This window comes from Psychrobacillus sp. FSL K6-1415, assembly GCF_038003185.1.
Lineage (GTDB): Bacteria > Bacillota > Bacilli > Bacillales_A > Planococcaceae > Psychrobacillus > Psychrobacillus psychrodurans.
Genome location: NZ_JBBOOQ010000001.1, coordinates 461,372 through 519,042, shown reverse-complemented (window position 1 = coordinate 519,042; position 57,671 = coordinate 461,372). Strand labels below are relative to the sequence as shown.

Below are 57,671 nucleotides of genomic sequence, written 5' to 3'. Positions count from 1 at the left end.
CTTTTTTTATCTGAAGTCATTATTTCTCGACCTTTCTTTCGAATTCTGTATAAATATAGTCCATGAGACCAAAACATATTGTAATTCTGCCGGCAAATGTTATTATGGTTCATAGTCACCCAAAAGAAAAGTACGCACTTTAAAGTAATATAGGCACCATAAAGTTATATAGATACTTTTTAGTACCTATAAAAGGAGAAATAGTATGAAACAAAAGAAGTATAATATATCTGTAGAAGCAACATTGGAAGTTATTGGTGGTAAGTGGAAATGTGTCATATTATGTCATTTAACACACGGAAAAAAGCGAACGAGTGAATTGAAAAGACTTATGCCAGACATCACTCAGAAGATGTTGACACAACAACTAAGAGAATTAGAGGAAGATGGTGTTATAAACAGAATTGTCTATAACCAAGTACCACCCAAAGTAGAATATGAACTGAGCGAATATGGTTCAAGCCTTGAAAGTATATTAAGTGCGCTCTGTACATGGGGAGAAGTGCATATTACAAAAGTGTATGGAGATAAATTTTCTGTATTAGAGAATAGCATCTTGAACGAAAACTTGAAATAAAAATGCAAAGCACCCTTCTCTAACGTGAATATTGCGTCCAAGTGGAGAATCGCAGACCCTTTGCAGAAAGCAGCCTTCTGATTTTAAAATTTTTCTTATAAAAACGAGATTCTCTATATAGAGAATCTCGTTTTTATCTTACATATTCATTTTAGATACTTTTTTTCCATCAAATGTATATAAAACCTGTTTTCCATCTACTACAGTTTCCATATGAATTGTTCGCCCCCATAATTGATGAATATATGGGAGAACATTTTCCAAATAGTGAGGGTCTAGTTCTGTACCTTCATAGCCATGATGTAAATACAACTCTCCAAGCCTCATATAGTCCCCATTTTCTACTACAATATAAGGAAAGCTTCCATTCACTCGCATCGACACGAGCTGATCACGGACATTTTCATAATCCTTATCTGTTATTTCATAGTTGCCATTCTTTTTCTCAAATAAATATAAGTCTTCCTTTTTTACTAAGTCCTTAGTTAAGTAATTTCGAATAAAAGAAATGTCTGATTCTATTTCTCTTACTTCAAACATTTTTTCTCTGCCGGAATTAGGTTCAATTCCTAACTCCTTCATTTCTTTTGTTGGATTATTATATCTCAATTCTATATCCTCGAAAATTTTCACACCTAAATAATATGGATTAATGCCAGTTTTGGAAGGTTGAACGACATTCGCATTCAATTTGGCAAATTCGATTGTTTCATCACTCGTTAAATCCATTTCTCTTAGTATTCGTTGGTGCCAATAGGAAGCCCAGCCCTCGTTCATAATTTTTGTTTCCAATTGTGGCCAAAAATAGAGCATTTCCTCTCGCATCATTGTTAAAATATCTCGTTGCCACTCCTCTAACTCACTGCTGTATTCCTCTATAAAAAGGAGTAGGTCTTTTTCGGGTTTTGGAGGAAATTTTTTTCTATTAGGAAGAACCAATCTTGTTTTATTTTCTCGACTATCCAAATTCCATAAATCATCATAATCTGTTTTTTTTACGACCTCTTCTTCTCCCTCATCCTCATAAACTGGTAATTTAGGTCTCATAATGGATGGGTCGATGTGCTCTTGGATAGCTAATACGGCGTCTAAAAAGCTTTCAACCTCTTCTTTTCCATAAAGCATTTCATATGCTGCAATTCGTTCGGCGGTCGCTGTCATACTTTCCACCATATCTCTTCGTGTATTCGAGAAACGAACATTATGTTTGAAGAAGTCACAATGAGCGAGTACATGTGCAATAATAAGCTTATTTTGTATAAGACTATTTGTGTCCAATAAAAATGCATAGCAAGGATCTGAATTAATTACTAATTCATAAATTTGGCTTAGTCCAAAATCATATTGCATTTTCATCTTATGAAATTGTTTTCCAAAACTCCAATGGGCAAAACGTGTAGGCATGCCGTACGCACCGAATGTATAAATGATATCCGCGGGGCATATTTCGTACCTCATCGGATACGTATCGAGGCCGAATGCTGTGGCAATTTCGGTAATTTCCCCAATGGCATGTTGTAGTTTTCTCTCCATTACTTGACTCCCTTTTGAAAAATACTCTTCAGTGCTTCATAAACGTCTTGATTTTCTTTCAATACATAGTACCTAAACTTTGGATTTTCAATTTTTTTATAGGTGTTCATTAATGTGGAATATCTACTATGGGCGTTTACCTCACCGTAGCCAAAAATACTGGATACTTCCATTAGTTCGTTCACTAGTTGAATACACTTGGCATTATCACTCGTCATATTTTCACCATCCGAAAAATGAACAGGATATATATTATAACGAGAGGGACTATACTTCTCTTGAATAAGCTCTAGTGCTTTCATGTATGCCGAGGAGCAAATCGTACCACCACTTTCTCCTTTTGAAAAAAACGCTTCTTCCGTTACAACCTTTGCTTCTGTATGGTGGGCAATAAATTCAATTTCCACCGTTTCATACTGGGAGCGTAAAAACCTTGTCATCCAGAAGAAAAAGCTTCTTGCACAATACTTTTCAAAATTCCCCATCGATCCACTTGTATCCATCATCGCTAAAACTACCGCTTTTGACTCTGGTTTTACTACTTCATCCCATGTTTTAAAGCGCAAGTCATCTTGGTGAATAGGCATTATCTCTGCCTTCCCTTTCATTGCATTTCGCTTAATAGCGGTCATGATAGTTCGCTTTTTATCAATATTGCCCATTAGACCTTTTTTTCGTATATCATTGAACGTAATATGTTCGGTTGTAATTTCTGCCTGTTCCTTTTCTTCTAAATTAGGGAGCTCCATTTGGTTGAAAAGCTCTGTCTCTATTTCTCCAATAGATATCTCTGCTTCATAGTAATCTTGACCTGCTTGATCACCAGCTTGTTTCCCTTGCCCTGCTTTTCCTTGTTCATCACCTGAACCTTTTGCAATAACATCTCCTACTTGACTATCCCCATCACCTTGCCCAACATGCTTTGATGAATCATAGTTATACCTAATTTTATATTCATCTAGTGAGCGAATCGGGATTTTAATGACTTCTCGTCCATTAGACATAATGATATTTTCTTCACTGATTAAATCGGGCAAGTTGTTTTGAATCGCTTCCTTTACTTTCTCCATATGCCGCTGTTGGTCTTGGTGTCCCTTTCGATGCAAAGACCAGTTTTCCTGAGAAACGACAAATTGTTTTGCTTCTTTATTCTCCATTTTTCTCAACACCTACCTATTTTTTATCATATGCCCGTTTGTCATTCTTATTGCAGATGTAAACGAAAAATAAACTGATAAGAAAAAAGGCATCCAAATACCGAATAATCGGTTTTGGAATTGCCTTTTTTAAAAGAAGAAGAATAGTTGGGTAAAAGACATGCCTGGTCCTTTAAGAACAGAAACGTAGATATGCCGTTGATTGTAGCGAAGGGCGGACGCTTTCCGTGGTCACGGCTTCAGTCGCTTCGCTTGCTCCTGCGCAAAAAAGATTTTCGCTACCGCTCAGTACAGGGTCTTCCGCTCGCGCTGTTCCCACTAGTGTCGCCACTCTGCTTTCCAATCAACTAGGTCCACTTTATATAAAATGAATAGTTGGATATAAAACCACCTAAAAGAATCAATTTCATAAAGAATATTATATAGTTAAATCCGAACAACGCTGATTTCCGCTCTAGGCGGACGCTTTCCGCGGGCACGGCTTCAATCTCCTCGTCACTACGAAAACATATGCTCCTGCGGTTACTCGTCGCAAAGACATTGGTCAAGCAGAGTTTGACCAATGTCTTCCCTACGGGGCTTTCAGCTCGCGCTGTTCCCGCTGGAGTCGCCGCCTGCCACTCCAATCAACAGGATTGCTTTTAAAAAAACGAATAATATATTCGATATTAAGTAAACATTCGTATTTTTAAATGAAACAAGTAATTATGAAATCGACTCAAATATACATGTTCTATCTTCAAATAAGTAAAAATGAAATGGGCTCAGATACAAGAAAATCCACTTTCTTCTTTCATTGTAAAATAGTATTTGGGCAGACGGTTCTATCCCTAAATAACTTTGACTAATATTATCGTCTTAGCGATAGTCTTTGCTAACTCTTAATATTTAGTACTACACATTATATTGACATTCGTTACAGTTAGCGACTCCGGCGGGATGAGGGAGACAGATGAGCTATCACAGCGACGCGCAATCGACGGTGATCGCTCATCGCTCACCCCTCGGAAAGTGTCTACCTGAAACGTAAATCAGTAGTATCACTAAAAAGATCCTATTCTCCAAAAAACTATTATTCCTTATTAGTTTCCTCTTTGTTATTTATCCTTCGTCTGCGTCTAGCGATTAAGTAAACTACCAACATATTTCAATAGTTCATTGGCTGACGTGGAGTTGTATCCATGTTCGTCTATTAATCTTGCCACAACTTCATTTACTTTTTTCAGATGGGCTTCATCTGGTGTCTTCGCTGAAGTTGTTATTTTCACGACATCCTTTAAATCTGCAAATAATTTCTTCTGGATGGCTTCACGTAGGCGCTCATGCGAATTATATTCAAAACGTTTTCCTTTTCTTGCGTATGCCGATAATCGGATGAGTATTTCTTCACGGAATGCTTTTTTCGCATTTTCAGAAATGCCAATTTGTTCCTCAATGGAGCGCATCAGTTTCTCATCTGGGTTCATCTCTTCACCAGTCAATGGATCTCTCATTTTGTTTTTATTGCAAAATGCCTCGACGTTATCCAAATAGTTATTCATCAATGTAATTGCGGACTCTTCATATGAGTAAACAAACGCTTTTTGTACTTCTTTCTTTGCAATTTCATCGTATTCTTTGCGAGCAATCGCTATATAATTCATGTATTTTTCTTTGTCTTCATCTGAGATGGATGCATGCTGATCAAGCCCCTCTTTTAAAGAACGTAACACGTCTAGCGCATTAATCGACGGAACTTCCTTTCGAATTATCGCAGAGGAAATACGGTTGATCACATAACGTGGATCAATTCCATTCATTCCTTCATTTTGGGACTCTTTCTTCAATTCCTCCACATCGATGTCATTAAAGCCTTCCACATTTTCGCCATCATATAGTCGCATTTTTTTGACGAGATCTATTCCTGATTTTTTGGGTATCTCAAGTCGCGTTAGTACGGAGAAAAATGCGGCCGCCCTTAATGCATGTGGAGCAATATGCACATGTGTCATATCACTTTCCCTAATCATCTTTTCATAAATGCGTTCTTCCTGACTTACCTTTAGATTATAAGGAATTGGCATAACAATAATACGAGAATGTAATGCTTCATTCTTTTTATTGGCTATAAATGACCGGTACTCTGTTTCATTAGTATGGGCTACGATCAATTCATCTGCACTGATTAATGCAAAGCGGCCTGCCTTAAAATTTCCTTCCTGTGTTAATGATAATAAATGCCAAAGAAATTTCTCATCCAGTTTCAACATTTCTTGGAACTCCATCATTCCACGATTTGCCTTATTCAACTCTCCATCAAAACGGTAAGCACGAGGATCTGATTCTGAGCCATATTCCGCTATTGTAGAGAAGTCTATAGAACCCGTTAAGTCAGCGATATCTTGAGATTTAGGATCGGAAGGTGTGAACGTCCCAATACCTACTCGTTTGTCTTCTGAAAAGAAAATACGCTCCACTATTACATCCTCGACTCGACCACCGTACTCTTTCTCAAGCCTCATCGAGTTTAAAGGTGACAAACTACCTTCAATACGAATTCCATATTCAGCAAAGAAATCTTCTCGTAAATGCTGTGGGATTAAATGCAGTGGATCTTCATGCATTGGACAACCTTTTATAGCGTATACCGCACCTTCGTCTGTGCGAGAATATTGTTCAAATCCTCGTTTAAGTAGTGTTACAATAGTCGACTTCCCTCCACTTACCGGCCCCATCAATAACAAAATTCGTTTTCGTACATCTAACCTTCTGGCTGCAGGATGGAAATATTCTTCTACTAATCGCTCTAATGATTCTTCTAATCCGAAAATCTCATTTTCAAAAAAAGTATATTGTTTTTTGTTATCTTGTTCAGTAAGTCCAGCATTTTTTATCATGCTATAAACCCGTGCATGTGCCGTTTGGGCAACCTCTGGACGTTCCTTCACAATCGCTAAAAATTCTTCAAACGTACCTTCCCACTTGAGCTGGTTCTCTTCTTCTCGATAATTTCTTACTTTGTTTAAAATGTCCATGTTTCCCTCCATTCATGGGAGTTATTTATACATAGTATGAAGTTTTAGAAATTATGATACCTTTTTCTTTACACGAATAAAGCATCCCTTGAGAAATCCAGAGATGCTTTCATTATTATTTGTTCGCTATTTTATTGTATGTGTGGACTGTTAGAATATAATATCCGATATATATCACTATAAAGGCAGCCATTGCAGTCACGATTGGAACTATTACATTTGCTCCAATAAGATCGGATATAAAGTTACTTATAAAATTTAATATTACACTACTATGAACGATGCCAACCGTTAGTGGCAATCCAAATACAAATAGAGTTTGCATATGAATGGTGTTACGAACCGCTCTTTTATTTACACCTATTTTCCGTAGGATTTCATAGCTTGTTTTTGTTTCATTGGCTTCTGTTAACTGTTTAAAATATATAATACTTCCTGTTGCAGCTAAAAATACAAGGCCAAGAAAACCAAAAATGAATAGAGTTAGCGCATTACCTTCTTTTCCTTCCTTATATTCAGTATAAAATGATGGATACACCTGAAAATCTTCCTTACCAACCAATTGATTGATTTTCTCAGAGGTTACTGCAGTCGATTTTTCCCCTTCTACTTCATATACCTTATATAATTTAGGCTTGATATCGTTTGCGATTTCCGTAAAAAATTCGTCACTCACAATGATATAAAAATCTGGATAATCAAAGGGCAACACACTACCTTCTAGCATGTCTACAAATGTAAGCTCATGCATTTCGTCTGAAAGGAGCAATTGTTCACCTTTAAAAAGAGAGGAATTATACTCTGTTAGCCTTGGCTTAATGGCTATAGCTTCATCTTCTGATAAGGACAAGACCTTACCTGTCTGTAACGCTTTTACCACTTCATTATATGCTTTCACAGGGACCAACTTCATGGCGGTAACTTCATAGCTAAATGTAAAAGTCAGTTGTCCTTCTACCTCCACAATAGGAAGTTCCACTTGAGCAGTTATCGGATGTTCTTTATCAGCCTGTATAAGACTTTCTATTTGATCGTCGAACTCATCTCCTTTTGACTGGTGGGAATAGCTAAAAGGTACCATTTCAAAGGAATTCTTTTCATTCCCATAGTATCCACTATAAGCTGCTCCAAAGAGACTGATTGTCACTGCACTTAATAATGCAATCATTGTAAATGTACGTGCATTGCCTTGAATTCGATGTAATAACTGAGATGTACCTATTAAGTTCGTCCCTTTGTAGTAACGTGCCTTATTTCGTTTGTACAATTTTAAGAGAGAGATAACAACGGAACTGAAAAACAAATGTGTTCCAATCACCATAGAGACTAACGCAATTCCATAATTGGCCAATATGTATCCTTCCGTTAATTCTTCCGGGAAGGATCTTAAAATAAGCCAGTAACTAACTATCAACAATAATAGCCCAAGAACTGTAGAGCCAATGGATACTTTCGGTGTCAGCTCTCCTTTTTTCGCTGCATGAAACAGCTCGATCAATTTAAAACGATAGATCAACCGATATCCTTGAATAGAAGTGATGATGATAATTATCAAAAACACTAAAATTGTTTGACCAATCGCTTCTATGGATATCCCAAACTCAATCTCTGCACTAGATCCCATTAGTTTGACTAAAATCATAGTAAATAGCTTAGAGAGCAGTGTTCCGAATATGATTCCAACAACTAGAGCCAACATACCCATTAGAAAATTTTCATAAAAAAGCATTTTTCCGATTGTTTTCTTTTTTAACCCTAGCAAGGAGTATAACCCAACTTCTCTTTTGCGATTTCGTGTAAAAAAGGAATTCGAATAGAGAATAAATACAGCGACAAACAATAATAGCAATAGAGAGGATGCCATAAATAAAAAGTTCATCGTATTTGATAATAAAATACTTTGTTGTATTTTTTCATTGTATTGGAGGGATACAAATGTAAAATAAATGATTATACTAAAAACCATTGATACGAAGTAAACCAAGTAATTACTGAAGTTCCCTTGAATATTTTTCTTCGCCAAATCAAATAATGTCATTTGTCCCGCCTCCAAGTGCGGATAGCACATCTAACACTTTTTGAAAAAATTCTTTTCGTGATGACTTCCCTTTTACAAGCTCTGTAAATAACTTACCGTCTTTAATAAATATTACACGCCCACAATAACTTGCCGCATAGGCATCATGAGTAACCATTAGAATTGTTGCTTGTTCCTGCTCGCTTAATTCCTTCAAGCTTTCCAGTAAATCAGTTGCTGACTTGGAATCCAATGCGCCTGTTGGTTCATCTGCTAACAATAAGCTTGGTTTCGTAACAATGGCACGAGAAGCAGCGGTTCTCTGTTTTTGTCCCCCTGAAATTTGATATGGATACTTATCTAAAATTGCGGTAATTCCAAACTTTTCCGCTACCGCTTCAACCCGTTCCTCCAGTTTGATAACATCTATTTTTGCTAATGCTAACGGAAGTAAAATATTCTCTTTAACCGTTAACGTGTCTAGCAAATTGTAATCCTGAAAGATGAATCCTAACTTATCTCTTCTAAAGTTGGATAATTGCTCCTCATTCATATTTAAAATAGTAAATCCATCAATTGTAATTTCTCCAGAGGTTGGTTCATCAATTGTAGCTAGCACATTTAATAGCGTGGATTTACCTGCTCCTGAGGGACCCATGATTCCAACAAATTCACCTTCCTGTACAGTTAGATCTATTTCATCCAAAGCAGTAAATAGATTTCCTCTTGCTCCGTATGTTTTTTTTATTTTCCTTGCTTCAACTATCTGTTTCAATATTCCGCTCTCCCCTCCGCACTTTCAACATTTGTTTCTGATTTCATTTTATAATAAGCTACTATAATGCAAACTTACAGTATCCATAGGCTATCTTACAATTTCGTCATGACGATACTATTTACTTCTACTTTTCGTTACTATTAAATCAATATTAAATTACGGAGGTACTACAATGAAATTAATGATAGTGGAAGACGAAGTAACAATACGAAATCTATTAGGAGAAACGATTGAAAAATGGGGACACACTATAGTAAAGGTAGAAACATTTGATAATATTTTACAGCTATTTATATCTGAAAGTCCTCACTTGGTTTTATTAGACATTAATTTGCCTACGTTTGACGGCTACTTTTGGTGCAATAAAATAAGAGAAGTTTCAAAGGTGCCAATTATCTTCATTTCGTCTCGAACTAGTCCAATGGATATGATCATGGCGATGAACATGGGGGGAGATGATTTCATCCAGAAGCCGTTTGATACGGATGTACTTTCTGCTAAAATTAACGCGCTCCTTCGCCGAACATACTCCTATTTGGATTCGCAACAGAGTGTATTGGAACATGGTGGGGTAATATTAAACCTTGACGATTGGGATGTATCATACGATACGGCTAAAACTTCTCTGACAAAAACAGAATTTACTATATTAAAAATGCTTATTCAGCACAAAGGGACAATTGTCAGTCGCCATAAACTGATGCGAAGTCTATGGAAAGACGAAAATTTTGTAGACGATAATACGTTAACCGTGAATATTAATCGACTTCGAAAAAAGCTAATGGAGCTTGGAAAAGATGATTTTATAACAACTAAAAAAGGGGAAGGATATATCATCCAATGAGCGTTTCAGAATATGTGAGGGACAAACGATACTTTTTACTTTTTTATACATGCCTAATGCTGTTTATATCAATGGTTATGTTGTTTAGTGAAAATGATCAAAATATTTTAAGCAATGTTCTTTATATTAATATTAGCTGTCTCATTTTTGTTTGCCTGTATATAACGATTGGTTATTTCTATCGTAAAGCGTTTTTCAAGGGGCTAGTAGAAACGATTGAAAATGTAGAAGAACAGTTTGCCATCCTATTCCCTGAAGTGCAAACCAATCAGCAAAAACGTTTCCTAGAATTATTGAAAAAAATTCATCAAGACAATAGAAACCAATTACAACATCTAAACGACGAAAAAAAGGATCAACAAGAGTTTATCCTATCGTGGATACATGAAGTAAAGCTACCGATAGCGGCAAGCCGTTTGTTAATGGAAAATAGCGAGAACAAGACAACGGACTATCTTATCGATAAATTCGAGGATGAGTTAGACAAAATTGATAATTACGTTGAACAAGCACTTTACTATTCCCGTATCGATTCGTTCTCTACGGATTATTTCATTACAGAAGTAACGGCAAACCAAATTATAAAGAGTAGCGTAAAAAAATACTCCAAGCTGTTTATCAATAAAGAAATTCAGTTCCAAATGGATGATTCTACCCAATTTGTTCAAAGCGATAGTAAATGGCTTGGTTTTGTTATCGACCAAATTATTGCAAACTCCATAAAATATACAGAACGTGGCGGTAAAGTTGCTGTTCAATTTGAAGAAGACGATAGGGAAAAAAGAATAAGTATACTAGATTCAGGTATAGGCATTGCGACTGAAGATTTAAGTCGTGTGTTTCAAAAAGGTTTTACAGGTTTAACTGGAAGGAATCAGCCTAAATCTACAGGAATCGGACTCTACTTAGCAAAACAATTAACACGAAAGTTAGGTCATACACTGTCCATTCAATCAGAAGAAGGAAAATATACAAAAGTAACAATTCATTTCCCTAAAATTAGGAACTATAGGGATTTATAAATTTCTTCGTATTGTTCAGCTTTGGTAGATTCGCTTTCCATCGTACAACCTTAGACAGTCAGGAAACAGCACCAGTTGATAAATGTAAAAATACTCCTTCCGAAAGTAAATTAACATCAAGAGCTAATAGAGAAAATTTACTACCCGACTGTGTAAGTTACATAGATGTTAATAAACATAAAAAAATCGGTAAAAGACATGCCCGGTCCTTTAAGAATAGAAACATAGATATGCCGTTGAGTGTAACGAAAAGTGGACGCGTGGGCACTGCCTCACCCGAGGAAAGCGTCCACATGAAACGGAAATCACAGGATTATTCGTTCTTTAAAACCCTACGATCTTTAAGAAAACGGGTAAAAGACATGCCCTATTCTTTAAGTAACCGCTGCTTTTTCTCGGAATCTAGGAATCCTCAATAGCAGAACTCCATGATTACTATCCTCTTACTTTTCTTCTCTTTATAATCCAAACTACCACAACTATAATAACTCCTAAAAGTACTAGAACTGGTAAATTACCGATAACAAACACTATAATTCCCGAGCCTACCGATAACAGTGAATTTGTACTTGTAATAAATTGCTTTTTCGTTTTTTCCCATGTATTCAAGTCTTTGTTTTCTATTTCTGGAATAATGACACGCTTTTCATGCATAGTTAGTTCAATAGTGGAAAAGGATGTTTGGTTTTCTAAATAGTTTATTTTCCCCACTAGTACTTCTATTTCCTCTTGAATCTTTGCCAAATCAGTGGAAATTTTAAGTAGGTCCTCTGTTTTCTGAGCATCTTTCATAAATGCCAGTAAGCGCTCCTCCACTGCGCGTTTAGATTTCACTCGAGAGCTTAGATCTACATATTGCTCTGTTACATCCTGTCCAGTTACATTTTTTTCTAGAACTTTGGAAGCTTCTGCCTCTGCTTCAGACAAAAATGTTTCAAAATGCTTTTCAGGAATTCGCACAACCATTTTCCCACTACTTGTTTCATCAGATTCCAAATACACATTGGACTCTACAACATAGCCATCATACTTCTTCACTTTTTGTTCCATATTATGCTGGGCTTTTTCTAAATCTTTTACATTTGTGCTTATTCTAGCCTGATGAATAATCATTCGAGTGTTAGGTGCCTCTATATCCCCTGTTGCACTCTCTTGTTCCACTTCCGCTTCTACACTTTCTTCTTCCGACTTAAATTCTGCCGAGTCAGAAGCTCTATCTTCCGAACTCATCTTAGCTGACTCTTCGTCTCCACTACAGGCTGCTAATAACACGAAAAAGCTTATGGTGATTAAGAATAACCACGCTTTTCTCAAAATAATTGCCCCCTTATATATATATATATCTGAATAATCAGACGTTTAATAATGGAAAGAGTTTCATTTCACTTAAACAGTACTCTAGCATGCTAATAAAGCACCCCGTTAGCAGATGAGAAATTTTTACTTTTTTCACAAAAAACCTTAAATATTTTTAAAATTTAGATAGAATAGAGGTAGAAATCGAGGAGGTATTTAAATGGGAAAAGCTAACGATAAGGTTATCCGATATAGAGGAACCAAATTAAATACGAAAGGTTGGCTGCAGGAAGCAGCACTTCGCATGCTTATGAACAATTTAGATGCGGAGGTAGCAGAGTATCCTGACAACTTAGTTGTATACGGTGGTATTGGAAAGGCAGCTCGTAACTGGGAAGCATTTGATGCAATAGTTCGCTCCTTAAAAGAACTTGAAAATGATGAAACATTGCTTGTCCAATCGGGAAAACCTGTGGCGGTATTTAAATCTCACATCGATGCACCACGTGTATTGATAGCAAACTCAAATTTAGTGCCTGCCTATGCTACATGGGAACATTTTCATGAACTCGATAAAAAGGGATTGATGATGTATGGGCAAATGACTGCTGGCAGTTGGATTTACATTGGCTCTCAAGGAATTGTTCAAGGCACCTATGAAACATTTGCTGAACTTGCTAAACAGCATTTTAATGGAACGTTAAAGAATACGATTACACTTACCGCGGGGTTAGGTGGTATGGGGGCAGCGCAACCATTAGCAGTTACGATGAATGGTGGAGTATGTATTGCTATAGAAGTAGATGAAACGAGAATAGATAGACGCATCGAAACACGCTACACAGATTTGAAAGCGCATACATTAGATGAGGCAATTCAACTAGCAGAAGAAGCAAAGCTAGCTGGGAAACCTCTATCCATAGGACTTGTTGGAAATGCTGCGGATATTTTACCTGAAATGATTACTCGTGGTTTTACACCAGATGTATTGACCGATCAAACTTCAGCGCATGATCCATTAAACGGCTATATTCCTTCTCAAACGTCCCTAGAGGAAGCAATACTCTTACGCCAAGAAAATCCTAGCGATTATATAAAGCGCTCTAAGACCTCTATGACCGTGCATGTGCGTGCTATGGTCGAGTTAATGGATAAAGGTTCCATAACATTCGATTATGGCAATAATATACGCCAGGTGGCCAAGGATGAAGGGTTTGATCGTGCGTTTGACTTCCCTGGATTTGTCCCTGCTTATATCCGTCCACAGTTTTGTGAAGGCAAAGGTCCCTTCAGATGGGTCGCATTGTCTGGTGATCCTGAAGACATATATAAAACGGATGAAGTAATTTTACGCGAATTTAGCTATAACACACATCTATGCAATTGGATTAAAATGGCTCGTGAAAAAATCCAATTCCAAGGACTTCCTTCCAGAATATGCTGGTTAGGTTATGGTGAACGAGCACGCTTTGGGAAAATTATCAATGATATGGTTGCCTCTGGTGAATTAAGTGCTCCCATCGTCATTGGACGAGATCATCTAGATTCAGGATCAGTGGCCTCTCCTAATCGCGAAACAGAGGCGATGAAAGATGGCTCAGATGCAGTGGCAGATTGGCCTATTTTAAATGCCATGATAAATGCTGTTGGTGGTGCAACATGGGTTTCCGTACACCACGGAGGCGGGGTCGGAATGGGATATTCCATTCATGCTGGTATGGTCATAGTGGCTGATGGAACAAAAGAAGCCGAAGCAAGATTAGAACGAGTCCTCACTTCAGATCCGGGTATGGGAATTGTTCGTCATTTTGACGCTGGATATGAGCTGGCAGAAAAGACAGCTCGTGCTAAAGGCGTCCATATTCCAATGATGGAAAAGGAGGACTAAAGCATATGAGTAATCCTGTATGGATTAAACATGCATCACAATTAGTTACCTTGGCTACCGAGCATAAAGGTCCACGAACGAAAGAAGCCATGAGTAAGCTGTCTATCATTGAAGATGGAAGTATATGGATAGAAAATGAATTGATTCAAGCTATAGGTACAACAGAGGAGTTGCAAAGAAAGTATGCAACTCGTATAGATGAAGCGGAAATTATTGATGCGTTTGGAAAACTTGTCACACCAGGACTTGTTGATCCTCATACGCATGTCGCATACGGTGGAAGTCGTGAGCGTGAATTTGAAATGCGTCTAGAAGGCGCCACTTATATGGATATTATGAACGCAGGCGGAGGTATCCATGCGACTAGTAGGATGACACGAGAAGCAACTGAGGAAGATCTCTTCGCCCAAACAAAGAAAAGACTAGACTCTTTTTTAGCTCATGGCGTTACTACTGTAGAAGGGAAAAGTGGATATGGTTTAAATGTTGAAACGGAGATAAAACAACTTCGTGTTATGCAGCGGTTGCAGACAGAACATTCAATAGATATTGTTCCAACTTTTATGGGGGCACATGCTGTTCCCGCTGAATTTAAAGGTAAAGAAGATGAATACGTTGATTTGATAGTGAATGATATGCTGCCTAGAGTAGCCGGTGAAAAGCTCGCTAAGTTTAATGATGTCTTCTGTGAAGTAGGCGTCTTTACCCCTGAGCAATCAAAGCGAATTTTAGAGGCTGGGAAGGCTCTTGGATTGGTACCTAAAATTCATGCAGATGAAATTGAACCTTATGGAGGAGCCGAGCTTGCGGCGGAAGTGGGAGCTATTTCTGCAGAGCATTTATTGAAGGCATCAGATAGCGGTATTGCTGCAATGGCCAAGCAAGGAGTTATCGCATGCCTATTGCCTGCAACAGCTTTGTATTTACGAGAGAATCCTGCGAGGGGTCGCGAAATGATCGATGCTGGTGTGCCAGTTGCGATTTCAACCGATTGCAATCCTGGTTCCTCACCCACGACTTCCATGCCGCTTGTGATGAATCTAGCCTGTATTTCGATGAGACTTACTCCCGCTGAGAGCTTATGTGCGGCAACATACAATGCAGCCTGTGCTATTCAAATGGAGGATAAAGTCGGCTCTTTAGAAATAGGTAAACAAGCAGATATTGTGCTCTGGAACGTTCCAAATTACCAGCAATTACAGTATTTGTTTGGAGTAAATCATGTGAATAGTGTGTGGAAAAAAGGAGTAAAGGTGGTAGGTTAATTTTTTTGCTTACCTGCATTCAAATAATACAACTTAGAAAGAATGTGAAAAATCTTGATTAACCTAAAAGGAAACGGACTTACCCTAGAGCATATGCGAGCAATTTTATATCAGAATGAACAAATCACAATAGATGATTGTGCTAAGGAAAATGTTGTAAAAAGTCGCAAGGTCGTTGAACAGATTGTTGAAGCTGGTCACACCGTCTATGGCATCAACACTGGTTTTGGAAAATTTAGTGATGTGAGTATAAACGAATCTGATGTTCACGCCTTGCAATTACACCTTATTCGTTCCCATGCATGTGGCATCGGGGAACCTTTTGAGGAAGTTGTATCACGCGCAATGGTAGTACTTCGTTTAAACGCATTACTTAAAGGCTTCTCTGGTATTCGTTTAGAGGTATTAGAGAGATTAGCATACATGGTAAACAACCGTATTCATCCTGTAATTCCTCAGCAGGGTTCTCTTGGAGCTTCCGGTGACTTAGCTCCCCTTTCTCACCTTGCTTTAGTTTTGATAGGAGAAGGATTTGTTTGGGACGGTGACAATCAAATTCCATCTCATAAAGTTTGGGAGAAGCATAATATAAGCCCCATTGTGTTAGAAGCTAAAGAAGGTCTTGCGCTGATAAATGGAACGCAAGCGATGACCGCTCAAGGAGTAATCAACTGGCTTGAATCTGAAACACTTGCCTATCAATGTGAATGGATTGCTGCCATGACAATGGAAGCTCTATATGGTATTACCGATGCTTTCCATCCAGCTATTCATGAAGCAAGAGGCTATCCTGAACAGGTGAAAGTTGCGAAAAGAATGCTCCAATGGCTTGAGGGCAGTCAACTAGTAACTAAACAAGGTGAAAAACGCGTTCAAGATGCTTACTCTATTAGATGTATACCGCAAATTCATGGAGCTAGCTGGCAGGTCTTGAGTTATGTAAAGGAAAAACTAGAAATTGAAATGAATGCAGCTACTGATAATCCGTTAATTTTAGAAGATGGAAAAGAGATTATTTCAGGGGGGAACTTTCATGGTCAACCAATTGCATTTGCCATGGATTTCTTAAAGGTTGCAATTGCTGAACTTGCAAATGTATCTGAACGACGAATCGAACGATTAGTTAATCCACATTTAAACGAAGGATTACCCCCCTTTTTAAGCCCAGAACCTGGATTACAATCGGGGGCAATGATTTTACAATATGCAGCAGCAAGCCTTGTTTCTGAAAATAAGACCTTGGCCCACCCTGCATCAGTTGACTCTATCCCTTCTTCTGCAAACCAGGAAGACCATGTAAGCATGGGAACAATTGGAGCAAGACATGCCAATCAAATCATTCAAAATAGCCGTAAAGTCATCGCAATCGAAGCAATTTGTGCTGTGCAAGGAGTTGAATATAGAGGAAATATCCACATGTCTCCTCTTTTAAAGAACAAGTGGGAAGAAATAAGAGGGATTGTCCCTTCAATTACAGAAGATCGTGTTTTTAGTATTGATATAGAAAAAACGCACACATTTTTAAAAAAGGAGACTGCTTTTAAGTTTCAAGCATTCGAAAACAATAGAAATAAGTTTTGACCTTAAAAGGACCGGGCTTTTGCCTGGTTTCAGCTTGACGACAAAAGTATTTTTATAAACTGCTATGAGTAATAATAAATATCTTTAAGGATTTGTTTATAAGGCAAGGACCACCACGAAGACTCCTGTGGGAACAGCTTGAGCAGAAGACCCCGCAGGAGCATATGTTTTCGCAGTGACGAGGAGGCTGAAGCCAAGCCCACGGAAAGCGAAGTGGTGGTCCTTGCCGATTTTAGTATACAACTCTATGCACCAAAAATTGAGTTTGTCTACAGTCTGGGACCGGGCTTTTGCCTGGTTTTTCTTATGGCTATTTTATCAAGTTTAAGTTTTTTGGAGTCATGTTGGTAGTATCTTTTTGAACGACCCTTTTGTTACAAATATGTTAATAACATAACGAGCATGTGTCATCTCATAGAAGATGTTTACAACAGAATGCATCTGGGGTAAGTACTTACTAATACACAAGAAATAATTAGAAAATGGAGGAAATTAACATGATTAAAAATTCTATTGCAGGACAAAAATGGTGGAAGATAGGTGCAGCTGCATTCCTATCAGTAGGTTTATTAGCGGGGTGCGGTGATGGAGAAAACGAGTCTGATGTAGATGATAATATGGAAGAGGATGTAGAACAAGAGCTTGAAGAGGAAGATAAAGACGGAGAGTAAACTTTAACCTTAGGAGGTAATAAGTATGGCTATCAATTCAATTACAGGACAAAAATGGTGGAAAATCGGTACCGCAGCATTTCTAACAGTAGGATTATTAGCAGCTTGCGGGGACGATAACAATGATGATGACAATCTGGATGATAATCCCGTAGAAGAAGATGTGGATGTAAATATTGAAGACGATGAAAATGTTGAAGATAATGACGTCGAAAAAGATGATGTTGAAGATAAAGAATAACATGGATTAAGATCTTGAATATTATAATCATAAAAAGTCATGCCCCCACTATTATTGTGGAGGCTATGGCTTTTTATTTACATGGACAAGTACCTTTCCCATTTAATTTGTTGCATTTTTTACACTTTTTATTAGATATACTATTCACTTCCTTTTAATGATTTACTCCAAAATATGTTGTCATTGGATTGTCCTATTACACTCAATTTTCGACAAATACAGTTAATTTACTACTGTGGATAACTTTATGCACAGTTTAGATTACGTTATATCTATATAAAAGTGAATAAATTAACCGTAATCCACATCTTATCCACAGAATGTTGTGGATAAACATTTAGATATTAACAATCTTTTCATGGCTACATCCAAAACATATTTTAAATTAGGGTTAATTTAGATAAAACTCAAAATAATTCTATTTTTTTCATAGAAAATGTGTTTTAGAACCTTTTTTATATTGAATTTTAAGGAAATGTTTCGACAAAATTCGATTTTTCAATAAATGTGGATAACTTTATACACATAATTCACACTGATATATAAGAGCTTTTAACATCTATGAACAACTTATTAACATATTATCCACTTATACCTGTGGATATCAGAACAGTTGTTCTTGAATTCAATATTTGTTAAATTAGTCTTATGAAAGATATCTGAAATTCTTATCTAATTGACGACTTATTAAACGCCAGTTTTGAACCTTTTAGTAGTTATACCAACTTACTCAGAAGCAGATACATATTGTTCCATTTTAGTTAATAAAAACGGAGGTGCTAGGTTTTATGAGTAAAATGTCTGACGATCTTTTAATCGAGTCTTATTTAGAAGCAAAAAAATTAAAATTAAGTCCAGAATTTTTAGAGCTATTAGAAACCGAAATTGCTCGCCGGTGCTTATCCATTAACGTAAGTTATTAGAAATTACCACTGACTCTTATGTATTGCAAAATTCATTAGCAACTACAAGCTTTGGGAATCTCCTCGGCTTTTTTAAAGAACAGAAAAAGCCGGTGGAATTTTCCACCGACCAAATATAATTTTAGCTAAATTGATTTCCGTTCATTTGTGATTGGGCTTGAGCTACTAAACGCTTTGTAATTTCTCCGCCAACGGAACCGTTAGCACGCGCTGAAGCTTCTCCTCCAAGTTGAACACCGAATTCTTGTGCGATTTCATATTTCATTTGGTCAAGGGCTTGTTTTACGCCTGGTACTAGAAGTTGATTTGAATTACTGTTTGGCATGTTGTTCACCTCCTTGTAAGCTTATATTGTGTTTTTTTTTATCATTTATACTAGTTAATAAAACAAGAAATTTTGGTAATATCTTTCAAGTGTTGCTGATTACTTTTCAAGTATTTGATGAATCACTTCATTCGCTTTACTATTGTTTAAATTTTTGTAAATACAGCTTGCTGGTGAATCCCTTAGTGTCTCGGTAAATGCATTCGCCATTTCGGCCTCTCCTGCTACATGAAATTCCCTCCACCCTCGTTTTTTCTTTAATTGTTCAATTGTTGTTCTCATCCCTTTATAAAAAGTACTTGCATTGGATCTATATTTTGTGTCTAATACAGCTGTTTTGCTATCTGCTGTTGCACGTCTTCCTCGACTATCCAATTTAACTTTTTCATTCCAGGTCTCGGATACTGGATCAAATTTAAATGTTACATCGTCCCTCACAAATCCTAATGCCGTGTCTAAAATTCGAACTTCTCCAAAGCTAGGCATGATTATACCGGCTTCTGGATATGCTTTATACATATACTCCAGTTGTTCTGTAACAGGGTGGTTTTCCCAATAGAAGTTGGTTTTTACAGGTACTTGCACATAATGAACAGACCATAAATCATCATTTGCACTGGCAAAAATAACTGCCCCTTTACGTAATTCCAATGAATTTTTTTCCATTTCATTTTTTATTTTATCCTTTACATGATTAAATGCTTTTAATTCCTTTTCATCACCTGAAGCTTCTATATACTCTCCGATACGCTTCAAACCACTTTTTAGATGAATCCCCCAAGCACCATTTAGTTGCTCTGGATCAGCCGGATTTGTATTCAAATAAATACTCAAAACACTTCGATCTACACTTACGTATGATTTTAATGCTTCAATGTCTTTATTTATCGTCATAATACCTTCCTCCTTCGTCTAACTCTTCGTAGTATCACCTTCCATCAAAGGATTACACAGAAAAAATAATGATTAAATTTTGTTAATTTGAAGAAGTATAAGGAGAAAACAAAAATTGAATGCTTGTATTAAAAATGGATAAAATAAAAAGATTGAGCATAAGATATGCCCAATCCCTTCCCTATCATAAATTATGTGACTTAATAAAACCAAACGACTCCCATGGTTCTATGCGTTCTAATAGAAAATGTTCATCTGGCACCACTTTCCCTACAACATTTGAACATCCAGAATTCGGCATAGCTTTTAGAGCTACCTGCAACTCACCTTTGTAACGGACATCCAAGTCGTTGTCAATCGTTACATCTCCTGTCATAATATCAGTTGTATTATGGGCTGGAAAGAAATCATTTTTATACTTTACTCTAGATTGCGTACTACGAATCACATATTCAGAAACGTCACCACGATTAAAATGTAATTCATTAAAAATCACTTTTTCTTCCAAACTTGTTGTTTGTGGAGACGTTACTACTGTCAGCTCTAGTTTACTGCGATTCAAACTACCTAATATTTTTAGTTCTTCCTCGGAAGCATACATATTACCAATGATTAAGTCATCAATTAAACCTGTATGCCATAAATCTTTTGCCTGAACAGCGATTGGCAGATGACGATGTTCTTCTAATGTTGGTAAACCATGGAGTGTTACTTCCCAAGGACCAAACTTTGCATATTCAGAAGAAATCATTGCCGCTGTCCGAATATGATTATCTTTATATAGCTTTGAAGATTCCAAGAAATGCTTTCTCGAAAGCCCAGTATACTTTCTTGGATAAAAATTATGACAACCGATGATATTTTCCCTGTTCGGCTTGTACGACAATATATTTTCTACATATTTCGTACCATTACTAATATTAAGCTCTACTTTCAAATTGGAAGCGTCCAGTGACATGAACGCCTCCTCTTGACCTGAGAAACCCATATCTAAGCGTAAAGAATCTAAATAATAATGTTCCTTTAAATAGCCAATATCTCTATAAGTTAGACCTAATTCTTCAAACACTTGCGGTGCAATATCCGCTGAAATATCAAAGCCAAGTTGTTGTGCAAATTGATTGATTTGTTGAAGTTTTTCTCTTTCCTCATTATTTTTCATAGACATTAAGCAAGTAAAGATTCGATCAAAGCCATTCTTGTGCGCTAACACAATGTAACTTTGCATTTCTTCTATTGTACTATGTTGAGGATATATCGAAATTCCTAATCTTCTCATTTTGAATACCTCCGCTTACCACCTATATTCCTTATTTGGATGCAGCTGCTTTATTTTCCTGAGCTTTTGTTGTACGATTTGCCATAGCTACGAATGGTAAATAGATACAAACTGAAATAATGATTAGAAGTAAACTTAGTACTGCTCCTGCCCACGACTGTGTAACTAAGAATCCATTAATTATCGGTGGTGTTGTCCAAGGTGCTGCAATTGTTGCTGCTGGAACCATACCCCACTTTGTCGCGAAATAAGCAATCGATACATTAACCATCGGTGTCAATATAAATGGGATAAACAGTACAGGATTTAATACAATTGGTAAACCGAACAATAATGGTTCATTAATATTGAAAAGTCCCGGTCCTGTGGATATTTTCCCTACAGTATTATACTGTTTGTTCTTCCTTGCAATTATGAAGATTGCGATAATTAAAGCGATTGTAGTTCCTGATCCGCCCATATTAACAAAAGCATCAAAGAACGGTTTATTGATAATATATGGTGCTACTTCTCCTGCAGTAATTGCTGCAACATTTGCATCAATTGCTGGTAAGTTAATAGACTGCATAAATGGTTCGATAATGTTAGCACCATGTACGCCAAGTGTCCATAAGAATACCGGGATGAATGCTAAGATTAAGGCCGCAACCCATGTATTTGTTAAGCCCATAAATGGTTCTTGGATTGCTGTATAAAAGGAGCCAATAATATCTGGAATATCAAATCCTGCTGAAATGATAGTGCGGACTAACGCAAATAACGATACTGTAATAATAGCTGGCAATAAAGCTGCAAATGACCTTGAAACTGCTGGTGGTACAGTTTCTGGCATCTTAATTATTAGTTTACTATTCCCTGATAAACGGGAAAACAACTCAGAAGATAGTAATGCTATAATTATGGCTACAAACAAACCACCCGTTCCGGTTGATAAACCGGATAAACCACCCTCACCGAAAGTACCAAATGTCATATAACTTGATAAACCAATAACCCCTGCTGAGAGACCATCTTTGTTATAGCTTTTTGCTAATTGATAAGCAACACAGAAGGCTAATAAAATGGAAATAATACCAAATGTTGCTCCCCACATATTACCTCCCCATTGTGTCCAGGTGCCATGATCCCAAATGGAATCAAGTGCATTTTGATACATTTTAACAGGTAAGTTGTTAATCAATACAGCAAATGAACCAATAATAGTAAGTGGCATGATGGCAATAAAACCATCACGAATTGCTACTAAATGACGCTGACTACCAATTCGCGATGCAACCGGCACAAAATATTTCTCTAAAAAACTGAACATTCAACACACTCCCCTTTGTTCTTTTATATATTTAACATCATTGCTGACGTTATTCCCCCAATACTCTCTCATATAACTCTATTATTTCTACGGCTAAATCACGAAAGGTAATAGAATTCATCAAGTGATCTTGCGCATGTATAAGCATCATAGTTACTTCCACCTTCTCACCTCTAGCTTCTTGTGTTAATAAAGCTGTTTGAGAATGATGTGCTTTCACCAGTGATTCATTTGCTGTTTCAACCTTATCTTTAGCAGCTAAAAATTCCCCTTTTTTAGCAAGTTGAATAGCTTCCATACAATCACTCTTTGTATTTCCACTATGCAATATTAACCCCATAATTGATTGCATTAAAACCGATTCTTCCATTTGATACACCCCTTATCCCATTAACTCTAGTGCTTGTTTCAATACATTTGCACCGTTCATCATTCCATAGTCCATCATATTAATAACTTCAATAGGAATATTTTTCTCTTTGTATTTTGATTGATATGTTCCTTTTAAATAACGTACCTGTGGACCAAGTAACATAACATCCACATTTTTGTTTGCTAGAGTTTTATCCACTTCACTCTCTGCTATAGCAAAAATTTCTGCTTCTAAGTTTTGTTCATTTGCAGATTTTTGCATTTTTGACACTAATAAACTAGTGCTCATCCCTGCCACGCAAACTAACATAATGTTTTTCATCATTAGCACTCCCCTATCAATGTAATCGCTTTCTTTAAATGACAATATCATTTATCGGTATATACCACAACTACTTTTTACATAACTATTTTCCATATAATTCATAAAACATAATTGGACTACCTTACAAATACTTGAAATTTCTGATTATTTTACAGGGTGGTATAGTCCACAAAAAAAATCAAAAAAAATTAATTTAAGCCTGTTTTTTGTTAAAAATACTCATAAAATGTCGGAGGATCATAATTAATTGCATTCTTCCATTTTTCTTCCGTTTCTTCATCTATTGAATGTTTTGCAAACAATAAAGTTTCTCTTATAGATAAATAACCTACAATCATTGCTGAAAATATAGTGATTGGTAAAGATAAGATATGTTTCTTATCTATTAAACTTTCCTCAATTATGCCGATTTCTCCATATTTATTTATATGAAATAATTTCTCGTTCCAAGGAGCGAAAGTATCTTGGATGTACAGATATAAAGAATCATTTAGCTTACTCCACGAATATTTCTTAAGGAACGCGAATACATCGACAATTCTTACCATGACATCCTGTGAAACTTCTTTTTTGAATTGTGGCTGTTCAAAATAAAATCCAAAATGACTAGTAGTTGAAGTATCACCCTCAATTGTATGAACACTACTTTTATGAGATGTTATAAAGCGCCACATTGCCTGTTCAGCTTGCATATCCTTTGTCACAAAGTCTTGAATAGTAAATGTTAAGTTTTTTATCCTATAGCGGATATAGCCCAATATTGTTTCTCCATCAAAATAAGCTGCAAAATGGCAGTCAGGCTCTCTTCTGGCAATACGTTTCCACCAAGAAGCATCTCTTTGCATACCTCCATTGTTTTTTAGTGCCTGTTCGTTATGAAATTGTTGAACCTCGAGAAAAGTAGCTTCATCTATCCATTCAAAACTGAAACGTTTCATTTTATCTATTCTATTACCATACTGTGGGAATGATTCTGCCGGAATCGAATAATGCAACTTATCAAAAAACAACTCCCAACCAAAATGGCGATAGAACGAGACGGAAAATGGAGCTAACACAGATATATATTGATGGTTTTTGCGCATTTCTTCTAGGGATCTTATCATTAGATTCTTCGTGATTCCTTGATTTCTGTATTCTGGGTAAGTAGATACAAAACCTATCCCACCCATTTCATAGCTTACACCTTGTACCGTCATATTCAATGGGAGTACTAGTAATTGGCCCACTAGCTTTTGGTGGTCATAGGCACCAATCGTCGTACTATTTTCCATCCAGTACTGAAAATCATCACGACGTGTTCCCTCATATTTGCTTGGAAAACTATAATCCCTTAATTGATGTACTTGTTCATAATCTGTTGCAGGTACTAATTGAATTTTCATATGGCCTTTCACTCCTTACAAACTAAATGTAGTAGGAAGCTAGAATCAATCCCATTAATCTCTAGATTTCTACCCCAATTCCATTTGAAATCATTGTTTCAGTTAACTTTATAATTGTTTCTTCTTCATCCATCCCTTCAGCCGAGATTGTCACAACTGAACCGGGTGCGATACCTTGCGCCATTACCCCCATAATTGATTTCAAGTTCACCGATTTATCATTATAGGAAAGTAGTACATTTGAGGAAAAGGCTGTTGCTGCAGAAACTAACAGTGTCGATGGTCTAGCATGTAATCCCTCGGGTGTAGTAATTTTAAATGTTTTTTCCATTCTTAAAACCTCCAGTATTATTATTCAAAATTAATGTGACTTCCTAAATTTAGCGAAAACTGTAAAAACTGTGAATGATCTTTTGATACGTTAGCACTTTCAAGACTGGTAATACACCATGAGCCTACCACTGTAGATGAGGGTCCATATTGCATACTGTCACCTCTGGATTTCACTTATGAACTTGTATCGATCCGCACGATATGTGCTACGTACCAATTCAAATGGAACACCATCTGCCAAAAAACTAGTCCTTTTAATAATGAGCACGGCAGAGGAATTATTTATTTGAAGATATTTACTATCCTCTTTTGTAACAATTGCTGCCTCCATTTGTTGAATTGCATTTCCAATTTTCTGACGGTAATTCCCTTCTATTAAGGCATAGAGCGATCCCATAATTTTCTTTTCATCAAGTTCAGGGAATACTTTTACTGGTATATAGGTTCTTTCAATAGCCATGGGTTTACGATCAGCATATCGGATACGAACAACATAGAAGACCAATTCTTCCTGCTCTAATTGCAAGTCCCTCGCAATATCAACTGATGGTATAACCTTTTCGAAATGTATTAATTTACTACTTGGTTGCATACCTCTAGCTTTCATATCCTCTGTAAAACTAGTTAACCCATTTAAAGGCTGTTCTAACTTTGGATTAGCAACATATGTGCCTCTCCCTTTTTCTCTGTAGAGCAAGCCGCTATTCACTAAGTTTGTAACAGATTGCCTAACAGTCATGCGACTCACACCTAATTGTTCTGATAATTCTCGCTCCGAAGGTATACTCTCGCCTATTTTAAACTCTTCCATATAAATACGTTTTTTTAATAATTCCTCTATTTGAACATAGATTGGCACATGGGAACTTTTATCTATCAATCTTCTCACCTCCTTCTATTACAGTTAATCCACGCGAAAAGATACATATTCAAAGTATGGTTTCTTACGCTCGGTATAGTTGTCTATACCAATTATAAATCTCTTTAACATAAAATAAAAGGGTTTATTTTTAATATTCTCACTATTTTGATAGACAAAAATATAAAGAGATAAAATATTTAGCTCTCTATTTTACCTCTTTATATTATGCGCCATTAGATTTCTAAAGAATAAATCCAATAATATCTTCTTTTCAATGCGCTTTTGACAGTCTTATTTTAGTTCAAGAAAACTGAATGATGGAAAAGTAGCGATTCCTTTGTTAAAAGCTAATTCAGTAACTTCAGCTAAAACTTCTATATGACAATATTCACCTCTTTTCTTTATTGACTAAATAATCCATCATTCCCATAGCACTTACTTCTAAATCTAATTCAATTATTCTAAATACATCATGATTTTCTGAAATACCTTGATTCTTCAGGTGTTCTTTTACTAATATTTCGAGCCTATTTGCTAGCTCACGATATCCCTTTGCCTCTGCATACACAGCCTCTGCTTCTGTCATAAAAATATTTAACCACATCGAAACTTGAGAAAGTGCTTCTGAGGGAGAGTTAGTTACTCCAAAATGTCCATAATAAATATATTGAAGATTCATTTCTGCAAAATGATCTATTGCTCTTTGCATTGCAGCTGGATTAAATTGGTTTGGTGAAGTAGATGGTAAAAAGAAAGCAACACCATCTGGTATGAGTTGTTCATAGCGAACACCAACCGTATCACCCGTAAACATTCCATTACTAATCGGATCATAAATACTAAAATGATGATTAGCATGACCAGGAGTATCAAAAAATTTTAATATACAAGTTGCTCCTATCTTCAATAAATCCCCATCATTTTTTATAATCATTCGCTCATGAGGTATCGGAATGATGGGATCAAATAATTCCTTAAACTTATTTCCGTAAACAGCCTTCGCTCCAGCTATCAATCTTTCTGGTTCCGCCAGATGCCTTATCCCTTTTGGGTGAACAACAATCCTGGCATTTGGGCAATCCTTTAATAGAAGTCCCGCTCCTCCCGCATGATCCAAATGTATATGAGTAACTATTATGTATTTAACTTGGTCTAATGAAAAACCTAATGATTCCATACCACTTTTTACATGTTTTACCGACGGGCTTGGTCCAGTTTCTATTATTGTAAGTTCTTGTTCATCGATGACATACGTTCCGGTGCGTTCTGACTCTCCCATATCAAATCCATCGATTAAATAAATTCTTTCATTTAACTTTTTCGGATACTTATTTGCCATTTCAATATTCCCTCCATATATATTTAGAAAATTTCGTAAATAAACCCCCTTATTATTTTACCATTTATCTGATAAATTACTAAGCAACTACAATAATTAATAGATATATGTATCGGACACGCGAAAGAGCCTCATGCATAAAAACCTACTGCCTTAAATAGCGGCGGTAGGTTTATCGTTTAAAATATAGAACTAACTACTGCAAAGTATTTAGTCTCTCTCTGTTTTGGTCCAACTGTTCCTGTAGTGTACTTATAGGCTCCATCTTCCCTCTACTTTCTAGTGCCATTGCAACAGATCGATTGGCACGTTCAATCATATCCTCTGCATTTTGGATGGACTGTTCTGTAGGATTTGTTAAAGCTTGACCAACAGCGAGCGTGACATTATCCACAGAATTGTGTAATCGTGCAAGAACATTATCTTCTTTCCAACTCATTTGTGTGTGATCCATATTAAAGTCCTCCTTATCTTTTGCTAGCATTAATATGGCAACTTCACCCTATATTTATTCATTCGTAAATTAACATCGGAGTTACATGAATACTCATATTCTTGTTGTATTAGGAAACACTATCTATTGAAAGGTTTAAATTATAAGGAGGAAATATTATGCCAAAAACCAGACGTGGTCCTAATGATCGTTCGAATAGTGAAGAAAGACTAAAGAAAACAATTAGACATATGGAAGCCGCTGAAATAGCTATGGAATATGCTTCTGAAAAAGACGTTGCTGCCATTAAAAAGAAAAATGAACAGCGTGCAGAAAGCGTAGAAGGTTTGGAGAAAGAAATGAAGGCAGCTGAAAAATCCGGATTAAAAGGATACCTATAATCATTTCTAGCTAGCCCAGTATGAAAAATACTAGGCTAGCTATTTCGATTATACAATTGAAACCTATTTTAAGTTATTCCGTAAAGTATTTGAGGTGAGTTAATGAAAAACTTTATTGGAAAAATACTTATAGGATTAAGTATTGTTATTGCTTATGTTAATTTGCAAAGTTTGCCTGAGAATATCCTAACTTACATACTAATTATAATTTTAGTCAGCTTTCCGCTTTACATAATAGGACACCGATTACGAAGAACTTTAATAATTTTCAAAGAGAAGGTAATAATATGGTCTTTCGCTTATGCATTTGTTGCATTGCTCATACCACTTCTATTTTTTAGCTACACACAATATGAACAATTAAAAACTGATACTTTTAACGAGCACTTCATTTTATTTGAGTCGACTTCCTCGGTTAATGGAGGAGGTATTTCTCTTGGTTTTATGCTCTCTCTGATCTTATTTGTTTCTATACGCATATTCAGTTCGGATATACGTCGGAAATGGATACCTAACTTATTAATCTTAATTACTCTTACTGCATATAGCACCTCTTTGTATGTTCTCTGGGAAGATTATAGAGGAATTCATGCAGACGGAGGTTTGATCACCAACAAATGGAATGGTGTTGAAGAATCTATCCCTTGGGAGAACGTCAGTCGAATTTATATAGATCCTTATGTTCACTATGCCTCCTTAAGCAATACAAGTGATGAAACACATATTTCTTGGGCAATGGTTATAGAATCTTATTCAAATAAAGACGTGCTCTATAGGTTTCAAAATTTGTCGGAAAATGACCTTTACATAGGTAATCAAATAAAAGAAATCGCAAAGGATAATAATATCCCATTCATAGTAAATAGTATGACGGGGGATGAACGCAAATGGTATGAGTTCGAATTGGACTTAGAAAAACTGCCTAAAACAGATTTCCATGAATTCTTTCAATATAAATAAAGTAAAACCTTTAATAATGGTAATTACGGCTTAGTTCGCACAAAAAAACACGCTTTTTCTATTGAATACATAAATTGTAGAGATAGGAAAGGGAGGACTGCTTAGTCATGATTAACATGGAACCAATTAATATTGATGGACATACGTTTTTATCGATTTCTGTAGAGTTACCTAAAACGAACTTACTAGTTGTCACTAATGACAAAGGGTATATAATGTGCGGTGCTTTAGACGTCGCACTATTAAATGAAAAATTAAAGGATAGAAAGGTAGTTGCTGGAAGGGCCGTTGGAGTAAAAACAATTTCTCAGCTTCTGGACGCCCCGCTTGAATCCATCACCTACGAAGCGGAAGAACTCGGTATTACTCAAGGTATGATCGGAAGAGATGCCCTACTAAAAATGGTTTAACACAAAAAGCAATCATTAACTAAGGCCACAGCACATAGTTGTACTGTGGCCTTTTAGCTTGCCCGTTTTTCCCCTAGATTTCCATTATCTCCGTACACTTCACAATTACGTTACCAATTTACTTTAATTTGTTCACATCTTCATGAACGTTTTGTGAAGTTGCTTTTTTTCATTTTGTTTTTTCAATTCATGGGAATAAGATAGAGGCATACAGAGACAACATCTGTTTGCTATGCGTTTATATAAAGTGAAACTTCAATCAGTGAGGGTTTTCTTTATCCCCCACTGATTGTTAGTTGAACCATTCGGGCATTTACGGGCAGTTTTCTCCCACTTATGCTTTGTTACTAGACCAATACTTGAAGTGGGAGTATTAGTGCCCGTTAATGCGGGATAAATATTCTGGGAAGGGGTAGAACTATGAAATTAAAAATGAAATGGATTCTTTTAACGATGGTTATCACTATTTCCACCGTGTTAACCGGTTGTGAACCATTACTAGTTTTAGATCCGAAAGGGCCACAAGCCAAAACACAAGCTGACGATATTATGTTATCTATTTGGCTTATGTTAGGTATAGTTATTGTCGTTTTAGCTATTTTAGTGTTCGTCTTATTAAAATACCGCGCTTCTAATCAACCGAAAGATTACGAGCCACCACATATTGAAGGAAGTCCGATTGTTGAAGCAATTTGTATTGGTATTCCTATTATTATTGTTATCTTCCTATCTATCGTTTCTGTCAAAAGTAACTATGAGGTCGAAGCAACTCCAGCAGGCTATGAAGATCAAGAGCCTTTAGTTATTTATGCTTCCTCATCTAACTGGAAATGGCATTTTAGTTATCCGGAAGAAAATATTGAAACTGTTAACTATCTATACATCCCTGCGGACCGCGCAATTGAGTTTAAATTATATTCGTATGGACCCATTACTAGTTTCTGGATTCCCCAGCTAGGCGGGCAAAAATACGCGATGTCAGATATGGTCACAACTTTGCACTTAGCAGCCGATGCACCTGGAGAGTTTAGTGGTAGAAATGCTAACTTCAGTGGAGCTGGATTTGCAGAAAACACTTTTGAAGTTACGGCTATGACACCTGCTGATTACTTAGATTGGGTAGAAGAGGTACATGAAACTGCTCCTGCTCTTACAGAAGATAAATTCGAGGAACTATTAGAGCCAGGACATCTTGGGCGCTCTACCTATACAGGAACTCACTTAGAATTCGCTCCAGCACCAGAACATGACCATGGTTCTACAGATAACAATACGAATGAGTCAGAACATGAACAGCATAACGAACACGAATCTCATGATTCTGATGAACATTCAGAACATACAAATCATTAAAAGGTACCATAAATTCTCGAAAGGAGTGACAAAGCATGGATTTCTTTGATCGTTTTGCAGTACCACATCCAAGCTTTTTAATATATGCATCCATGGTTGGTATCGGGCTAACAATGCTCGCTATAGTTGTAGGAATTACCTACTTTAAGAAATGGGGTTACCTATGGCGTGAATGGATAACGACTGTTGACCATAAACGAATTGGTATTATGTATTTGCTATCAGCGTTACTAATGCTTTTCCGTGGTGGCGTAGATGCAGTTATGATGCGTTATCAACTTTCAATGCCTGAAAATACATTTCTAGATTCACAACATTACAATGAAGTCTTCTCCACACACGGAGTAGTTATGATATTGTTTATGGCTATGCCATTCATTATATTTTTCTTTAACTACCTTGTACCACTACAAATTGGAGCACGGGACGTTGCTTTTCCACGTCTAAATGCACTAAGTTTTTGGCTATTTTTTATGGGGATGGGGTTATTCAACATCTCATTCATAGTAGGTGGGTCACCTGATGCAGGTTGGACTTCTTACTTCCCACTAGCAGGGAATGAATTTAGTACGTCTGTTGGGACGAACTATTACATGATTGCTATTCAAATAGCTGGTATCGGTACATTAATGACTGGTATTAACTTTATAACAACTATTTTAAAAATGAGAGCACCAGGCATGAAGCTTATGAAAATGCCAATGTTCACATGGTCTGCTTTTATCGCAAATGTAATCATTGTTTTTGCTTTCCCAGTATTAACAGTATTACTAGCAATGGGAACCATGGACAGATTATTTGGAACTAACTTCTTTACTACGGATAACGGTGGTATGGATATGCTTTGGGCTAACCTGTTTTGGGTTTGGGGACATCCTGAAGTATATATTTTAATATTACCTGCATTTGGTCTATACAGTGAAATTATTTCAACGTTTGCTCGACGTAATCTTTATGGTTATAAGTCAATGGTTGCTTCAATGGTAGTTATTTCTCTACTTTCATTTTTCGTCTGGGCTCACCATTTCTTTACAATGGGTCAAGGTCCACTTGCTAATAGTATATTCTCTATTACAACTATGGCGATTGCTGTACCAACCGGCGTTAAAATATTTAACTGGTTATTCACCTTATGGAAAGGGAAAATCGAATTTACTACTCCAATGCTCTATTCGATGCTCTTTATTCCACTGTTTACCTTAGGTGGAGTTACCGGTGTAATGCTAGCGATGTCAGCAGCTGACTATCAATATCATAATACGATGTTCTTAGTTGCTCATTTCCATAACGTAATTATTCCTGGAGTAGTTTATGCCATGCTTGCTGGTCTAACGTTCTATTGGCCAAAAATCTTTGGCTTTATGTTAAATGAAAAACTTGGTAAATGGACAGCATGGTTGCTTTCAGTAGGCTTTGTATTAGCCTTCATACCAATGTATATTACTGGTTTAGATGGTCAGGCACGTCGTATGTATACGTACTCTGAATCTACTGGGTTTAGTGCTATGAATATGGTTTCATTTATCGGTGCTGCAATTATGGCAATTGCTTTTGTTCTTCTTGTTTATAACATTTACTATAGTATTCGTTATTCTCCAAGAAATATTGGTAGTGACCCATGGGATGCACGTTCGCTTGAATGGGCTACACACACACCAGTACCAGAATATAACTTTGCGATTACACCACAGGTTGAATCTACACAACCATTCTGGGACTCGAAGAAAAATGGACATGAGTTATTTAAAGGCGACATAGAAAAAATTCATATGCCAAATAACAGTGGTCTACCATTTATCATGAGTTGTATTTTCTTTGTGTTTGGATTTGCCATGATTTTTAGCATATGGCCACTGGCAATCATCACATTAATCGGTATTCTAGCTTGTTTAGCTTACCGTTCATTTGAGAAAGACCATGGAAGATATATTTCTGTCGAAGAAATTAAAGAAACAGAAACAAGATTGCGAGGTGCTAAAAAATGAAGGTAGATAACTCGCTTCCACTTGAATATAGTACGGAAGAAAATAACCTGAAGATCCTAGGTTTTTGGATTTTCATAGGTGCAGAAATTATGCTTTTCGCAACACTTTTCACTGCATATTTCACATTAGAGAATCGTACTGGCAACGGACCAACTGGTGCTGACATTTTTGAAATAGCCCCAGTGCTTGTGGAAACCATTTTACTTTTAGCAAGTAGCTTTACAATTGGGCTTGCTATTCATGCCATGCGATTGAATAAGAAAAAGGCAACAATGGGATTCTTTATCGTCACACTGATTTTAGGAGCAGCATTCTTAGGCTTCGAAATCTACGAATTCACACATTATGTACATGTTGGTGCAGGACTACAAACTAGTGCATTTACAGCAGCTTTGCTGACGACCTTAGGAACGCATGGTTTGCATGTGACATTAGGATTTTTCTGGGGATTATTTATCCTTATTCAGATTAAAAAACGCGGGTTGACCCCGGAAACAGCAAATAAATCATTTATTTTCTCACTTTATTGGCATTTCCTAGACATTATTTGGATTTTCATCTTCAGCTTCATCTACTTGAAAGGAATGATGTAATATGAAAGAATTATTCCCTATTAAACAAGTAATGGGCTTTGCATTTTCGTTAATCCTAACAGTCATAGCGCTTTTAGTTTATTTTACAGATATGTCCTACACAGCAGGAATGACAGTACTTCTAATAACTGCTTTTGTTCAAGCGGGACTACAAGTAGTTGTCTTTATGCATGCTGGAGAGACTAAAGATAAAGGTTCTATTTATCTCAATATCTACTACGCTCTACTCATTGCTTTAATTACCATTTTCGGTACGCTACTTGTATTAGTTTGGGATATGTAAAAACAGACATAAAAAGGAGGAACGTGACTATAGATTAGTCATGATCCTCCCTTTTTTATATTATAGCTATTTATAATACAAAAAAGAGAGCGTTATTAAGCGCTCTCTTTTTTGTATTTATTAGAGTTTAAAATCATTTCTTCTGAAGCCACTAATATCATTCCAATCAGGAATATAAATACTGCTCCCATCACTACACCTATTCCAACGCCTATAACTGTGCTTAACTCACTAATTAATGCTCCGTATAAAAAGATAGCAATTCCTATTGTTAATAAAGTAGCCCCGACCATTTTGGTAGCGTGCAACATTTTTACGTATGATTCCATATTGTAACACCCCTTCATACTTATATTATTCACTACGTTCACAAAGTTGTCAATTATTATTGTCTTTTCTGTGAACTAAAATAGTAAATTTATAAATAAAAAAGCAATATATATCAAAAAAATTATTTAGTTAACGTATAAACTAATACATGAGGTGAGCATATGTATAGCAAGATGGTGATGGATGTTGTGAATGTACTAGAAGAACATTTAATGGATGAATGGAAATTAGAAGATTATGCAATGAAAATCGGTTATTCAAAATTTCATTCGACGCGTGCTTTTAAAAAAGAAACAGGTATGACTATTGGTGAATATATAAGAAAGCGAAGACTCGCAATGGCTGCCCAATTTTTACTACATTCCGATTTAAGTATCATTCAAATTTCAGTGGAGCTTCATTTCCAATCACAAGAAGCATTTACGAGATCATTTAAAGATTCATACAAAATGCCACCTGGTAAATATAGGACAATGATGCGTACATTACAAAAAACGGAGGATGGACAAATGGCAGTATCAAACGAAATAAAGGGATGGGTTTTAAGTGGTTCTAATCCAGAAGGTTATGAAATGAGGACGGACAGCCACGTGTTCCATTCAGGTACAAAATCGGGTTATTTAGCTTCAAGATTACCTATTGCTGAAGGACAATTTGGCACAATGATGCAAAGTTTTTCCGCTAAACAGTGGCAAGGAAAACGTATTAAACTTTCTTGCTTTATAAAGACAGAAGAAGTTATAAAATGTGGTGCATGGTGTCGAATAGATAATCATGTCGGGGATATGCTGCAATTCGATAATATGGATAATCGGGCTATCCACGGCACAACGGATTGGAATTATTATGCGATTGTATTAGATGTGCCAGAGGAAAGTGCCTCGATTCATTTTGGAATTTTACTCATTGGCTCAGGTAAAGTTTGGACAGATAGCTTTAAATTTGAAGGAGTAAGTCTTGATATTCCTTCTACCAATATGCTGTCGGCTGAAGAAGATTTACCCTTAGAACCTGAAAACTTAGGTTTTGATGAACTATGACTTTACTTTTTTGATTTATTTATAACGATTTATACATGTTTCTTACAAAAACAGCCCCTTCCAAACACTCTGGAACGGTGCTGTTTCTATATTTCTGAAAAATCACAGTTACTTTTAGTAAGGTAAACCTTATCAAATTCGCTTAAAAAGTTTTAAGTATTATAGCCTCTATTATTTGGTGGAATTATCCTCACCAATGATGGAAACATTCTGCCTATCAGAGATAAATTTCCGTCCATCCCATTTCAGTACTGTTTGAACATACCCTAATCCATCTGCATGATATCTTCCTGCAATTTGTTGAAAAGCCATCAGTTCATAAGTACCGTCCCGAGCAAAGTCAATAGGATACAACCCACCAACAGGGTCAACCCAGCCCTCTATTGGTTCCTTCAGAATTCCGTCTTCATCATAAATTTCTGATAAATACTCTTTTCCTTTATACGTTAAATCCAAAATATATTGCTTATTTGGATAGGAGCTAACTACTTTGACTTGGTAGTAGTTTTCATAATGGACTTCATATTTCGTGGTTTCATTAAATTCTTCTACGTTAAATACTTGTTGCATATTTCCATGAGTATAGGAAAAGACAAAAGCATAAATTGTCCCTCCACTTCCCCCTGTATCTATAATAACTAAAATGTCATCCACTTGATCACCGGTAAAGTCACCAAGAAAAATGGTCGGATTATATCCAGCACTTTGTTTCAGATAAATTCTCTCTAACGTATTTTCATGCTGATACAAAACATTTAAAGTGATGTTCTGCCAAAATGGACTTCCTTCCGTCTTTTCTCCAGTAAGATAAACCGTGTCCAGAAATCCATTCCCGGTCAAATCACCTCTGGAATACACAATGATCTCATCATTGTTGTGACCATTATTTTGCATATGCTCTAACACTTTCCGCCTCATATTAAGTAAAAACTCAAGTGAAGGGTACGGTTCACTGAAAGCCAAAGCCTTATTAATAGAAATCATAAACTGCTCTAAATCCCCTGCCTTCTTTTGCGCTTCAGCTAAATAATACCAATAGTAGGAGAAATCATTGGATTGTAGCAGTCTTTCATAATAATCCTCAACTCTCTTAAAGTAATACGGATATACATCCTTCGCTAAAACTAGCTTATTTTCTTCAAAACGATATACATCTACTTTGTATGCCTCTCCTGTATCATGGACCCAAATCGCGAGTTCGTATTGACCATCAGGACCGTATAGTCCAGGCATGTCTTCCACTTCCAATTTACTATAAGCTATATTGGAAGTAGGTAATCGAATAATTTCACCGTCCACCCATTGCAACAAATCCAACTTGGACCATTCGCTACCTATCTGCCAGCCAACAATAAGTGTATTCACCCAATTAGTTGTAATTGGTACCGCCATTAGACTTGAAATTCCATATCCGTTTCCTTTTATATGTATTAAAGGCAGCCACTGGTTATGGATATTTTTTAGTATAACTAGGAAATTTTGATCTTTATATTTGTATGCTCCGATTAATTCATTTTTCTGATCACCATCAATATCCGCTAACAACACTGCTGGATTATTAGGAAGTCCTGACAATTCCAGGATTGTTGCAGTTGGAGGCAGAAAATTTAATAGCACATTTACATACTCATTCAAGTTTACACTCCTTTTACACCATCATATGCTTCAATAAAGTGAAACTTCCATAAGTGATGTTTAGGTTTTTGGCCATATAAAAAAATGCCAAAGAGGATATTTTCCTCTTTGGCATTTTTACTATAATTCTATTCTTCTAAATCCTTTATTGGTGCTTCATCTTTTACTTCCGTCTCATCTTCTTTAGGTTGTTCCGTTGGTGCTGGAACATTGACAAACAGTTTACCTTCAGCCTTTTGACGTGTTTCATTTCCAAATTCATCTACCACTTTGACCTCGATAACTGCTCCATTTGCAACAGTATCAGCAGGTACTGTCCAGTAACCAACGTAATGACCTGCACCCTGTTCCATCATAGGTAGCTCAGTTGCATTGTTTACTTGTCCTACATTAGTTAGTGGCATATGGATGACAAATGAAGTTTTTAATCCTGGATTACTATCAAATTCAATTTTAACACTTCTTCCTGTTGCCAAATAAAGATCATTTTCTGGCTTCAGATTAGTAATTTCCGGAGCGTTGTAATCTGCTGTAACAGTGACTGTTTTCGATTCACTATTACCAGCTTTATCACGAGCCTCCACTACGATTTTATTGATGCCTTCATCTAGAAGAATTCGTTTAGAGTATTTACCGTCTGATACTGTTGCAGCTTGACCATTAACATGAACGAAATCTATATTTTCATCTGTAATAGTACCTTGAACAGTTACAGTTTCACGATTTATTTTTTCTCCGTCTACTGGGTTATCGATAGTTAGTTCTGGCTTAACAGTATCCAAAACTACTGTAACTGGTTCAGATTGCCCTGTTACTCGGTCATCCAATACGGAAACTGCTACAAACTCATTGGATCCTTCTGTTAATTCAGTTGCAATTGAGAACTTCCCGTCCTCTCCGACTACTACTGAACCCGCATCTTCTCCATTTTGTTTTAATTCAATTGTAGTTGTAGGTGAAGCAGTTCCTTCTACATTAAACTGCTTTTCATTTGTTATTAAACCAGCTTCTGGTGAAGTTATAACCGGACCCGATACTTCATAGCTAACACGAGCACGAATCATATAATTCCCTTCTGCTGCAGGAGATGGTGACCATGCTCCGGATACACCTTGATAACTTCTTTCTGCATTTACTCCGTTTTCATCAGTTGCAAGTCCAGGTGAATTAGGATTTGCTACGGTTTGACGATATACCATATAGAAGTCACCATTCACTGTAATATTGTGTTCCGTAAGATCAACTACAGTCCACTCGCCATTACGAAGCGCTGTTGCATCAATAGGACCAGCTAGTTTTTTACCAGGTGTTCCATCTGCACCCTTAGCATCCCAAACCTCTACAGCAAACTCCGTACCACCTGGAATTGGCCATTCTGTATCCCAGAAACGGAAAACTCCATCTGTAACAATTCCATTCTCTTTGCCTTCAGGAAGTGACATTTTCACAGCCCAAGCGTTGCCTGCTGCATTGAATGCCCGTGCATTTTCCGCTGTTCCATCATCATATCCAATTTCTCCACCTGGATATGTGTAGAAAGGTTCTAATGCAATATTTTGTGTAGTCGCATCCGAACCGATTGTGATCGACACTTCTTGACTATGATAACCTCGAGCGATTATTTTAAGAGTGTATTCTCCCTCATATGCAGTCAATGAGTAATTACCAGATGCATCCGTTAATACAGGCGTTACATTTGCATCCTCGACCAGGATAATGGTTGCTCCTTCAATCCCCTCTCCCGTCGATTGATCAGTAATTACACCACTTACCATATTTTCTGCCATTTCCATTAACGTAAAATTAGCAGTTGTAACACCATCTGCTTCAATAGTTACAGATTTTTCTTCCGACTCAAATCCGTAAGCTTCTGCTTTAGTAGTAAAAGTACCCGCACCATGAGTAAGTGAATACGAACCATCTGCTGGGTTCGAATAAACCGAGCGGCCAGATTCTAATACGCTTACCTGAGCACCTAATGGTAAAAGTGTTGGATTAACAATTGTATCTACCACTGGAGGTGCTTCTTTAACAGACATTACAGGTCTAATTGTTTTAGGGTCTATTGCTTCTTTAAATGACTTTTTGTCTGTTTCTTTATTATTGTCTTTGTTTGCTTTGCTACCACTATTTCCAGCTTTACTGCCGTTATTACTTTGTTTTGCACTATTTCCTTTAGATACTTTCCCAGTTTGAGAAACGTCTGCTAAATTAACGTCATCAAGATACCAGCCATTTTTCACAACACTTCCATCTGAGAAAGCATTGAATCCTATATATATACGTTGACCTGCATATGCCGATAGATCAACTTCTGCTTCAATCCAGCCAGCAGATGTACCTTGAACCGTCAATAATTGTGTCCATTCTACCTGATCAGTAGAAACGAAAACATTTCCATAATCATACGCTCTTCCTGCTGAAGATTGTTCGAATTCATGCCATTGCTTGAATTGGAGGTATGAATTCCCTTCTGGCAAGTCTACTGGAGGCATAACAAGCGTAGCATTCATAGAGCTTTCATAAGGTCCATCTAAATTGGTAGCATAGACTTTTTCTCCAGACGCTGCATTTTCTGGACCCGCAGTTGGGGTACCCCATTCCCAGCTATTTTTCTCTCCGAAAGAAGTCCATCCAATAGGAGTTGCTTCAAAATCTTCTGAATAACCAACTGTGATTCCTGGATTCACTTGAATCTCGTATTCTTCGCTTACTACTTCATTATTCCCAAAGTCATTTATCGTCCATTTGTAAGTAAAAGATTCCCCTGTTATTAATTCTCCAGGTACTACTACAGTATATTCACCATCCGTATAATCTCCAGATGTGCGCCCAGCTTCAATTGATTGCCATGCACCATCTGCATCTTTATAGTTTAAGCCAACTGATGAAACACTGATGTTATCAGTAACGGAGATTGTTAGAGGTAAATCCATTCCTTCATACGTCTCATTAGGAGCAGTATGTTCAAATACTGGAGCCTCTGTATCATCACCTTGCTGTGAAACTTGTCCTTTTAACGTTCCAAGACCTGTAATAATAGACGCCACTGCTTCATATGCATCTACTAAACCATGACCATATCCGTGATTCGGAACCGTTGTATACTCCGAATCTGTCAAAGGATTTGCAGTGTTTAGGAGAATCTCTTCCATCTCATTTACAGTTAGGTCAGCATCCACTTGTCTCAGCAATGCTGCTACACCTGCTACAGCTGGTCCTGCCATCGATGTACCATTCCAACCACCTTCATAGATTCCTCCAGGTACAGATGAACGGATATTCACACCAGGTGCAGATATATCCGGCTTAGTTTCTGCATACGGGGATGGTCCACGTAACGAGAAATTCGCTACAGTGTTATTAATATCCGTCGCTCCTGTTGCAAAAGATTCTGGATAATTAGCTGGTGCTGCTACAGAACCTGCTCCACCAGGATTTGTAAGGGTAGTATTCCCTGCAGAGAATTCTGGGAAGATCTCTGCTGCACGCCAGTTTACTACAACATCACGGTACCACTCATCAAGTCCTGCTCCGCCACCCCATGAGTTATTCACTACATCAGGTGCCATATCAACTCGTGCATTACCTTCTGCATCAGTTGGAGCTAAAATCCATTCAGCTGCTTCGAGTAAGTCAGTATCTGACCCCCCGCTTGCGGTAAATGCTTTAACAGCAATATATTTAGCTCCTGGTGCTACCCCGACTTGGTTCGCGCCATTAGGTTCACTACCAACCATTGTTCCCGTTACATGTGTTCCATGTCCTTGGTCATCATATGGTGTAGCCTGCCCTGCTGTTGCATCAAACCAGTTATAGTCATGAGAAACTGCGCCACTCGCCTTATTATAGCCACGGTACTTTTCTTTTAAAGCAGGATGATTCCATTGAACACCTGTATCAATACTTGCTACTACTGTTCCTGCTCCGTCAATTCCCATCTCCCACACTTCTGGAGCTTTGACCCGTTCCACGTTCCATTCTACATTTGCAGTTTCTGCTTTGGGTACAACTGCATTCTCTGTTTTTGTAGTAAATAATTGACGGGTTTCATTTGGTAAAATTTTTTCTACCTCTGGGAATGTAGTCAATTTTTCAGCAACCTCTTTCGTCGCTGTAACAGACATACCGTTTACTATATAGTAGGATTCAATATCTTTTGCATTGCCTTTATCAACTTCTTGCTCTAGAAAATCTGTAACGGTTTGCTGAGACTCCAAGGAAGTGGATTTCAGTTCCGATACAACAGCAGATCGTTGGATTAGCTTAGCATTGTGAGAAGATAAGTTTGCCTTTTCAGCATTCTTTCTTGCATTCTCCGCTACTTGTAAAGAATCTGCTTTTTCCTTGAATTTTATTAGAAATGTAACTTTATCATCGCTTTTGAAGCTTTCCAGTAACCGACTATTTAGCTTGTCCTTTGCTGAAATAGAACTAGAGCTTGAATCTCTGAATGATTGGTGAAGTTTGTTTGCTGTTTCCGCACTAACTACGTTTGGCGCAACAAGTGAAAATGTCATAAGTACGCTAGCTACAACACTAAGAACTTTAGTTTGACTTTTTTTCTTCCTCAATTTCATTCCTCCCTAAATTTTTCAAAGATTTTTTACCAATAAAACTTACAAAAGGCCATAAAAAAACACCTTATCCTCCTTCCCAAAAAATTTTGGTAAATAGAATCAATGGTGACAATCTAAATCTCTCTAGGTGTATCTATAACAATAGACGAAGTTCATATAAAATTCTGTCGAAATCTGTCGACAATTATCCGAATATTCAAAAATAATAAATATAAACTATTTTTAACATTTTTTTAATAGGTTAATAGTCTCTACTCGCAGAATTATATTATTAGAAAAGTTTCAAAAGAACCGTTGGTACTACTAAGAAATATACAAATGATATTTTTTTGTTTATTAACAGACGTTTTTTGTACTTTTAGAATAAATAAACAATTATCCCTACTTCCAATTTATGTGAGTAGCCCACGAAATTTACCGATATTTTAAAGTAGTCCTTACTAACTAATAAATATATACTTAAAAATGAAGTTAAACCAGTATTTTTCAACGTTTTTCATTAAAAAACTCATTATTTTGCTTCATTTAAAATAGGAAGTACATTTTCACTATTAACCTAACCTTTTACCATAACTTTAGAATTAGTTTCTAAATTAGTTAGTTTCCAATTTGTTGAATGGAACAAAGTTGTCTTCTACTATATATCATAGCTAAAAAGTTAAAGGATTTTATTCTATGAAGTTTATTGGTATGGTTAAAAGAGATTAAATTGGAGGAATTATGGAATGCAAACTTTACAATTTGAATCTTCGTGGGAAAAAACTATTGCTATCAAAGATAGAGAGCTAATAACAGAAATTTTTCAAGATAGTAATATGATAGATGGACAAATTATTCGGTTGGTACCCATTTGGGAAGCTCTGAATTATAAAGGAGAGATATTAGTTACTGTCTTGATTCATAACTTTGCAGATATTGAGCAAATTTTTCAGAAACAAAAAATTGCATATATAGAAAAGGAAACAATTATTGCAGAACACACTTTTACTGTTCCTAAGTTAATTATTAAACCTAAAACCAGTATGCCTTGGACATTTATCTTCCCTGTCGAAAGTTTGAGAATGAAAGAAATCAATGGGAATGGAAATTTAGAATTGCAAACAACTTCTTAAATAGTAAAATGCCTAACGAATATGATATTTCGTTAGGCATTTTATATTGTTTTTACTTTTTTGTTACGAGGTTATTATGCAGTTTTCATTAATTCCTTATCTTTTCTACCATGCATTAAATAGTATAGAGGAATACAAAGTATAATTACTACAACCATTGCTACAAATATTGTACGGTATCCCGTCTCGGGTACGATAAAGCCTAAAACGTATGGGCCTATGCCTAAACCCAAATCGAATAGTATAAAATAGGTTGCAGTAGCTAAACCGAAACGATGTGGCTCTGTTACTTTAACTGCGATCGTTTGTGCAACTGAATTAAAGTTACCATAACCAAACCCTATAAATGCTGCTGCAAGAAGTAACATCCAACCTGCCGAAGCTTGGCTAAAGAAAAACATCCCGATAGCAAATATAACTATGCATGGGTAGACAATAACGTTTGCACCTCTAGAATCCATTATTTTACCTGTAAATGGACGAGAGAAAATAATAACAACAGCATAGACTAAAAAGAAATAACTAGCTGCACTAACTAGATTAATAGACTCCGCATAAAAAGACAAAAAGGTCATAACGCCTGAATAACTAAAACCGATGATCAATGCAATAAAAGAAATAGGCACTGCTTTCGGTTCGATAAATTGAGATAAAATTGAGCTTTTTACTTCTGTTTGTTCTGGTTGTTTAATTGGAGCTAATTTTAGTTTTACAGCTGCTAAGAATAGCATACATATGAGCGACAAAAATAGGTTCATCACAAACATGATCGTGAAGCCACTGTCCATATTCATCAGTAGAATCCCTATAAAGGGACCAACAGCTGTTGCTAATATAGCACTTAAACTAAAATAGCCAATCCCCTCTCCTTTACGCGCACTTGGCAATATATGAGCCACAATAGTACCCGTTGCAGTACCAATAATTCCTACTGCAATCCCTTGCGCTAATCTGTTGATTAACAGCAGTGGAATACTGTTCGCCAAGAAGTAAAGTGCCGATGTAATGGCAAAGAAAGTTAAACCTAGCCACAATACTTTAATCGGCCCTTTTTGTCCGATAAAACGTCCAGCACCAAGTCTACCCAACAATGAGCCAATAATAAAAATACTTGATACTAAGCCCGCCGTACTAGTAGAGGCTCCAAATTCCGTTGTTGCATAAGATGCGATTGTTACCAATAATAAAAAATATACTAATGTTGCTAAAAAATTTATAGTTGAAACGATTGTAAATTCCTTCGTCCAAAGTTTTTCTTTGTTCATAAACTACCACTACTTCCTAATATTTTGTTGCAATTTTTCTAAAACCTTTTCCACAATCTCACATTCTTCTTTAGTAATGCCTTCTAAAAGCGAAGATTGGAAAGTATGAACCGCTTCTTTTAATTGTTGATATTTAGCTATACCGTTCTCCGTTAAATGCATTACTTTTTTTCGTTTATCTGTTCCGTAAACTACGTATATTAATTGTTGATCAATAAGCTTCTGCGCAAGTGCTGTGACAGAAGGCTTCTCAACACTCCAATACAGGGCAATTTCTGAATTTGTCGCAGGACCAACTTCATAAATGTATCTTATTAATCCCCACTGGGCTTCTGACATTTGAAAAGGACTCAACACTTCCTGAAGACCATTCGCATAAGGTCGTTGAAGAATTTTAAATTTAGCAAACATCGAATTCATATAAACCCCTCCTTTATTATCATGAAAATTAGTTAGTTAACCTAATTAATTAAATAACACTTATTTGAATTTGTAAAGTAATTTACAATTCATTCTTTTTACAGAGTGAATGCATATAAAAACACCCTTACCAATTTGGCAAGAGTGCTGTAACAAGCTTTAATTAAACTCACTATTTAGGTCTTTCAATTGAAAAAATATCACCAATGGTTGCATAACTAGATCCTGCTAGGCGGCTGATAGCATTTAATCCCTTTGGATCAATCCTCCCATTTTCATAAATTGCTTCATCTATATGAAATCGAACTACTTCTCCAATGAATAAATCACTTCCTGGCTCTTCTCCACCTAAAGGAATTGCTTGTATTAGTCTACATTCCATTCGTACTTTCGCTTCCTTTACACCTGGTACAGAAATATATTCACTCGGTACGAGCGTTAGGTTCGCCAATTCGATTTCACTTACCGCTGCTGGTAATGATGCTGCTGTTTCATTAATTTTAGCTACATTCTCATCATCCACAATATGGACAACAAATTGTTGGTTGCCATAAATATTGCGAGCAGTATCTTTCACTCTTCCTCCTGGCCTTTGGATAGCAAGTGACACCATTGGCGGATTGGATGAAACAATATTGAAATAGCTAAACGGGGCCCCATTAACAATCTCATCTTCAGACTGTGTTGTAACAAAAGCAATGGGTCTAGGAATAATAGAACCAATTAAAAGTTTATAGTTATCTCTCTCACTATTTTGTTTTGGGTCAATAGAAATCATTTCTTCTTCCCCTTCCTTAGTCGATTGGACGAACTTGAATTGGAATAAGCGAGCTTACTAATCGCTCACGGTGTTGCTCAAATTGTGCTGGTAACATCAATTGAGTCCCCATCGTTTCCAGCGATTCATCATGTGCAAACCCTGGAGGATCTGTTGCAATTTCAAACAAAATCTCTCCGGATTCACGGAAATACAATGCGTTAAAATAGTTACGATCCTTCAACTCTGTTACATGTTGACCACTATTCATGGTATGTTGTTGCCATTCAACATGATCTGCATCATCTTGTGCACGCCATGCGATATGATGAACGGTACCAACACCCATCGAACCGCTTACACCTGTTACCATTTTTAAATCTATAATGTTGCCGATATCTGCTGAAGCTTTAAAGCGTGTATAATCACCTTCAGTTCCAACTAATTCAAGCCCCATTACATCAGTTAATGTTTTAGCCGTTTCTTCAGGTCTGCTTGAGTAAAGTGTTGCACCACCAAAGCCTTTAATCGCAACTTCTGGTGTTACTCCACCAAAATTCCAGTTATTTTGTTCACCTTCTGCACGTTCGACTAGTTCTAGATGTAAGCCATGCGGATCATCAAACTGAATCACTCGTTCTCCAAAACGCTCTGCTTTTTTAAACGGAATTGCATTCGTTGCCAAACGGTTTACCCAAAAGTTAAATGATCCTGTAGGTACTACATATGTTGTAACTCCAACTTGACCGTCTCCAATTTGTCCCTGATAAGCATTTACCCAAGGGAAAAAAGTAATAATTGTACCAGGTTTCCCCCCACCATCTCCAAAGTACAAGTGATATGTTCCTGGATCATCGAAATTCACAGTTTGTTTGACTAAACGTAAACCTAATACCCCTGCATAAAAATCAATATTTTCTTGTGGATGACCAACGATAGCTGTAATATGGTGAATTCCCGCAGTATGTTTTTTCATCATTATTTCCTCCTATTTGATAAATTTCTCAAATTCATCGACTGGCTATGGTAACCACCTGTAAGCTTTAAATCTTCACAAATTGGTTTTAAATCACTTTCTGTCATTTTCACTTCTTTTAAAAGTTACTTGCAGATGTCTATTTCCCCTACCTTCACTCAATCGGTTCTAATTTCTCCTCGATTTCCGCGCGCTTAACTTCCAAAAATGGAGGTAGGTCTAACTTTTTACCTAGCGATTCAATGGTAGAGTCCACTGTAAAGCCCGGTCCTTCTGTCGCCAACTCAAATAAAATGCCATTTTCTTCTCTAAAATATAAACTCTCAAAATAGTAACGGTCTGTAATTTTCATCACCTCAAAACCAAAGTCTCGAATACGCTGGTGCCACTCTCTTAGCTCCTTGCCATCTTTTACACGGATAGCTATATGATGTACACTGCCTTTTCCAGGTTTTTCTTTAGGACCGTCTTGCTCCACAATGACAATTTCACCAAAAGCCTGCCCTTTCACAGATTGATAAATAGCTTTGTTTCCCATATGCGATGCAAGTACATACCCAAATAGGTTTTCTAATGTATTCGCTAGGCTATCAAGCGATTGCACAGTCATTTCTACAGCACCAATTCCAAGAATACGATGTTCCTCTAAAACAACTGAATCACCCCAAGACCGCCAAAATGCTGGTACCTCATCGCCACTATTATTTAAAAGGACTAGTCGTAAGCCTTCGCAATCCTCAAAATGAAGTGCATCACGTCCTGCATACATAGTTAGCTCCCCATGCTTCACATCGAGTACTTCAAATCTTTTCTTCCAATATAGTAAGCTGTCATACGACGGCACTAGTAACCCGATTTGTGTTATAGCGTTCGTCCCTCTCTTTGTGCTTCCCACTATTGGGATTTCAAAAAAGGATAGTTCTGTCCCAGCACTTCCAGTTAAATCCCCATAAAACAGATGATACATGCTCGGATCATCTTGATTGACCGTTTTTTTCACTCTACGAAGTCCGAGGACATTTTGGTAAAACTGATTGTTTTGTTGTCCTTTTTTCGTAATCATAGAAATATGATGATGTCCTGCTATATTGTTCATTATCGTTCCTCCCTTTCTTTATAAATTCTGAACAAAACCTTCAATCTACTTGATAGTATTTTGCTCAAAATTTATTTATAAAAAAACAAAATGTGCATGTGCTAATGCACATTTTGTGAATTATAGAAATTTAAATACTTACACCTCGGCGTAATACTTCCAAATTTTTATCAAGCTCGAGGCCTTAAATCAACAGGATGTTAAACGGTTAGGGATTGCCGCAGGACGCGGCATCCTTCTGCTCTTGCACAACTTTCGCAAAAAAATTTGCTGCATTAAGTTAAAATTATTTACGTATAGTATTTAATGCAGTTGTCCACGGAATCACTTGGTCTAACATTTGGTTCACTGAATCTGCTTGTACTGCAGCTGGTTTGAAATCTGTACCGTTTTCAAAGTCAGTAAATAGGGATAATGCTGGGTGTACACGGACATGCGCTACTAATAACTCACTTAAAATACCACGTAAATGTTCTGTTGCACGCGCTCCACCTACAGAACCATAAGATACGATACCTGCCGCTTTGTTGTTCCACTCTTCACGTAAGTAATCTAATGCATTTTTTAGTGCACCGGTTATAGAGTGATTGTATTCTTGAACGATGAATACGAATCCGTCTTGTTTAGAAATGATTTCTGACCACGCTGCTGCACCTGATGCATCGCCGCCAGCTTCACCTAAAAGTGGTAATTTATATTCTGCGATATCGATAATAGTGTAGTTTGCATCCTCACGTTTATCTGCTAATTCTTTTACCCATGCTCCTACTTGTGGACTTACACGTCCTTCACGTGTTGATCCTAAAATAATGCCTATATTTGACTTTGTCATTGTTTTTTCCTCCTCTTGTTGTTGTCCTTGTGTTCCAAATAATTTATTTAATAAACCCATTTTTTCTTTTTTCACCTCCTTACAATTACCTGTAATCGTTAATACAAGTACAATCCTTTTTTACAATTAAGTCTTGAATCCGAGGTATTTAGTTAAAAAAATTCATACCCTCTTTGCATGATGTTCAATTTCCGAGTAATTCAGTCGTTTAATTCTCTTCAATATTACCTTTAATTAATATATCTTTAATTCGAGATAATAATATCATATAAGAAATCTCAATGTCAACATATTAAATCCTAATACATTTAACACTCAGCAGCTTCTTAAAGTAAACAGTCCCTTTAGTACAACAAGAACATAGGGTTACCTTAGCTCCACTATAATTTTTCTAATGCACCAATTAGGAATAATAATATTCTAACAATTCATTTAATTTCATTCAATAAAAAAGCCCCGTTAAATTAATTAGCGGGGCTATAGAATCATTTACTATTTAATTTTGCTAACATCGCTTTGGATGGTGTTTCATACTTAATATACCCGTCCATCTTAGTAACCCACATACCGCTGCCAACATTATATTGACCACCATGATCTTCCCGATATCGGTAAACTCGATATTCTTCACCGGGATTCAGTACACGAACCATTTGAAGTCGTCCATTTTCATGTGGGTTATCTTGCCACAGGTTAATACGCTTTAAGATAGTTACTTTACCTATTTGACCTTTTACTAACTCTGTTTTACCCCACATAATTTTATCATCTGGAACACTCTCAAGTGCTTTTAACGGTAAAAATACAGGTCTATGACCAGCTCTCAACTGAGCAATTGTTAATCCTGTGGTGTATTGCAAATGAGGATAGTCTTCAAAACTCTTCCAATCTCCACCCCATTCAAAGCCCATTGATTTAGCGATAGCTGCAACACGCCTCCATTTATCGTTGACCGTCCACAATGATTTATTACCATCATCACTAACTAAAAAATAATCGATAGCTAGCCCATAATTGTGGACGGACGTTCCCGGCATTGCGTTCGAAACGATACTTCCTTTTGAACCATACTTTTTGCCATTCCAAATATAATTCGGTCTACCTTGACCATAAATATAGGCTTGTTCCTCATTTGAACGGAATCCAGATGATATTTGGATTTTAATACCTTCATTGTAACAACGCTTAATTAATTCAATAGTATATTCCTTCAATGAAGGATGAACAGCTCCAATGCGATTGACAGACCGATCTATTAATATATCTACTGATACTACCATAATCTCACCTCATTTCTTCTTTGGTTTATTATAATTTAATGCTTGTTCACTATCAGATAATCCCTTTGTCGTTGGATTTGCAACTACTCACCCAGCAAGCAAAACTAACATAAATGCATCCACATAGTTATTATATTCAGCCAAATCTATTAGACATGAGTTATTAACTTATCAATCCTACAAAACCAAATAAAGTCTCCCAAAATGGATAGTTTTGCTAACGAAGTTGATATTCATAAACGGTAGTTAATCGTAATACTGCAAAAAACACTGCTATTGCTCCACCGACAACAACAATAAAAGAATTGACGCTCGCTCGTCTTTTCCATTTGGTACCGCCTTTAATTTCCTTACGCCTTCTTTCAAATTATAATATCACGGCCATCTATTAGCCGTTTGTCTCTTATTTGGTGTATCAGAACGTCTTTATTAAATACATCTTTCCAAATATCCACTTATTAGCCTCCACAACGTCATTCCACATCTCAATATTTCTCTGTTTAATAAAATATAAAAAAAAACGCTCCAATTGGAACGCTCTTACGTTGTAACTATTAATTTCCCCTTACGCATTACATGTTTCTAAAATTTATTACTAAGCACTTATTACGATCCAACAACTTTAAATGTTTCATAGCTATGATTTTCATTACAAATGAATTACAAATTCCATATATTGCATACTTTAAGTTCTCTTAATGAGATAATCATTATACAACAATAAAATTGTTGAAGTCGTAACTAGGAGTTGTACCATGTTCGTTATCACACGAAATATAAATGGAGCAACAGAGGTTTTAAAATCATCAAATAGCCAATTGGATAAAACTTTTTCGGATAAAGATGTAGCATTGAAGTTTGTGAAACAGTTAAACCAAAATATAATTCCATCTAAACAATGGAGTGTTTCCAAACAATTAATAAATAGTTGAGCGCAAGTGGGTTAAAGCCTACTTGTTTTTTTATACAAAAACCAATTCGCTAAGGTCATGAACAATGAAAACACTACTATTGTAAAAGTGAATCTTAAAAAAAAATAATCGTCATTCACCACGAAAGTGCTTTAAAGTAAAACTGTTTCAATCGTTTTCGAAGAGTTTTGCCTTGAGTTAATTGAAGTAAAGCTGAACTCATTTCTTCTGACGAAGCCCTGGTATTTTGAACTTTTTGTTAAGTTGCTCACCTTGTTTCTGATCAAAAGTTGTCTCGTAATTATCGAACATATCACGTTGTTTAGCTTCTTCTTTTTCGATACGGTCTAATTCAAGCTGCACATCTTTGGTCCAAGGATGTCTAGAGACTAACGTTTCTCTTGAAAGCATAGTGGAATTAACGATATTATTTTTACTTTCTGTTTTGTTTATCAAAATATCAAGCTAAATATCACATTCACCTCTTCACTTTCATAGTCACCTTGATTTGTATTAGCTAAATTTATATTAACGAACCAAAGTAACTCTTCAAAGGATGCTTGAAACTCTGTTTCTATTTCGTTAGCATCAAGATCAATATCACTGTACATAGACTGGATATTCATTTGATTAGAATTGTTGGCCATACGCTCATCTTTTGGATCATAACCACGACCATTTTCAATAAGCGCACCAAAATGAATAGGCGCCCGTCCTGCTAAATCTTTAGAAAGGCTTCCTCAGCATTTTTAATTAAGTCATCAATGATAAGTAAAGAAGCACCAAACCCTGTTGCTGTACCTGTTGGAGATGTAGCAAGTCCTTTTGTTCAACTGACTCGTTTCGCATAGTCTCTGTCCAGAATTGTTTTACTTCGGTCATACCATCTATTCTTTCGTTTTCTATTTGTTTGTTAAGTACTTCAATAGCTTTTTTTATTGTAGTATTTTGTAGTAACTTTGTAGTATTACCTCTAGCGTTATACCCTGCTTTTCTTGCTGCTTCTTCTGCATTACCGCTTGTCACATAATAGTCTACAAATGCTTGTTGTTTATCTGTTAATTTACGTTCAATCAATGGCATCATCCTTTATGCTATTGCTTTTTATGACATAGAAAAAACACCAATTCTAGTTTGATAGAAATTGGTGTTTCAGAAAAATAATTAATTACCCAAACAAATTCCTAATTGAACACATTTATTCTTTGGAATATCTCCACCTAGTTCTGGCGCTACGTTCTGCGCACTTGCACCGCTAGCAAACGATAAACTCAGAACTAATAAAATACCTAAGATAGAAAACATTGACTTTTTCTTTTTCATGAATAACATCTCCTTTTTCTAAATATTTTGTCGTACACTGTTAAATTCTTCATTATTTGTTAAAATCCTTTTTATTTCCGAATATTTTTAATATTAATTTTATTTAACGAAAACGTTTCACTTGTAAGCTCATTTATTTAAGTCTTTGTATTCCATTTTAACAACGTGAACTAAGTTAATTAAAAGATTCAACATCCATAGGGAAGTAATTAAGCCGTTTTTTTGGGTCTAGCCATAGTTCTCGCATTACACTCCCTCCATTTTTATGGAATGTGAATCAATTTCCCTGTCACTTTTGCAACTTCATTTCTGATTAATTCTTCATTACTATTCGTATCTGAAAGATGCAGCAACCAAATTTCTTGGGGCTTGGATAGATCATTAGCTTTTAGAAATTCAATCACATTTTCCATACTGAAATGTGACTCCATCACACGCTTTCTCATAGATGGATGAATACGACCGGTCTGTTCATTACATCCAATACCGATTGACATTAGTTACATTCAATCATTAGATGAGTAAGCCCCTGGAACTTGTATTTGATGTAATAGGTATCAGTAGCAAATAAGAGCTTGTCCCCTGCTTGATTAACTAATAAGAATCCGAACGGCTCAGCCATTCTCCCAAAAAACTCGAAGAGCAATTAGAACACGAATACTTTAAATTTAAACAAGAGGTTCTTTCAGGTGCTTATCTGAAACCTGAAAAGATGACATTTTAAAATCAGCAACTGACAAATTAGAAAGCCTTTTTCAACCTAGAGACGCTCAAAAATAGTATGTATTATAATTCATTACAATATTTTATAAACATTTTTAACACCAGTTTAACACCAAATAAAAAACAGCCACAAAAAAACACCCTCCAATTAAGGAAGGCGCTATGCTTTAAACGTTGCTATAATAGACTTTTTAAGTAAGCCGCCTTTGCCGTACATTCATTAGAAAGTTTTAAACCACCACTCCTCAAAGTGGGTGTTCGCAGAAACTATCCTGCATGTCCTTATTGTCTAAAAGAGAATAAGGCGTGTCATTCCAGCTCTATATAAAACTCCCTGTTACAGCTTAAAGGTTAAAACTTAATATCCATACGTACAATGCAGCTTATGTTTATATATTAAACCCTTCTCACAAACATTTCAATGGAAATGATTTCATTTTAAAATTAGGTATAATAGATAATACAGAAATGCTTGGATGGGGGATGTGATGAAGTGGATTTGAATAAAAAACAATCAGACGATGATTTTGAAGAAATAAGTGATGAAGAATTACAGCTACTAGTTCTTGAAGCACAACGGGAGGCACTTGAAAAAGAAGCGTTAGAAAAAACAAGACCAAAACTAAAGCGACCTTTTCCAAGGTGGATATTTTGGATAATTGCTTTCGCCTTATTCGTCAATACATTTGCGATGATTTTTCAAATTTACTCCATTCCAGCCATTGAATTTATCAAGACCTCCGCTAGGTTATCAACACAGGAAGATATCGCTAATTATAAAGAGGCTGTTGTTGTTGTTTTAACGGATGATAGTAAAGGAACTGGATTTTCTATTTCAAGTGAAGGAAAGGTTATTACCAATTATCATGTAGTGGAGGACAACGACAACGTAATAGTTGGTTTTCCAGAAGCAGGACGCTTTACCGCGGATGTTATAGAGATTTACCCAGATATTGATCTTGCAATTTTGCAAGTGGATGAAAAGGACTTGCCTTATTTAGAACTTTCGGAAAACCCGTCTTATGAGTTCGGCGATCACATCACCTTTATCGGAAATCCATTAAAATTTACTAGCATTGCGAATGAGGGATCATTAATTGATTTTCATCAATTAAGTGATTGGGATGTCCCAGTCATGATGATGGAAGCTCCCGTATATAGAGGAAATAGTGGAAGTCCTGTTATAGACGATAAAGGAGAAGTAATCGGTGTTGTATTTGCCACTTTAGATCATGATGAGCATGGAAAAGTTGGACTGTTTGTACCGATTGAGGAATACTTCAATGCGCAAAAATAACAAAATCTACTTCAATTGAAGCAGACTTTGTTATTTCTTGGAATCAACGAATTTTGTTACACTACATAATAAGCATTTAGACTTTACTTTATGTGGTAGCACCTTATGTTGCAAATACTCCATTATGATTCATATACCATAAATAAAAAGATTCAGCTGGCACAGGTTTGCTTAAATAGTAACCTTGTGCTGTATCACAATTTATTGCTTGCAGATTATCCCACACTTCCTTACTTTCTATACCCTCCGCCACTACTTGAAGTCCTAAGTTATGGGCCAGATTGATAACCGTATTGACGATTATTTCATCACTTTTACTATCTAACATGTCTATTACAAAGGATTTATCCACTTTTATTTCATTGACTGGAAGCTTTTTTAAGTAGGCTAAAGAAGAATAGCCTGTACCAAAGTCATCTATTGAGAGGTTTATACCCATTGAGGATAAGTTTTGTAATATTCCTCTCGCTCTAGCTGGATTACTCATAATAAAACTTTCCGTTATTTCCAAAGTAAGTGTCTTAGGGTTCATATTGTATTTATTCATTAAAATTTGTATGTCATCTGAAAGTTGCATATCTTGAAGATTTGAAGCGGATAGGTTAACCGAAATCTGTAATTCTAATCCATCTTCTAACCACTTTTTACTTTGCTGCAATGCTTTTTCGAGAACCATGATTGTCAGCTTTTTCATTAGGCCATTTTGTTCTGCTATAGGTATGAACCGATCTGGCGGTATAAATCCATAGGTAGGATGAATCCACCTCAATAGCACTTCGACACCGGTCACTTTTTTTGTTTTCATATCGACCTGTGGTTGATAGTGAAGCTCTAGCCTATCATTTTCTATTGCTTCTTTGAGACTTCCTACTAAACTAAGCTCTTCTATTGTATGCGTGTCTAGTTCAGATGAAAAGATACAGTAGCCACTATCCTTTTTCTTGGCGGTATACATCGAGATATCTGCTTTTTTCATTAGGGTTTGCACATTATCCCCATGGTCTGGATAAAAGACAATTCCTTGACTCAAACTAATAGAAAGAACATGATCGTCTAGTATGAAAGGTTGTTCCATAGTGTGTATTACTTTCTTAGCTATATCTATCGTCTGTTCTTTCGTTGCTGTCGGTAAATAAAGCGCAAATTCATCCCCGCCTAAACGAGCTACAGTATCTTTTACATTTACAATTTCAACCAGTCTATTTCCAACTTGTTGAAGTAACAAATCTCCAAAGTGATGACCAAGTGTATCATTTATTACTTTGAAGTGATTCAAGTCAATCAATATTAGAGAGAAATTGCTATGATCATTTTTCGCCGCTTTAACTCCTTGTTCCAATCGATCATATAACAAATTGCGATTAGGAAGAGAAGTGAGTGAGTCATGCAAAGCTTGATGAGCTAAAGCATTCATTTGAGTTTTAAGTTCACTAATATCTCTAATAGTACATGCATATATACTATGATTATCAATAGTTGCATTCCCTAATTGAACCTCCACAGGAAAGTTACTAGAATCACTCCGAACACCCGTAACTTCTAATCTTTTTCCAAATTCATGTCCAAATTCTATCGCCAAGGTTGCTGCAGGAATAATTTGCATAATCTTTTGCCCAATTAAATCTACCTCTTCGTACCCAAACATCTGCTTAGTAGCGGGATTGACTGTTAAAATTTCAAATGATTCATTGTATGTAATCATCGCGTCTATAGAGGTATTTTTGATAATCCCATTCAAAGCCTCAGACTTCTTTAATTTGAGCGTAGTTTCTATTAGATCTTGATTGGCTTTTTCTAAGCTCTGTGTTTTTTCAAGCAATAGTTCCGTATATTCTTCTAGTCCTTTTTTGTTTCGGTGAATAGCAGTAAAACTTTCAATTTTAGATTTAAGGACATCCGGTTCAAATGGTTTGAATACATAATCTATCGCTCCAACGGAATACCCGGTATAAACATTTTCTGGGGCTTTACTAATCGCTGTAATAAAAATAATCGGAGTATCCTTTGTCTTCGGTCTAGATTTAATAATTTTTGCTGTCTCGAAACCATTTAATCCAGGCATTTGTACATCTAACAAAATTACAGCAAAATCATCCTTTAATAAGCATTTTAGCGCCTCTTCTCCCGAATATGCTCTAATTAGATTGTAATCTAGGTCGCTTAATACAGCTTCCAGAGCAAGCAAATTTTCTGGACGATCATCTACTAATAACACATTTACTTTTTCGATGTACTTCTCCATATTGCACATCCTCACTTTAGTTTTTTTCATTAATCTATCTTTTTATATAGTTTGTTTTCTGCATCTATTTCCTCGTAACATGCCATATAAGGAGAAAACCTTATAGATTCTTTGCTACCTAAGCCTAGGACGCCAAACCTACTTAGACTTTCTTGAAATAATCCATGGACCTGATTTTGTAGCTGTTTATCAAAATAGATTAATACGTTCCTACATATAATTACGTTAAATTCATTAAAGGAACTATCTGTTACAAGATTATGCCTAGCAAAAACAATATTTTCACTTAAGAAAGGTTTAAATTTAACTCCGTATTGATCAGCAGTATAGTATTCCGAAAAGGCATGTAATCCCCCAGCTTTTTGATAATTGCTTGTGTACTGTTTCATTTTTTCAAAAGAAAAAATTCCCTTTTCGGCCTTTTCTAACACATCCATATTCATATCGGTTGCATAAATTTTACTTTTTTTATAAAGGCCTTCTTCATACAAAAGGATAGCCATTGAATATGCCTCTTCACCCGTGGAGCAGCCCGCATGCCAGATCCTTATAAATGGATAGGAATGCAAAAGTGGAACTACACGTTTACGAAACGATGAATAAAATTCTGGATCTCTGAACATTTCAGTGACATTTATAGAAAAATCTTTGAGTAGTTTTCTCATCATCTCAGGTTCGTATAGTACCCTTTGTTGAAGATAAGAAATAGAGGTTAATCCTTCTAATTCCATACGATATTTAATTCTTCTATTAATAGAAGGATAAGAGTAACCCCGAAAATCATGACCATAACGTTGGAATATACCTTCTAAAAGTAAAGTTATTTCTATTTTTTCTGTCCTAGAGTTACTTTCTAAACACTCTTGAGGTAAGTCACTCTTTGACTTCATTTCTTAACCTCCTTATGTGTATAGCCAAACTCTCATCAATGATAAAAGCTGATCGTTGACTATTGGCTTCGAAATATAGTCGGAAGCTCCTACTGAAATACACTTCTCTCGATCTTCTTGCATTGCTTTAGCGGTTAACGCTATGATTGGTAGATCTTCGAATTGTTCCATTTCTCGTATCTTTGTTATGGCTTCGAAGCCATCCATTTCAGGCATCATAATATCCATCAACACTAGGTCGATATCAGTATTTATACTTAATGTACTCAGAGCTTCCCGACCGTTTTCAGCAAAAAGCACACTCATCTCATATTCTTCTAAAATACTAGATAGAGCAAAGACATTCCGAACATCATCATCCACTATTAAGATTTTTTTACCACTAAAGAACAGTTTATTTGAATTAACGGGAGTAGTCGGTCTAAGTAAAAATTCATCTATATTACTATTACCTCTATACTCTTGTGAAATGAATCGAGAAATTTCGTTAAGCAGACGTTCAGATGAGTTTATTCCTTTGACAATTATTATCTCTGTAAAATGCTTTAGTTCCATTTCTTCTCTTACCGTCAATTCCTTCCCTGTATAAATAATAACTGGGGTATTAATCCATTCGCCATGTTCTTTTATATGCTTTAGTAATTGAATCCCCGTCATATCCTCTAATCCAAGATCCAATATAATACAGTCATAATGTTTTACATGTAACGCATTTAAAGTTTCTTTTCCCGAAGTAACAGCTGTTAGCGTAATATTAGAGTAATTTGAAGAAATAAGCTCTTTTATACTCTCTCGCTGGATAATACTATCTTCGACAATTAATAATTGACTTCCTACATCAGAAAGTTCTCTGTCATCGTAAACTGCGACCTCTTCTATAGTACTCGCTACTTCCTTTTCAACTACCTCAACTCTCTGATTCAAATCAGTTGGTATGAATAGCTTAAATGTACTCCCTCTTCCTTCAGTGCTGTCGACAACAATCTTCCCGTTCAATAAAGAAGCATGCTCTCTACTTATTGATAGTCCAAGCCCAGTTCCTCCGTATTTCCTACTAGTAGTTCCATCAGCTTGTTGAAAAGCCTCAAAAATAATTGATTGTTTATTTTTAGGAATTCCAATTCCTGTATCTGTTACAGAAAAGGAAATATAATCTGTTTCTTCTTCCATATTTAAATCTAAGCTATCTTCTGCAACATGCGATACCTGCAGTGTAACGCTACCACTATCCGTAAATTTAATAGCATTTGCGATTAGGTTTTTTAGTATTTGCTGAAGTATTTTTTCATCTGTGTAAAGAATCTCCTCCTCCAG

56 protein-coding genes, 1 other RNA gene and 1 pseudogene (2 of these 58 running past the window's edge) are annotated in these 57,671 nt (G+C 36.3%); 20 read left to right on the top strand and 38 right to left on the bottom strand.

The window, feature by feature from the left end; genetic code table 11:
- A protein-coding gene (locus tag MKY60_RS02535; protein WP_340928469.1) for an MFS transporter crosses the window boundary here: on the bottom strand, nt 1-20 show its 5' portion. Its footprint begins 1,171 nt before the window's first position; the window shows 20 of its 1,191 coding nt (coding positions 1-20); it begins with the start codon at nt 18-20; the stop codon falls past the left edge of the window.
- 185 nt (nt 21-205) lie between these two features.
- Between MKY60_RS02535 and MKY60_RS02530 the strand changes: the two genes are divergently transcribed.
- Entirely contained in the window at nt 206-577 is a 372-nt protein-coding gene (locus MKY60_RS02530) for a winged helix-turn-helix transcriptional regulator (protein ID WP_090564834.1), read from the top strand.
- A 138-nt stretch (nt 578-715) separates the two neighbouring features.
- Here the strand turns inward: MKY60_RS02530 and MKY60_RS02525 are convergent, their stop codons facing one another.
- The 5 genes from MKY60_RS02525 to MKY60_RS02505 all read right to left on the bottom strand — a co-directional run bounded on the left by MKY60_RS02525 (nt 716) and on the right by MKY60_RS02505 (nt 9,073).
- Nucleotides 716-2,110, bottom strand: coding sequence for a SpoVR family protein (locus tag MKY60_RS02525; protein ID WP_241597374.1), 1,395 nt, complete (start codon nt 2,108-2,110; stop codon nt 716-718).
- A complete protein-coding gene (yhbH, locus tag MKY60_RS02520) occupies nt 2,110-3,267 on the bottom strand; it encodes a sporulation protein YhbH (RefSeq protein WP_093493539.1) in 1,158 nt (385 codons plus the stop codon). The genes MKY60_RS02525 and yhbH overlap by 1 nt, the downstream gene beginning before the upstream one ends.
- A gap of 1,118 nt (nt 3,268-4,385) precedes the next feature.
- Complete coding sequence (locus MKY60_RS02515; RefSeq protein WP_090564841.1) at nt 4,386-6,281, bottom strand: PrkA family serine protein kinase; 1,896 nt, start codon at nt 6,279-6,281, stop codon at nt 4,386-4,388.
- A gap of 115 nt (nt 6,282-6,396) precedes the next feature.
- On the bottom strand, nt 6,397-8,319 hold the full coding sequence (locus tag MKY60_RS02510) for an ABC transporter permease (RefSeq protein ID WP_340928467.1): 1,923 nt from the start codon (nt 8,317-8,319) through the stop codon (nt 6,397-6,399).
- Entirely contained in the window at nt 8,306-9,073 is a 768-nt protein-coding gene (locus tag MKY60_RS02505; protein WP_093493535.1) for an ABC transporter ATP-binding protein, read from the bottom strand. The genes MKY60_RS02510 and MKY60_RS02505 overlap by 14 nt, the downstream gene beginning before the upstream one ends.
- A 175-nt stretch (nt 9,074-9,248) precedes the next feature.
- On the opposite strand from MKY60_RS02505, the gene MKY60_RS02500 reads away from it, so the two are divergent.
- Entirely contained in the window at nt 9,249-9,920 is a 672-nt protein-coding gene (locus tag MKY60_RS02500; RefSeq protein WP_340928464.1) for a response regulator transcription factor, read from the top strand.
- The gene (locus MKY60_RS02495; RefSeq protein ID WP_093493531.1) at nt 9,917-10,942 is read left to right on the top strand and encodes a sensor histidine kinase; all 1,026 of its coding nucleotides are present in this window, start codon (nt 9,917-9,919) and stop codon (nt 10,940-10,942) included. Before MKY60_RS02500 ends, MKY60_RS02495 begins: the two co-directional genes overlap by 4 nt.
- Nucleotides 10,943-11,377: 435 nt before the next feature.
- Here MKY60_RS02495 and MKY60_RS02490 read toward each other — a convergent pair whose 3' ends face one another.
- Nucleotides 11,378-12,256 (bottom strand): DUF4349 domain-containing protein, encoded by an 879-nt coding sequence (locus MKY60_RS02490; RefSeq protein WP_093493529.1) that lies wholly within the window; start codon nt 12,254-12,256, stop codon nt 11,378-11,380.
- 202 nt (nt 12,257-12,458) lie between these two features.
- Between MKY60_RS02490 and hutU the strand changes: the two genes are divergently transcribed.
- From hutU to MKY60_RS02460, 6 genes are all read left to right on the top strand, one after another.
- Nucleotides 12,459-14,126, top strand: coding sequence for a urocanate hydratase (gene hutU, locus MKY60_RS02485; RefSeq protein ID WP_241597382.1), 1,668 nt, complete (start codon nt 12,459-12,461; stop codon nt 14,124-14,126).
- Between the two features lie 5 nt (nt 14,127-14,131).
- On the top strand, nt 14,132-15,391 hold the full coding sequence (hutI, locus tag MKY60_RS02480) for an imidazolonepropionase (RefSeq protein WP_340928461.1): 1,260 nt from the start codon (nt 14,132-14,134) through the stop codon (nt 15,389-15,391).
- Nucleotides 15,392-15,445: 54 nt separating this feature from the next.
- Nucleotides 15,446-16,972 carry a histidine ammonia-lyase gene (gene hutH, locus MKY60_RS02475; RefSeq protein ID WP_340928458.1) on the top strand — a complete coding sequence of 509 codons (1,527 nt, stop codon included), beginning with the start codon at nt 15,446-15,448 and terminating at the stop codon, nt 16,970-16,972.
- A 497-nt stretch (nt 16,973-17,469) separates the two neighbouring features.
- Nucleotides 17,470-17,643, top strand: a complete 174-nt coding sequence (locus tag MKY60_RS02470) for a hypothetical protein (RefSeq protein WP_241597404.1) — start codon at nt 17,470-17,472, stop codon at nt 17,641-17,643.
- A gap of 25 nt (nt 17,644-17,668) precedes the next feature.
- A complete protein-coding gene (locus MKY60_RS02465) occupies nt 17,669-17,884 on the top strand; it encodes a hypothetical protein (protein ID WP_090564861.1) in 216 nt (71 codons plus the stop codon).
- Between the two features lie 788 nt (nt 17,885-18,672).
- Nucleotides 18,673-18,807 carry a sporulation histidine kinase inhibitor Sda gene (locus tag MKY60_RS02460; protein WP_093493521.1) on the top strand — a complete coding sequence of 45 codons (135 nt, stop codon included), beginning with the start codon at nt 18,673-18,675 and terminating at the stop codon, nt 18,805-18,807.
- Between the two features lie 121 nt (nt 18,808-18,928).
- Here MKY60_RS02460 and MKY60_RS02455 read toward each other — a convergent pair whose 3' ends face one another.
- From MKY60_RS02455 to MKY60_RS02405, 11 genes are all read right to left on the bottom strand, one after another.
- The gene (locus MKY60_RS02455; protein ID WP_090564865.1) at nt 18,929-19,132 is read right to left on the bottom strand and encodes an alpha/beta-type small acid-soluble spore protein; all 204 of its coding nucleotides are present in this window, start codon (nt 19,130-19,132) and stop codon (nt 18,929-18,931) included.
- A 99-nt stretch (nt 19,133-19,231) separates the two neighbouring features.
- A complete protein-coding gene (locus MKY60_RS02450) occupies nt 19,232-20,026 on the bottom strand; it encodes a VLRF1 family aeRF1-type release factor (protein ID WP_090564867.1) in 795 nt (264 codons plus the stop codon).
- A gap of 184 nt (nt 20,027-20,210) precedes the next feature.
- Nucleotides 20,211-21,305 carry a DUF871 domain-containing protein gene (locus tag MKY60_RS02445; protein WP_241597407.1) on the bottom strand — a complete coding sequence of 365 codons (1,095 nt, stop codon included), beginning with the start codon at nt 21,303-21,305 and terminating at the stop codon, nt 20,211-20,213.
- 31 nt (nt 21,306-21,336) lie between these two features.
- Nucleotides 21,337-22,614: a PTS sugar transporter subunit IIC gene (locus MKY60_RS02440; protein WP_093493515.1), complete on the bottom strand. Its 1,278-nt coding sequence runs from the start codon at nt 22,612-22,614 to the stop codon at nt 21,337-21,339.
- A 49-nt stretch (nt 22,615-22,663) separates the two neighbouring features.
- Nucleotides 22,664-22,984, bottom strand: coding sequence for a PTS lactose/cellobiose transporter subunit IIA (locus MKY60_RS02435; RefSeq protein ID WP_093493514.1), 321 nt, complete (start codon nt 22,982-22,984; stop codon nt 22,664-22,666).
- 12 nt (nt 22,985-22,996) lie between these two features.
- On the bottom strand, nt 22,997-23,308 hold the full coding sequence (locus MKY60_RS02430; protein WP_093494135.1) for a PTS sugar transporter subunit IIB: 312 nt from the start codon (nt 23,306-23,308) through the stop codon (nt 22,997-22,999).
- A gap of 212 nt (nt 23,309-23,520) precedes the next feature.
- Nucleotides 23,521-24,696, bottom strand: a complete 1,176-nt coding sequence (locus MKY60_RS02425) for a GNAT family N-acetyltransferase (protein ID WP_241597418.1) — start codon at nt 24,694-24,696, stop codon at nt 23,521-23,523.
- 61 nt (nt 24,697-24,757) lie between these two features.
- Nucleotides 24,758-25,027, bottom strand: a complete 270-nt coding sequence (locus MKY60_RS02420) for an HPr family phosphocarrier protein (protein WP_093493510.1) — start codon at nt 25,025-25,027, stop codon at nt 24,758-24,760.
- Between the two features lie 159 nt (nt 25,028-25,186).
- Entirely contained in the window at nt 25,187-25,909 is a 723-nt protein-coding gene (locus MKY60_RS02415) for a GntR family transcriptional regulator (protein ID WP_093493508.1), read from the bottom strand.
- A gap of 370 nt (nt 25,910-26,279) precedes the next feature.
- Nucleotides 26,280-27,230, bottom strand: a complete 951-nt coding sequence (locus tag MKY60_RS02410; RefSeq protein WP_093493506.1) for an MBL fold metallo-hydrolase — start codon at nt 27,228-27,230, stop codon at nt 26,280-26,282.
- Between the two features lie 196 nt (nt 27,231-27,426).
- Nucleotides 27,427-27,684 carry a hypothetical protein gene (locus MKY60_RS02405; RefSeq protein WP_090564883.1) on the bottom strand — a complete coding sequence of 86 codons (258 nt, stop codon included), beginning with the start codon at nt 27,682-27,684 and terminating at the stop codon, nt 27,427-27,429.
- A gap of 158 nt (nt 27,685-27,842) precedes the next feature.
- Here MKY60_RS02405 and MKY60_RS02400 point away from each other — a divergent pair, with 158 nt between their 5' ends.
- The 7 genes from MKY60_RS02400 (at nt 27,843) to qoxD (ending at nt 33,648) form a co-directional block, all read left to right on the top strand.
- On the top strand, nt 27,843-28,064 hold the full coding sequence (locus MKY60_RS02400) for a small, acid-soluble spore protein tlp (protein ID WP_090564885.1): 222 nt from the start codon (nt 27,843-27,845) through the stop codon (nt 28,062-28,064).
- A 102-nt stretch (nt 28,065-28,166) separates the two neighbouring features.
- A complete protein-coding gene (locus MKY60_RS02395) occupies nt 28,167-29,024 on the top strand; it encodes a hypothetical protein (protein ID WP_340928453.1) in 858 nt (285 codons plus the stop codon).
- 107 nt (nt 29,025-29,131) lie between these two features.
- Nucleotides 29,132-29,434: a YunC family protein gene (locus MKY60_RS02390; RefSeq protein ID WP_090564889.1), complete on the top strand. Its 303-nt coding sequence runs from the start codon at nt 29,132-29,134 to the stop codon at nt 29,432-29,434.
- A 420-nt stretch (nt 29,435-29,854) separates the two neighbouring features.
- Nucleotides 29,855-30,787: a cytochrome aa3 quinol oxidase subunit II gene (gene qoxA / locus MKY60_RS02385; protein ID WP_090564891.1), complete on the top strand. Its 933-nt coding sequence runs from the start codon at nt 29,855-29,857 to the stop codon at nt 30,785-30,787.
- 35 nt (nt 30,788-30,822) lie between these two features.
- A complete protein-coding gene (qoxB, locus tag MKY60_RS02380; RefSeq protein WP_090564893.1) occupies nt 30,823-32,772 on the top strand; it encodes a cytochrome aa3 quinol oxidase subunit I in 1,950 nt (649 codons plus the stop codon).
- Nucleotides 32,769-33,365, top strand: coding sequence for a cytochrome aa3 quinol oxidase subunit III (gene qoxC, locus MKY60_RS02375; protein ID WP_090564895.1), 597 nt, complete (start codon nt 32,769-32,771; stop codon nt 33,363-33,365). The genes qoxB and qoxC overlap by 4 nt, the downstream gene beginning before the upstream one ends.
- Nucleotide 33,366: 1 nt before the next feature.
- Nucleotides 33,367-33,648: a cytochrome aa3 quinol oxidase subunit IV gene (gene qoxD / locus MKY60_RS02370; RefSeq protein ID WP_090564897.1), complete on the top strand. Its 282-nt coding sequence runs from the start codon at nt 33,367-33,369 to the stop codon at nt 33,646-33,648.
- Nucleotides 33,649-33,743: 95 nt separating this feature from the next.
- On the opposite strand, the gene MKY60_RS02365 is transcribed toward qoxD, so the two are convergent.
- Nucleotides 33,744-33,977 (bottom strand): hypothetical protein, encoded by a 234-nt coding sequence (locus tag MKY60_RS02365; protein ID WP_241597422.1) that lies wholly within the window; start codon nt 33,975-33,977, stop codon nt 33,744-33,746.
- A 162-nt stretch (nt 33,978-34,139) separates the two neighbouring features.
- On the opposite strand from MKY60_RS02365, the gene MKY60_RS02360 reads away from it, so the two are divergent.
- On the top strand, nt 34,140-35,018 hold the full coding sequence (locus MKY60_RS02360; protein ID WP_241597424.1) for a helix-turn-helix transcriptional regulator: 879 nt from the start codon (nt 34,140-34,142) through the stop codon (nt 35,016-35,018).
- 171 nt (nt 35,019-35,189) lie between these two features.
- Here MKY60_RS02360 and MKY60_RS02355 read toward each other — a convergent pair whose 3' ends face one another.
- Both MKY60_RS02355 and MKY60_RS02350 read right to left on the bottom strand, forming a co-directional pair.
- The gene (locus MKY60_RS02355) at nt 35,190-36,653 is read right to left on the bottom strand and encodes a hypothetical protein (RefSeq protein WP_241597426.1); all 1,464 of its coding nucleotides are present in this window, start codon (nt 36,651-36,653) and stop codon (nt 35,190-35,192) included.
- A 128-nt stretch (nt 36,654-36,781) separates the two neighbouring features.
- Nucleotides 36,782-41,233 (bottom strand): S8 family peptidase, encoded by a 4,452-nt coding sequence (locus MKY60_RS02350; RefSeq protein ID WP_241597428.1) that lies wholly within the window; start codon nt 41,231-41,233, stop codon nt 36,782-36,784.
- A 725-nt stretch (nt 41,234-41,958) separates the two neighbouring features.
- Here MKY60_RS02350 and MKY60_RS02345 point away from each other — a divergent pair.
- A complete protein-coding gene (locus MKY60_RS02345) occupies nt 41,959-42,345 on the top strand; it encodes an SLAP domain-containing protein (protein WP_241597430.1) in 387 nt (128 codons plus the stop codon).
- 74 nt (nt 42,346-42,419) lie between these two features.
- Here MKY60_RS02345 and MKY60_RS02340 read toward each other — a convergent pair whose 3' ends face one another.
- The 8 genes and pseudogenes from MKY60_RS02340 to MKY60_RS21165 all read right to left on the bottom strand — a co-directional run.
- Nucleotides 42,420-43,610: an MFS transporter gene (locus tag MKY60_RS02340; protein ID WP_241597433.1), complete on the bottom strand. Its 1,191-nt coding sequence runs from the start codon at nt 43,608-43,610 to the stop codon at nt 42,420-42,422.
- 9 nt (nt 43,611-43,619) lie between these two features.
- Complete coding sequence (locus MKY60_RS02335; RefSeq protein WP_090564913.1) at nt 43,620-44,030, bottom strand: MarR family winged helix-turn-helix transcriptional regulator; 411 nt, start codon at nt 44,028-44,030, stop codon at nt 43,620-43,622.
- Nucleotides 44,031-44,202: 172 nt separating this feature from the next.
- Complete coding sequence (locus tag MKY60_RS02330; RefSeq protein ID WP_093493488.1) at nt 44,203-44,808, bottom strand: flavin reductase family protein; 606 nt, start codon at nt 44,806-44,808, stop codon at nt 44,203-44,205.
- A gap of 16 nt (nt 44,809-44,824) precedes the next feature.
- Complete coding sequence (locus MKY60_RS02325; protein ID WP_093493486.1) at nt 44,825-45,763, bottom strand: ring-cleaving dioxygenase; 939 nt, start codon at nt 45,761-45,763, stop codon at nt 44,825-44,827.
- A 154-nt stretch (nt 45,764-45,917) separates the two neighbouring features.
- Nucleotides 45,918-46,859 carry a ring-cleaving dioxygenase gene (locus tag MKY60_RS02320; protein ID WP_340928448.1) on the bottom strand — a complete coding sequence of 314 codons (942 nt, stop codon included), beginning with the start codon at nt 46,857-46,859 and terminating at the stop codon, nt 45,918-45,920.
- Nucleotides 46,860-47,145: 286 nt separating this feature from the next.
- Complete coding sequence (locus MKY60_RS02315; protein ID WP_241597438.1) at nt 47,146-47,751, bottom strand: NADPH-dependent FMN reductase; 606 nt, start codon at nt 47,749-47,751, stop codon at nt 47,146-47,148.
- Between the two features lie 425 nt (nt 47,752-48,176).
- Nucleotides 48,177-48,971, bottom strand: a complete 795-nt coding sequence (locus MKY60_RS02310; RefSeq protein WP_093493480.1) for a M15 family metallopeptidase — start codon at nt 48,969-48,971, stop codon at nt 48,177-48,179.
- 9 nt (nt 48,972-48,980) lie between these two features.
- Nucleotides 48,981-49,052, bottom strand: a pseudogene (locus MKY60_RS21165) (phage holin); the annotation flags it as partial.
- A 674-nt stretch (nt 49,053-49,726) separates the two neighbouring features.
- Here MKY60_RS21165 and MKY60_RS02305 point away from each other — a divergent pair.
- Nucleotides 49,727-49,903, top strand: a complete 177-nt coding sequence (locus MKY60_RS02305; protein ID WP_241597440.1) for a hypothetical protein — start codon at nt 49,727-49,729, stop codon at nt 49,901-49,903.
- Between the two features lie 198 nt (nt 49,904-50,101).
- Here MKY60_RS02305 and MKY60_RS02300 read toward each other — a convergent pair whose 3' ends face one another.
- From MKY60_RS02300 to ssrS, 6 genes are all read right to left on the bottom strand, one after another.
- Nucleotides 50,102-50,245 (bottom strand): hypothetical protein, encoded by a 144-nt coding sequence (locus MKY60_RS02300; RefSeq protein WP_340928445.1) that lies wholly within the window; start codon nt 50,243-50,245, stop codon nt 50,102-50,104.
- An 89-nt stretch (nt 50,246-50,334) separates the two neighbouring features.
- A complete protein-coding gene (locus MKY60_RS02295) occupies nt 50,335-50,568 on the bottom strand; it encodes a phage portal protein (protein ID WP_340931060.1) in 234 nt (77 codons plus the stop codon).
- A 67-nt stretch (nt 50,569-50,635) separates the two neighbouring features.
- Complete coding sequence (locus MKY60_RS02290) at nt 50,636-50,959, bottom strand: terminase small subunit (protein WP_340928443.1); 324 nt, start codon at nt 50,957-50,959, stop codon at nt 50,636-50,638.
- Nucleotides 50,960-51,046: 87 nt separating this feature from the next.
- Nucleotides 51,047-51,205, bottom strand: coding sequence for a hypothetical protein (locus tag MKY60_RS02285; RefSeq protein WP_241597451.1), 159 nt, complete (start codon nt 51,203-51,205; stop codon nt 51,047-51,049).
- 263 nt (nt 51,206-51,468) lie between these two features.
- On the bottom strand, nt 51,469-51,702 hold the full coding sequence (locus MKY60_RS02280) for a hypothetical protein (protein ID WP_338106485.1): 234 nt from the start codon (nt 51,700-51,702) through the stop codon (nt 51,469-51,471).
- Between the two features lie 419 nt (nt 51,703-52,121).
- A non-coding RNA gene (ssrS, locus tag MKY60_RS02275) (6S RNA) lies at nt 52,122-52,316 on the bottom strand.
- 105 nt (nt 52,317-52,421) lie between these two features.
- Between ssrS and MKY60_RS02270 the strand changes: the two genes are divergently transcribed.
- The gene (locus MKY60_RS02270; RefSeq protein WP_093493478.1) at nt 52,422-53,225 is read left to right on the top strand and encodes a S1C family serine protease; all 804 of its coding nucleotides are present in this window, start codon (nt 52,422-52,424) and stop codon (nt 53,223-53,225) included.
- 103 nt (nt 53,226-53,328) lie between these two features.
- Here MKY60_RS02270 and MKY60_RS02265 read toward each other — a convergent pair whose 3' ends face one another.
- The 3 genes in view from MKY60_RS02265 to MKY60_RS02255 are tightly spaced (at most 29 nt apart) and all read right to left on the bottom strand, a layout consistent with a single transcriptional unit that may run on beyond the window.
- The gene (locus MKY60_RS02265; protein WP_340928439.1) at nt 53,329-55,467 is read right to left on the bottom strand and encodes a two-component system response regulator; all 2,139 of its coding nucleotides are present in this window, start codon (nt 55,465-55,467) and stop codon (nt 53,329-53,331) included.
- Nucleotides 55,468-55,496: 29 nt separating this feature from the next.
- Nucleotides 55,497-56,357 (bottom strand): CheR family methyltransferase, encoded by an 861-nt coding sequence (locus MKY60_RS02260; protein WP_340878868.1) that lies wholly within the window; start codon nt 56,355-56,357, stop codon nt 55,497-55,499.
- A 12-nt stretch (nt 56,358-56,369) separates the two neighbouring features.
- On the bottom strand, nt 56,370-57,671 hold the final stretch of the coding sequence (locus MKY60_RS02255; protein ID WP_340928437.1) for a response regulator. It continues 1,944 nt past the right edge of the window; only the last 1,302 of its 3,246 coding nucleotides appear in the window; the start codon falls outside the window, past its right edge — the gene reads right to left on this strand; the stop codon is at nt 56,370-56,372.

Excerpts from the sequence above, each read along its gene's own strand:
- MKY60_RS02430 (WP_093494135.1), bottom strand. The coding sequence starts at position 23,308 with ATGAAAAACATTATGTTAGTTTGCGTGGCAGGGATGAGCACTAGTTTA.
- MKY60_RS02395 (WP_340928453.1), top strand. The coding sequence starts at position 28,167 with ATGAAAAACTTTATTGGAAAAATACTTATAGGATTAAGTATTGTTATT.
- MKY60_RS02465 (WP_090564861.1), top strand. The coding sequence starts at position 17,669 with ATGGCTATCAATTCAATTACAGGACAAAAATGGTGGAAAATCGGTACC.
- MKY60_RS02510 (WP_340928467.1), bottom strand. The coding sequence starts at position 8,319 with ATGACATTATTTGATTTGGCGAAGAAAAATATTCAAGGGAACTTCAGT.
- MKY60_RS02440 (WP_093493515.1), bottom strand. The coding sequence starts at position 22,614 with ATGTTCAGTTTTTTAGAGAAATATTTTGTGCCGGTTGCATCGCGAATT.
- MKY60_RS02315 (WP_241597438.1), bottom strand. The coding sequence starts at position 47,751 with ATGGGTTTATTAAATAAATTATTTGGAACACAAGGACAACAACAAGAG.
- MKY60_RS02350 (WP_241597428.1), bottom strand. The coding sequence starts at position 41,233 with ATGAAATTGAGGAAGAAAAAAAGTCAAACTAAAGTTCTTAGTGTTGTA.
- MKY60_RS02530 (WP_090564834.1), top strand. The coding sequence starts at position 206 with ATGAAACAAAAGAAGTATAATATATCTGTAGAAGCAACATTGGAAGTT.
- MKY60_RS02400 (WP_090564885.1), top strand. The coding sequence starts at position 27,843 with ATGCCAAAAACCAGACGTGGTCCTAATGATCGTTCGAATAGTGAAGAA.
- MKY60_RS02425 (WP_241597418.1), bottom strand. The coding sequence starts at position 24,696 with ATGAAAATTCAATTAGTACCTGCAACAGATTATGAACAAGTACATCAA.
- MKY60_RS02320 (WP_340928448.1), bottom strand. The coding sequence starts at position 46,859 with ATGAACAATATAGCAGGACATCATCATATTTCTATGATTACGAAAAAA.
- MKY60_RS02495 (WP_093493531.1), top strand. The coding sequence starts at position 9,917 with ATGAGCGTTTCAGAATATGTGAGGGACAAACGATACTTTTTACTTTTT.
- MKY60_RS02330 (WP_093493488.1), bottom strand. The coding sequence starts at position 44,808 with ATGATTTCTATTGACCCAAAACAAAATAGTGAGAGAGATAACTATAAA.
- MKY60_RS02325 (WP_093493486.1), bottom strand. The coding sequence starts at position 45,763 with ATGAAAAAACATACTGCGGGAATTCACCATATTACAGCTATCGTTGGT.
- qoxD (WP_090564897.1), top strand. The coding sequence starts at position 33,367 with ATGAAAGAATTATTCCCTATTAAACAAGTAATGGGCTTTGCATTTTCG.
- MKY60_RS02455 (WP_090564865.1), bottom strand. The coding sequence starts at position 19,132 with ATGCCAAACAGTAATTCAAATCAACTTCTAGTACCAGGCGTAAAACAA.
- MKY60_RS02445 (WP_241597407.1), bottom strand. The coding sequence starts at position 21,305 with ATGAGAAGATTAGGAATTTCGATATATCCTCAACATAGTACAATAGAA.
- MKY60_RS02420 (WP_093493510.1), bottom strand. The coding sequence starts at position 25,027 with ATGGAAAAAACATTTAAAATTACTACACCCGAGGGATTACATGCTAGA.
- MKY60_RS02305 (WP_241597440.1), top strand. The coding sequence starts at position 49,727 with ATGTTCGTTATCACACGAAATATAAATGGAGCAACAGAGGTTTTAAAA.
- MKY60_RS02450 (WP_090564867.1), bottom strand. The coding sequence starts at position 20,026 with ATGACGATAAATAAAGACATTGAAGCATTAAAATCATACGTAAGTGTA.
- MKY60_RS02260 (WP_340878868.1), bottom strand. The coding sequence starts at position 56,357 with ATGAAGTCAAAGAGTGACTTACCTCAAGAGTGTTTAGAAAGTAACTCT.
- MKY60_RS02410 (WP_093493506.1), bottom strand. The coding sequence starts at position 27,230 with ATGGCAAATAAGTATCCGAAAAAGTTAAATGAAAGAATTTATTTAATC.
- MKY60_RS02405 (WP_090564883.1), bottom strand. The coding sequence starts at position 27,684 with ATGGATCACACACAAATGAGTTGGAAAGAAGATAATGTTCTTGCACGA.
- MKY60_RS02390 (WP_090564889.1), top strand. The coding sequence starts at position 29,132 with ATGATTAACATGGAACCAATTAATATTGATGGACATACGTTTTTATCG.
- MKY60_RS02435 (WP_093493514.1), bottom strand. The coding sequence starts at position 22,984 with ATGGAAGAATCGGTTTTAATGCAATCAATTATGGGGTTAATATTGCAT.
- MKY60_RS02265 (WP_340928439.1), bottom strand. The coding sequence starts at position 55,467 with ATGGAGAAGTACATCGAAAAAGTAAATGTGTTATTAGTAGATGATCGT.
- MKY60_RS02285 (WP_241597451.1), bottom strand. The coding sequence starts at position 51,205 with ATGAAAAAGAAAAAGTCAATGTTTTCTATCTTAGGTATTTTATTAGTT.
- MKY60_RS02335 (WP_090564913.1), bottom strand. The coding sequence starts at position 44,030 with ATGAATTCGATGTTTGCTAAATTTAAAATTCTTCAACGACCTTATGCG.
- MKY60_RS02500 (WP_340928464.1), top strand. The coding sequence starts at position 9,249 with ATGAAATTAATGATAGTGGAAGACGAAGTAACAATACGAAATCTATTA.
- MKY60_RS02310 (WP_093493480.1), bottom strand. The coding sequence starts at position 48,971 with ATGGTAGTATCAGTAGATATATTAATAGATCGGTCTGTCAATCGCATT.
- hutU (WP_241597382.1), top strand. The coding sequence starts at position 12,459 with ATGGGAAAAGCTAACGATAAGGTTATCCGATATAGAGGAACCAAATTA.
- yhbH (WP_093493539.1), bottom strand. The coding sequence starts at position 3,267 with ATGGAGAATAAAGAAGCAAAACAATTTGTCGTTTCTCAGGAAAACTGG.
- qoxC (WP_090564895.1), top strand. The coding sequence starts at position 32,769 with ATGAAGGTAGATAACTCGCTTCCACTTGAATATAGTACGGAAGAAAAT.
- MKY60_RS02470 (WP_241597404.1), top strand. The coding sequence starts at position 17,470 with ATGATTAAAAATTCTATTGCAGGACAAAAATGGTGGAAGATAGGTGCA.
- MKY60_RS02280 (WP_338106485.1), bottom strand. The coding sequence starts at position 51,702 with ATGTCAATCGGTATTGGATGTAATGAACAGACCGGTCGTATTCATCCA.
- MKY60_RS02345 (WP_241597430.1), top strand. The coding sequence starts at position 41,959 with ATGCAAACTTTACAATTTGAATCTTCGTGGGAAAAAACTATTGCTATC.
- hutI (WP_340928461.1), top strand. The coding sequence starts at position 14,132 with ATGAGTAATCCTGTATGGATTAAACATGCATCACAATTAGTTACCTTG.
- MKY60_RS02365 (WP_241597422.1), bottom strand. The coding sequence starts at position 33,977 with ATGGAATCATACGTAAAAATGTTGCACGCTACCAAAATGGTCGGGGCT.
- qoxB (WP_090564893.1), top strand. The coding sequence starts at position 30,823 with ATGGATTTCTTTGATCGTTTTGCAGTACCACATCCAAGCTTTTTAATA.
- MKY60_RS02515 (WP_090564841.1), bottom strand. The coding sequence starts at position 6,281 with ATGGACATTTTAAACAAAGTAAGAAATTATCGAGAAGAAGAGAACCAG.
- MKY60_RS02525 (WP_241597374.1), bottom strand. The coding sequence starts at position 2,110 with ATGGAGAGAAAACTACAACATGCCATTGGGGAAATTACCGAAATTGCC.
- MKY60_RS02460 (WP_093493521.1), top strand. The coding sequence starts at position 18,673 with ATGAGTAAAATGTCTGACGATCTTTTAATCGAGTCTTATTTAGAAGCA.
- MKY60_RS02360 (WP_241597424.1), top strand. The coding sequence starts at position 34,140 with ATGTATAGCAAGATGGTGATGGATGTTGTGAATGTACTAGAAGAACAT.
- MKY60_RS02340 (WP_241597433.1), bottom strand. The coding sequence starts at position 43,610 with ATGAACAAAGAAAAACTTTGGACGAAGGAATTTACAATCGTTTCAACT.
- qoxA (WP_090564891.1), top strand. The coding sequence starts at position 29,855 with ATGAAATTAAAAATGAAATGGATTCTTTTAACGATGGTTATCACTATT.